The 56,667-nt window shown below is 59.1% G+C and carries 56 protein-coding genes (2 of these 56 only partly in view); 42 read left to right on the top strand and 14 right to left on the bottom strand.

Annotation, left to right across the window (positions count from 1 at the left end):
• The 4 genes from WMO20_RS02945 to WMO20_RS02930 form a co-directional block, all read left to right on the top strand.
• A protein-coding gene (locus WMO20_RS02945) for a 2-hydroxyglutaryl-CoA dehydratase (protein WP_349185783.1) crosses the window boundary here: on the top strand, positions 1-1,245 show its 3' portion. 72 nt of this gene lie to the left of the window's left edge; only the last 1,245 of its 1,317 coding nucleotides appear in the window; its start codon lies off the left edge, out of view; it ends in the stop codon at positions 1,243-1,245.
• A gap of 83 nt (positions 1,246-1,328) precedes the next feature.
• Complete coding sequence (locus tag WMO20_RS02940; protein WP_349185782.1) at positions 1,329-2,234, top strand: hypothetical protein; 906 nt, start codon at positions 1,329-1,331, stop codon at positions 2,232-2,234.
• 129 nt (positions 2,235-2,363) lie between these two features.
• Positions 2,364-4,946, top strand: a complete 2,583-nt coding sequence (locus tag WMO20_RS02935; RefSeq protein WP_349185781.1) for an NYN domain-containing protein — start codon at positions 2,364-2,366, stop codon at positions 4,944-4,946.
• A gap of 138 nt (positions 4,947-5,084) precedes the next feature.
• Complete coding sequence (locus tag WMO20_RS02930; protein ID WP_349185780.1) at positions 5,085-5,984, top strand: NAD(P)H-hydrate dehydratase; 900 nt, start codon at positions 5,085-5,087, stop codon at positions 5,982-5,984.
• Positions 5,985-6,264: 280 nt separating this feature from the next.
• On the opposite strand, the gene WMO20_RS02925 is transcribed toward WMO20_RS02930, so the two are convergent.
• The 4 genes from WMO20_RS02925 to WMO20_RS02910 all read right to left on the bottom strand — a co-directional run bounded on the left by WMO20_RS02925 (position 6,265) and on the right by WMO20_RS02910 (position 11,066).
• The gene (locus WMO20_RS02925) at positions 6,265-6,999 is read right to left on the bottom strand and encodes a nitroreductase family protein (RefSeq protein WP_113992885.1); all 735 of its coding nucleotides are present in this window, start codon (positions 6,997-6,999) and stop codon (positions 6,265-6,267) included.
• 21 nt (positions 7,000-7,020) lie between these two features.
• Complete coding sequence (gene tsaD, locus WMO20_RS02920; RefSeq protein ID WP_349185779.1) at positions 7,021-8,028, bottom strand: tRNA (adenosine(37)-N6)-threonylcarbamoyltransferase complex transferase subunit TsaD; 1,008 nt, start codon at positions 8,026-8,028, stop codon at positions 7,021-7,023.
• Position 8,029: 1 nt separating this feature from the next.
• Positions 8,030-10,603, bottom strand: coding sequence for a DNA polymerase I (polA, locus tag WMO20_RS02915; protein WP_349185778.1), 2,574 nt, complete (start codon positions 10,601-10,603; stop codon positions 8,030-8,032).
• A gap of 274 nt (positions 10,604-10,877) precedes the next feature.
• Entirely contained in the window at positions 10,878-11,066 is a 189-nt protein-coding gene (locus tag WMO20_RS02910; RefSeq protein ID WP_349185777.1) for a ferredoxin, read from the bottom strand.
• A 112-nt stretch (positions 11,067-11,178) separates the two neighbouring features.
• Here WMO20_RS02910 and WMO20_RS02905 point away from each other — a divergent pair, with 112 nt between their 5' ends.
• Complete coding sequence (locus WMO20_RS02905; RefSeq protein WP_005925148.1) at positions 11,179-11,520, top strand: arsenate reductase family protein; 342 nt, start codon at positions 11,179-11,181, stop codon at positions 11,518-11,520.
• Positions 11,521-11,622: 102 nt separating this feature from the next.
• The gene (locus WMO20_RS02900; protein ID WP_349185776.1) at positions 11,623-12,531 is read left to right on the top strand and encodes an Ice-structuring protein; all 909 of its coding nucleotides are present in this window, start codon (positions 11,623-11,625) and stop codon (positions 12,529-12,531) included.
• Positions 12,532-12,803: 272 nt separating this feature from the next.
• Here the strand turns inward: WMO20_RS02900 and WMO20_RS02895 are convergent, their stop codons facing one another.
• Together WMO20_RS02895 and WMO20_RS02890 are read right to left on the bottom strand one after the other, a co-directional pair.
• The gene (locus WMO20_RS02895) at positions 12,804-13,805 is read right to left on the bottom strand and encodes a glycosyltransferase family 2 protein (protein ID WP_349185775.1); all 1,002 of its coding nucleotides are present in this window, start codon (positions 13,803-13,805) and stop codon (positions 12,804-12,806) included.
• A gap of 102 nt (positions 13,806-13,907) precedes the next feature.
• The gene (locus WMO20_RS02890; RefSeq protein WP_308562460.1) at positions 13,908-14,840 is read right to left on the bottom strand and encodes an AraC family transcriptional regulator; all 933 of its coding nucleotides are present in this window, start codon (positions 14,838-14,840) and stop codon (positions 13,908-13,910) included.
• 269 nt (positions 14,841-15,109) lie between these two features.
• On the opposite strand from WMO20_RS02890, the gene WMO20_RS02885 reads away from it, so the two are divergent.
• From WMO20_RS02885 to WMO20_RS02820, 14 genes are all read left to right on the top strand, one after another.
• Positions 15,110-15,364 carry a hypothetical protein gene (locus tag WMO20_RS02885; protein ID WP_097782422.1) on the top strand — a complete coding sequence of 85 codons (255 nt, stop codon included), beginning with the start codon at positions 15,110-15,112 and terminating at the stop codon, positions 15,362-15,364.
• 161 nt (positions 15,365-15,525) lie between these two features.
• The gene (locus WMO20_RS02880) at positions 15,526-16,164 is read left to right on the top strand and encodes a hypothetical protein (protein ID WP_055186069.1); all 639 of its coding nucleotides are present in this window, start codon (positions 15,526-15,528) and stop codon (positions 16,162-16,164) included.
• A 414-nt stretch (positions 16,165-16,578) separates the two neighbouring features.
• Positions 16,579-16,734: a hypothetical protein gene (locus WMO20_RS02875; RefSeq protein WP_179860605.1), complete on the top strand. Its 156-nt coding sequence runs from the start codon at positions 16,579-16,581 to the stop codon at positions 16,732-16,734.
• A 109-nt stretch (positions 16,735-16,843) separates the two neighbouring features.
• Complete coding sequence (locus tag WMO20_RS02870) at positions 16,844-17,614, top strand: TraX family protein (RefSeq protein ID WP_349185774.1); 771 nt, start codon at positions 16,844-16,846, stop codon at positions 17,612-17,614.
• Between the two features lie 133 nt (positions 17,615-17,747).
• Positions 17,748-18,605, top strand: coding sequence for a YitT family protein (locus WMO20_RS02865; RefSeq protein WP_316544774.1), 858 nt, complete (start codon positions 17,748-17,750; stop codon positions 18,603-18,605).
• 95 nt (positions 18,606-18,700) lie between these two features.
• Complete coding sequence (locus WMO20_RS02860) at positions 18,701-19,480, top strand: HAD hydrolase family protein (protein ID WP_349185773.1); 780 nt, start codon at positions 18,701-18,703, stop codon at positions 19,478-19,480.
• 13 nt (positions 19,481-19,493) lie between these two features.
• Entirely contained in the window at positions 19,494-19,871 is a 378-nt protein-coding gene (locus WMO20_RS02855; RefSeq protein WP_112090215.1) for an MmcQ/YjbR family DNA-binding protein, read from the top strand.
• A 91-nt stretch (positions 19,872-19,962) separates the two neighbouring features.
• Positions 19,963-20,310 carry a DUF6054 family protein gene (locus WMO20_RS02850; protein ID WP_316540901.1) on the top strand — a complete coding sequence of 116 codons (348 nt, stop codon included), beginning with the start codon at positions 19,963-19,965 and terminating at the stop codon, positions 20,308-20,310.
• A gap of 1 nt (position 20,311) precedes the next feature.
• On the top strand, positions 20,312-20,677 hold the full coding sequence (locus WMO20_RS02845; protein WP_349185772.1) for a DUF2500 domain-containing protein: 366 nt from the start codon (positions 20,312-20,314) through the stop codon (positions 20,675-20,677).
• A 5-nt stretch (positions 20,678-20,682) separates the two neighbouring features.
• Entirely contained in the window at positions 20,683-20,973 is a 291-nt protein-coding gene (locus WMO20_RS02840) for a hypothetical protein (RefSeq protein WP_349185771.1), read from the top strand.
• A gap of 238 nt (positions 20,974-21,211) precedes the next feature.
• The gene (locus WMO20_RS02835) at positions 21,212-21,676 is read left to right on the top strand and encodes an Hsp20/alpha crystallin family protein (protein ID WP_112090219.1); all 465 of its coding nucleotides are present in this window, start codon (positions 21,212-21,214) and stop codon (positions 21,674-21,676) included.
• A 267-nt stretch (positions 21,677-21,943) separates the two neighbouring features.
• The gene (locus tag WMO20_RS02830) at positions 21,944-22,621 is read left to right on the top strand and encodes a GntR family transcriptional regulator (protein ID WP_349185770.1); all 678 of its coding nucleotides are present in this window, start codon (positions 21,944-21,946) and stop codon (positions 22,619-22,621) included.
• Positions 22,622-22,826: 205 nt separating this feature from the next.
• Positions 22,827-24,269: an APC family permease gene (locus tag WMO20_RS02825; RefSeq protein WP_349185769.1), complete on the top strand. Its 1,443-nt coding sequence runs from the start codon at positions 22,827-22,829 to the stop codon at positions 24,267-24,269.
• A 168-nt stretch (positions 24,270-24,437) separates the two neighbouring features.
• The gene (locus WMO20_RS02820; protein ID WP_316544782.1) at positions 24,438-25,754 is read left to right on the top strand and encodes a M18 family aminopeptidase; all 1,317 of its coding nucleotides are present in this window, start codon (positions 24,438-24,440) and stop codon (positions 25,752-25,754) included.
• Between the two features lie 59 nt (positions 25,755-25,813).
• On the opposite strand, the gene WMO20_RS02815 is transcribed toward WMO20_RS02820, so the two are convergent.
• From WMO20_RS02815 to yfcE, 5 genes are all read right to left on the bottom strand, one after another.
• The gene (locus WMO20_RS02815) at positions 25,814-25,942 is read right to left on the bottom strand and encodes a hypothetical protein (protein WP_015538181.1); all 129 of its coding nucleotides are present in this window, start codon (positions 25,940-25,942) and stop codon (positions 25,814-25,816) included.
• A gap of 13 nt (positions 25,943-25,955) precedes the next feature.
• Positions 25,956-27,086, bottom strand: a complete 1,131-nt coding sequence (locus WMO20_RS02810; protein ID WP_112090222.1) for a sodium ion-translocating decarboxylase subunit beta — start codon at positions 27,084-27,086, stop codon at positions 25,956-25,958.
• A gap of 578 nt (positions 27,087-27,664) precedes the next feature.
• Positions 27,665-28,597: a carbohydrate kinase family protein gene (locus WMO20_RS02805; RefSeq protein WP_349185768.1), complete on the bottom strand. Its 933-nt coding sequence runs from the start codon at positions 28,595-28,597 to the stop codon at positions 27,665-27,667.
• Positions 28,598-28,772: 175 nt separating this feature from the next.
• A complete protein-coding gene (gene pyk, locus WMO20_RS02800) occupies positions 28,773-29,726 on the bottom strand; it encodes a pyruvate kinase (protein WP_349185767.1) in 954 nt (317 codons plus the stop codon).
• A 282-nt stretch (positions 29,727-30,008) separates the two neighbouring features.
• Positions 30,009-30,554 (bottom strand): phosphodiesterase, encoded by a 546-nt coding sequence (gene yfcE / locus WMO20_RS02795; protein WP_112090225.1) that lies wholly within the window; start codon positions 30,552-30,554, stop codon positions 30,009-30,011.
• Between the two features lie 343 nt (positions 30,555-30,897).
• On the opposite strand from yfcE, the gene WMO20_RS02790 reads away from it, so the two are divergent.
• The 15 genes from WMO20_RS02790 (at position 30,898) to gpmI (ending at position 47,679) form a co-directional block, all read left to right on the top strand.
• A complete protein-coding gene (locus WMO20_RS02790; RefSeq protein WP_349185766.1) occupies positions 30,898-32,232 on the top strand; it encodes an MATE family efflux transporter in 1,335 nt (444 codons plus the stop codon).
• A 131-nt stretch (positions 32,233-32,363) separates the two neighbouring features.
• Positions 32,364-33,755, top strand: a complete 1,392-nt coding sequence (locus WMO20_RS02785) for an alanine/glycine:cation symporter family protein (RefSeq protein ID WP_349185765.1) — start codon at positions 32,364-32,366, stop codon at positions 33,753-33,755.
• Between the two features lie 91 nt (positions 33,756-33,846).
• Complete coding sequence (locus tag WMO20_RS02780) at positions 33,847-35,088, top strand: aminopeptidase (protein ID WP_112090228.1); 1,242 nt, start codon at positions 33,847-33,849, stop codon at positions 35,086-35,088.
• Between the two features lie 147 nt (positions 35,089-35,235).
• The gene (rimP, locus tag WMO20_RS02775) at positions 35,236-35,721 is read left to right on the top strand and encodes a ribosome maturation factor RimP (RefSeq protein WP_112090229.1); all 486 of its coding nucleotides are present in this window, start codon (positions 35,236-35,238) and stop codon (positions 35,719-35,721) included.
• A gap of 56 nt (positions 35,722-35,777) precedes the next feature.
• On the top strand, positions 35,778-36,884 hold the full coding sequence (gene nusA, locus WMO20_RS02770) for a transcription termination factor NusA (RefSeq protein ID WP_097779910.1): 1,107 nt from the start codon (positions 35,778-35,780) through the stop codon (positions 36,882-36,884).
• 33 nt (positions 36,885-36,917) lie between these two features.
• Positions 36,918-37,217, top strand: a complete 300-nt coding sequence (gene rnpM, locus WMO20_RS02765; protein ID WP_005922334.1) for an RNase P modulator RnpM — start codon at positions 36,918-36,920, stop codon at positions 37,215-37,217.
• Positions 37,201-37,578, top strand: coding sequence for a L7Ae/L30e/S12e/Gadd45 family ribosomal protein (locus tag WMO20_RS02760; RefSeq protein WP_005922333.1), 378 nt, complete (start codon positions 37,201-37,203; stop codon positions 37,576-37,578). The genes rnpM and WMO20_RS02760 overlap by 17 nt, the downstream gene beginning before the upstream one ends.
• Entirely contained in the window at positions 37,575-40,061 is a 2,487-nt protein-coding gene (gene infB, locus WMO20_RS02755) for a translation initiation factor IF-2 (RefSeq protein WP_349185764.1), read from the top strand. The genes WMO20_RS02760 and infB overlap by 4 nt, the downstream gene beginning before the upstream one ends.
• A 204-nt stretch (positions 40,062-40,265) precedes the next feature.
• Positions 40,266-40,658 carry a 30S ribosome-binding factor RbfA gene (rbfA, locus tag WMO20_RS02750; protein ID WP_015538188.1) on the top strand — a complete coding sequence of 131 codons (393 nt, stop codon included), beginning with the start codon at positions 40,266-40,268 and terminating at the stop codon, positions 40,656-40,658.
• 17 nt (positions 40,659-40,675) lie between these two features.
• Positions 40,676-41,665, top strand: a complete 990-nt coding sequence (locus WMO20_RS02745) for a DHH family phosphoesterase (protein WP_349185763.1) — start codon at positions 40,676-40,678, stop codon at positions 41,663-41,665.
• Complete coding sequence (truB, locus tag WMO20_RS02740) at positions 41,665-42,549, top strand: tRNA pseudouridine(55) synthase TruB (protein ID WP_349185833.1); 885 nt, start codon at positions 41,665-41,667, stop codon at positions 42,547-42,549. Before WMO20_RS02745 ends, truB begins: the two co-directional genes overlap by 1 nt.
• A 21-nt stretch (positions 42,550-42,570) precedes the next feature.
• The gene (gene ribF, locus WMO20_RS02735) at positions 42,571-43,488 is read left to right on the top strand and encodes a riboflavin biosynthesis protein RibF (protein WP_349185762.1); all 918 of its coding nucleotides are present in this window, start codon (positions 42,571-42,573) and stop codon (positions 43,486-43,488) included.
• 398 nt (positions 43,489-43,886) lie between these two features.
• Positions 43,887-45,095 (top strand): phosphoglycerate kinase, encoded by a 1,209-nt coding sequence (locus WMO20_RS02730; protein WP_055185372.1) that lies wholly within the window; start codon positions 43,887-43,889, stop codon positions 45,093-45,095.
• Positions 45,096-45,198: 103 nt separating this feature from the next.
• Positions 45,199-45,969: a triose-phosphate isomerase gene (gene tpiA, locus WMO20_RS02725; protein ID WP_349185761.1), complete on the top strand. Its 771-nt coding sequence runs from the start codon at positions 45,199-45,201 to the stop codon at positions 45,967-45,969.
• 183 nt (positions 45,970-46,152) lie between these two features.
• The gene (gene gpmI, locus WMO20_RS02720) at positions 46,153-47,679 is read left to right on the top strand and encodes a 2,3-bisphosphoglycerate-independent phosphoglycerate mutase (protein ID WP_112090236.1); all 1,527 of its coding nucleotides are present in this window, start codon (positions 46,153-46,155) and stop codon (positions 47,677-47,679) included.
• Positions 47,680-48,023: 344 nt separating this feature from the next.
• Here gpmI and WMO20_RS02715 read toward each other — a convergent pair whose 3' ends face one another.
• The 3 genes from WMO20_RS02715 to aroF form a co-directional block, all read right to left on the bottom strand.
• Positions 48,024-49,106, bottom strand: coding sequence for an FAD:protein FMN transferase (locus WMO20_RS02715; RefSeq protein WP_349185760.1), 1,083 nt, complete (start codon positions 49,104-49,106; stop codon positions 48,024-48,026).
• Positions 49,103-49,525: a DUF3783 domain-containing protein gene (locus tag WMO20_RS02710; protein WP_055185365.1), complete on the bottom strand. Its 423-nt coding sequence runs from the start codon at positions 49,523-49,525 to the stop codon at positions 49,103-49,105. Before WMO20_RS02710 ends, WMO20_RS02715 begins: the two co-directional genes overlap by 4 nt.
• A gap of 133 nt (positions 49,526-49,658) precedes the next feature.
• Positions 49,659-50,672, bottom strand: a complete 1,014-nt coding sequence (aroF, locus tag WMO20_RS02705; protein WP_005922307.1) for a 3-deoxy-7-phosphoheptulonate synthase — start codon at positions 50,670-50,672, stop codon at positions 49,659-49,661.
• A gap of 208 nt (positions 50,673-50,880) precedes the next feature.
• Between aroF and ybaK the strand changes: the two genes are divergently transcribed.
• The 7 genes from ybaK to WMO20_RS02670 all read left to right on the top strand — a co-directional run.
• Positions 50,881-51,363, top strand: coding sequence for a Cys-tRNA(Pro) deacylase (gene ybaK / locus WMO20_RS02700; protein ID WP_112090239.1), 483 nt, complete (start codon positions 50,881-50,883; stop codon positions 51,361-51,363).
• 461 nt (positions 51,364-51,824) lie between these two features.
• Positions 51,825-52,325 (top strand): 5-(carboxyamino)imidazole ribonucleotide mutase, encoded by a 501-nt coding sequence (gene purE / locus WMO20_RS02695; protein WP_005922300.1) that lies wholly within the window; start codon positions 51,825-51,827, stop codon positions 52,323-52,325.
• Positions 52,326-52,335: 10 nt separating this feature from the next.
• Positions 52,336-53,814 carry an amidophosphoribosyltransferase gene (gene purF, locus WMO20_RS02690; protein ID WP_349185759.1) on the top strand — a complete coding sequence of 493 codons (1,479 nt, stop codon included), beginning with the start codon at positions 52,336-52,338 and terminating at the stop codon, positions 53,812-53,814.
• Positions 53,815-53,818: 4 nt separating this feature from the next.
• Positions 53,819-54,865, top strand: a complete 1,047-nt coding sequence (gene purM / locus WMO20_RS02685) for a phosphoribosylformylglycinamidine cyclo-ligase (protein WP_015538200.1) — start codon at positions 53,819-53,821, stop codon at positions 54,863-54,865.
• A complete protein-coding gene (gene purN / locus WMO20_RS02680) occupies positions 54,859-55,455 on the top strand; it encodes a phosphoribosylglycinamide formyltransferase (protein WP_349185758.1) in 597 nt (198 codons plus the stop codon). Before purM ends, purN begins: the two co-directional genes overlap by 7 nt.
• 176 nt (positions 55,456-55,631) lie before the next feature.
• Entirely contained in the window at positions 55,632-56,432 is an 801-nt protein-coding gene (locus tag WMO20_RS02675; RefSeq protein WP_256266381.1) for an IMP cyclohydrolase, read from the top strand.
• Between the two features lie 33 nt (positions 56,433-56,465).
• Positions 56,466-56,667, top strand: the beginning of a protein-coding gene (locus tag WMO20_RS02670) for a phosphoribosylaminoimidazolecarboxamide formyltransferase (protein ID WP_005922295.1). It continues 980 nt past the right edge of the window; the window shows 202 of its 1,182 coding nt (coding positions 1-202); it begins with the start codon at positions 56,466-56,468; its stop codon lies off the right edge, out of view.

Raw genomic sequence — 56,667 nt, 5'->3', positions numbered from 1 at the left:
GTGACCCAGTTCCGGCTTATGGAGTACGCACTGCGCTGCGAGGGCTACAAGTGTGAACTGCTGGGCAACTGCGGCAGTGCCGTGGCACAGCTGGGGCTGAAGTATGTGCATAACGATACCTGCTACCCGGCGCTGCTGGTCATCGGCCAGTTTCTGGATGCGCTGAACAGCGGCAAGTATGATCTGGAGCACACCGCCCTGCTGATCACCCAGACCGGCGGCGGCTGCCGCGCCTCCAACTACATCCATCTGCTGCGCAAGGCGCTGGTCAAGGCCGGTTACCCGCAGATCCCGGTGGCAAGCCTGAACTTTTCCGGTCTGGAAAAGGACAGCGGCTTCCAGATGACCCTCCCGCTGGCACGCAAGTGCATCGCCTGCATCTTCTACGGCGATATGCTGTGTGCGCTGCGCAATCAGGTGGCCCCCTACGAGAACGAAAAGGGTGCCGCCGACCGCATGGTGGATCGCTGGATCGCCCGTCTTGGCCGTGCCCTGCTGGCCGGAAAAGGCTTTACTTCCCGGGAAATGAAGCACACCTTCCCGCTGATTGCAAAGGAATTTGCCACCATTCCGGTCACCCGGGTACCCAAGGTCAAGGTGGGTGTTGTGGGCGAGATCTACGTCAAATACAGCCCGCTGGGCAACAACGACCTGCAAAAGTTCTTGGAAAGTCAGGACTGCGAGGTGAACTTCCCCGGTCTGATGGGCTTTGTGCAGTACTGCGCCTTCAACATGGGCGAGGATCATGTGCTGTACGGCGGCAAGCTGGCTGTGAAGGTGGGCACGGATCAGTTCCTTAATTGGCTGGACAGCGTGGAGCGCGTCATGCTCAAGGCCGAGACGGACGCCGGGTTCTATGCGCCGGGCCCCTTCAAGGAGCTGGTGGAAAAGCCCAAGGGGGTCATCTCGCTGGGCGCAAAAATGGGCGAGGGCTGGCTGCTGACTGCCGAGATGATCGAGCTGGTGCAGGGCGGCTACGGCAACATCGTGTGTGCGCAGCCCTTTGGCTGCCTGCCCAACCACATCGTGGGCAAGGGCATGGTGAACAAGATCCGTGCGCTGTACCCCAGCGCCAACATCACCCCCATCGACTACGACCCCAGCGCCACCCGGGTCAATCAGGAAAACCGCATCAAGCTGATGCTGGCTGTGGCAAAGGAGCGGCTGAACGCCCCTGTGGAAGCTCAGCCGCTTACGGCAGAGCAGCTTGCCGGTGGTGCCCCTCAGGTCGGCGCGACCGTCTAACAAAAGCAAACACGATAAAAACAGGGGAGCCGCTGCACGGCATTTTTACGCAGCAGCTCCCTTTTTGCAGGAAAGGAACCGCCATGGAAAAGCCCGCAGCTGCCTGTTATCATCTGCCCGGCCTGTTCGAGTTTTACGAGTTGTACCGCCGTTTTTTGCCACTGTACCGGGAACACCGGGAATATTTTTACGACTGGTGCGCCATCGGCTCTATCTACGGCGCACCGGCGGGCTGCATCTGGGGCGGGGGACGCATCTCCTGCGGCGGGGCGGCTGCGCGCGAGGTGCTGGCGCTGCTGCGGGAATACGGCATCTCCGGGCGGCTGACCTTCAGTAACTCCCTGCTGCGGGCTGAGCACCTTGCCGACCCGCAGTGCAACGCCCTGTGTGAGCAGTTTGCCAAGGCGGGCAGTGTGCCAAACGGCGTGATCGTCCACTCCGACCTGCTGGCGGACTATCTGCGGCAGCGCTGGCCGGAGCTGTATCTGGTTTCCTCCACCACCAAGGTGCTCACCGATTTTGCGCAGCTGCGGCAGGAATTGGCAAAGCCGCAGTTCCGGTATGTGGTGCCGGATTTCCGGCTGAACCCGGCGCTGAAACAGCTGCGCACCCTGCCGCCGGAGCAAAAGGCCAAGGTGGAGTTTTTGTGCAATGAGTGTTGCTGGTTCGGCTGCACAGAGCGCAAGCGCTGCTACGAGACGGTCAGCCGTCAGAATCTGGGCGAGGACTGCCCGGATCACCGCTGCGCCGCCCCGGATGCTGCCGGGGGCTACCACTTTTCCAAGGCGATGCGCAGCCCCGGATTTATCGGGGTGGAGGATATCCGGCAGCGGTATCTGCCCGCAGGTTTTTCCCACTTTAAAATAGAGGGCAGGGGACTTGGCAGCGCACTGGTGCTGGAATTTCTGCTCTACTACATGACAAAGCCGGAATACCAGCTGCAGGTGCGGGAGACAATTTATCTGGACAATATGCTGGATCTTTTTTAAGAAAATCGCACCGGGCAGACCATCTTCTGCCCGGTGCTGTTTTTTGCCTGCGGGATTTGCGCCCGAAAACTTTCTTTTCCCGGCAAAGCGTGCTACAATAAATGAGAAACTTTTTTATAGGAGCAGTGCATGGAAACAACGCAAAAACAGATCGTACTGGGCATTCTGGCCCATGTGGACTCCGGCAAGACCACCCTCTCCGAGGCCATGCTCTACCGCGCCGGTGCTATCCGCAAGCTGGGGCGGGTGGATCACGGAGACGCCTTTCTGGATACCGACAGCTTGGAAAAAGCACGCGGCATCACCATATTTTCCAAGCAGGCGCTGCTTACGGCGGGCAATACCGCCATCACCCTGCTGGATACCCCCGGCCATGTGGATTTTTCCACCGAGACTGAGCGCACCTTGCAGGTGCTGGATTACGCCGTGCTGGTGGTCAGCGGAACGGACGGCGTGCAGAGCCATACCGAAACGCTGTGGCGGCTGCTGCGGCGCTACCATGTGCCCACCTTTGTATTTGTGAATAAAATGGACCTGCCCGGCATGACCCGGGAACAGCTGCTTACCCAGCTGAACCACCGCCTTGGCGAGGGCTTTGTGGATTTTGGTGCAGAGCCTGCCGCCCGCAACGAAGCACTGGCGCTGTGCGATGAGCAGCTGATGGAAAAAATGCTGGATGCAGGCACTTTGACCGATGCAGACATCATCCCCGCAGTTGCCCGGCGGCACGTTTTTCCGTGCTGGTTCGGGGCGGCACTGCGTCTGGACGGCGTGGATGCACTTCTGGATGGGCTGGACCGCTACACCCGCCCCGCCCCGGCACTGCACGCCTTTGGCGCAAGGGTGTTCAAGGTATCGCAGGACGAGCAGGGCACCCGCCTGACATGGCTGCGGGTCACCGGTGGGGAGCTGAAGGTAAAGGCTCTACTCACCGGCGAAGCGGACGGTGAGCCGTGGGCAGAAAAGGCAAACCAGCTGCGGCTGTATTCCGGTGCAAAGTATACCCTGACTGAGGTCATCGGCCCGGGACAGGTGTGCGCCGTGACCGGCCTGACCCATGCAAAGCCCGGCATCGGGCTTGGGGCAGAGCGGGACAGCGATGTGCCGGTTCTGGAGCCGGTGCTCAGCTATCAGGTGCTGCTGCCGGAGGGCGCGGATGTGCACGCCGCACTGGGCAAGCTGCACCGGCTGGAAGAGGAAGAACCCCAGCTCCATGTGGTGTGGAACGAAAGCTTGGGCGAGATCCATGTGCAGCTGATGGGCGAGGTGCAGCTGGAAGTGCTGCGCAGCCTGTTGGCGGAGCGGTTCGGGCTGGAAGTATCCTTTGGCCCGGGCGGCATTTTGTATAAGGAGACCATCACCGAGCCCATGGAGGGCGTGGGGCATTACGAGCCGCTGCGCCACTATGCCGAGGTGCATCTGCTGCTGGAACCGCTGCCCCGGGGCAGCGGGATGCAGTTTGCCGCCGACTGCCGGGAAGAGGTTCTGGACAAAAACTGGCAGCGGTTGGTATTGACCCATCTGGAAGAAAAGCAGCACCTTGGCGTTTTGATCGGTGCACCGCTGACCGATATAAAAATCACCCTGCTCACCGGCAAAGCGCACCTTAAGCACACCGAGGGCGGTGATTTCCGGCAGGCCACCTACCGCGCCGTGCGGCAGGGGCTGATGCTGGCAAAAAGCCAGCTGTTAGAGCCGTGGTACGCCTTCCGGCTGGAAGTGCCGGTGGAGAATATCGGCCGCGCTATGAGTGATATCCAGCGCATGGAGGGCAGCTTTGACCCGCCGGAAAGCGGCACCGACACGGCTACCCTGACCGGCTTTGCGCCGGTATCTACCATGCGCAGCTACCCCATGGAAGTGGTCAGCTACACCCGCGGCAGGGGACACCTGAGCCTGACGCTGGACGGCTACCGCCCCTGCCACAACGCGCAGCAGGTCATTGCAGAGAGCGGCTATCAGCCGGAGCATGATCTGGAAAACCCCGCAGATTCCGTGTTCTGCGCCCATGGTGCCGGTTTTGTGGTGCCGTGGAGCGAGGTGCGCAGCCATATGCACGTTGAAAGCGGCTGGGGCAAGGCAAAGCCCGCCCGCCCGGAGGTGCAGGCTGCGCCCCAGCGCCACGCTATGGCCTACCGCGCCACGCTGGAAGAGGATGCCGAGCTGCTCAAGATTTTTGAGCGCACCTACGGCCCCATCAAGCGGGACCCGCTGGCGGCTTTCCGTCCGGTGCAAAAGACCGAACGCCCGGATTTTGCCGCCGAACAGTGGGAAATTGCCCCGGAGTATCTGCTGGTGGACGGCTACAACATCATCTTTGCGTGGGACGAGCTGAATGCGCTGGCAAAGGAAAGCTTAGACACTGCTCGCCATCGGCTGATGGACATTCTGTGCAACTATCAGGGCTACCAGAAGTGCGTGCTCATTCTGGTGTTCGATGCCTACCGCGTGCCCGGCAGCCCCGGTGCCATCGAGCAGTACCACAACATCCATGTGGTCTATACCAAGGAAGCCGAGACCGCCGATATGTTCATCGAGCGGGTCACCCATGAGATCGGCAAAAGCCGCCGCGTCCGGGTGGCGACCTCGGACGGCATGGAGCAGGTCATTATCCTTGGTCACGGCGCGCTGCGCGTGTCCGCCCGGATGTTCCACGAGGAAGTGCAGAACGTGGAAAAACAGATCCGCGCCCTTGTGCAGGGACAGGCGTAATGCCGCCCCTGATTTTGAGAGAATGCATTTGCAGCGGCCTATTGGCCGCTGCAAATGCTAAATCTAAAATAATGATTCCGCTAGAAATGCCCAGAGCAACGCGGAGGGCATTTAAAATCGTTCTCTGGAGGTGCACCCATGGCTGTGGAAATTACCGAAGAATTTGTCTGGCAGAGCATCCCGCCCCGTGCCCGGGACAGCCATAAGGGTACCTTTGGCAGCGTGCTGGCGGTGGCGGGTAGCGCCTTTTACCGTGGCGCTGCGCTGCTGGCAGCCGAGGGTGCACTGCGCACCGGGGCGGGTATCGTTACCCTTGCCAGTGTGGAACCGGTGGTCAGTGCCGCCGTTACCCGCCTACCGGAGTGCTGTCTGTGTCCCTGTAAGGAGGGCGCACAGGGCGGCATTGCGCCGGAAAATGTGCCGCTGCTCCGGCGGCAGAAGGCTACCGTGCTGTTGCTGGGGCCCGGCCTTGGCAGCACAGCGCAAAGCGCTGCCCGGGCTACCGAGACCCGCACGCTGGTGCAGCAGCTTCTGCCCGGCTTTGCCGGGGCTGCGGTGCTGGACGCAGACGGCCTGAACGCCGCCGCCCAGCTGCTGGCCGAGGGCAAGCCCTTCCCCCACCCAGCGGGAGAACTGGTAGTCACCCCGCACCCCGGCGAGATGGCGCGGCTGACCGGGTTTTTGGCGGCAGAACTTGCCGCCGACCGGGAAGGCATTGCCCTGCGGTATGCCAAAGAATGGAACGCCGTGGTGGTGCTGAAAGGGGCACACACCGTGGTGGCAAGCCCGGACGGGCGGGTGTGCGTGAACCCCACCGGCAACCCGGGGCTTGCCCGGGGCGGCAGCGGGGATGTGCTGGCGGGGATGCTGGCGGCGCTGCTGGCCTGCGGTCTGCCCGCTTACGAAGCCGCTGCCTGTGCGGTATACCTGCACGGTGCCGCCGCCGACCGCGCCGCTGCAAAGCGCGGCGAGTACGGGATGCTGCCCCACGATATCCTGCCGGAGCTGGGCGCACTGTTTGCGGAAAACCAGAGATAAACGAGAAGCGGCAGCTGCACAAAACACCGTGCAGCTGCCGCTTTTTGGGGTGAAACGATTTGGAATGCCCTCCGCTTGCGCTCTGGGCATATTCAGCGGAATGATTATTATAATTTGTGGTTCAGAAACGTCTGCGGACGTTTCTGAACCACTTTTTCACGATAGGGGTCGTGATGGGAAACGGCAGTTACAGCGCTCGTTTCCTGCGGAAACGGTTGCGCTGTAATAGAACCATGCAGATTCAACCCGGTGAAAATGGAATGCAGAATGTCCGCCGGATTTAGCGGAACTGGCTGAGATATTCCTCCACCGAGCGGGTCATCTCCTTGGAAAAATCGGAGTTATACTTGCGGTTGCAAAAGGCGGTGCACCACTGCTCAAAGGGCGCGTTGCCGGCCTTGTAGCCAAAGGCGTCCCGCAGCTCCGCGCCGTCCATGGTGCGGTAGCCGTTTTCGTGCACGATGTGCTCCATGGCGCAGCGCTGGGGCTTTACGCGGTCTTTCTGCTGCTGGGTGGGCCAGCCGAACACCAGCATCACCGCCGGGAACACATAATCCGGCAGGTGCAGCAGGCTGCGCTGGGTTTCGCAGTTTTCCATGATATCCCCGATGTAGCACGAGCCGATGCCAAAGCTTTCGGCGGCGACTACGGCGTTCTGGGCGGCAATGGCGGCGTCCGTGACTGCCAGCATCAGATCACCCACACCCGGGGTGCGGGGCGTGCAGCCAACTTCTAAGTAGGCGTCGTACCACTTTTTGCAGTCGGCGCAGAACACCAGCACCAGCGGTGCTTTGGCAATAAAGGGCTGATGGTCGCAGCTTTCAGCCAGCGCTTCTTTCAGCGCCGGGTCGGTGATGTCTAAAATGGTGTACAGCTGCTGACAGCCTGCAGAGGGTGCCTGTGCGGCAGCTTCTAAAATGGCCTGCTTCATCTCGGCAGAAATGGGCTTTTCTTCATACACCCGCACCGACTTGCGGTCGAACAGGCTTTGCAGGATAGGGTTGCGCTCGGTCATGGGAACACCTCCGTGTTGTGTTTATTCATAGTCGATGGGCAGGGTGGGCAGGCCGTTCAGTTCCAGCCCGGCGGTGTGCCCGGCAATGTACTGGTAGTAGCCCTGTGCCGCGATCATCGCGCCGTTGTCGCCGCAGAACTTCAGTTCCGGCAGGTAGACCTTTGCACCCAGCTTCTGGGCACCGTCATTCACCAGCTGACGCAGACGGCCGTTGGCGGCTACGCCGCCGGCAAGACACACCTGCTTTGCCCCGGTATCGGCAGCGGCAAGCAGCAGTTTTTCGGCCAGAATGCCCGCAATGCGCTCCTGAAAGCTGGCAGCAAGGTCGGGTACGTTCACTTCCTCGCCCTTCATCTGCGCCTTGTTCACCTCGTTGAGTACGGCGGTCTTTAAACCGGAAAAGCTCACGTTATATTTGCCCTCCACATGGGGCACCGGCAGACGGTAGGCCTTGGTGTCGCCGGTCTTGGCGGCAGCGGCTACGCTGGGGCCGCCGGGGTAGGGCAGACCCAGCGTGCGGGCTACCTTGTCAAAGGCTTCGCCCGCAGCATCGTCTACGGTATGACCCAGAATGTGGTAGTGGGTGTAGTCCTGCACCTCCACGATGTGGCTGTGCCCGCCGGAGGCCACCAGACACAAAAAGGGCGGCTTGAGCTCCGGGTGGGTCAGGTAGAGCGCAGCGATGTGTCCCCGCAGATGGTGCACCGGCACCAGCGGCTTGCCCGCCGAGTAGGCCAGCCCTTTGGCAAAATTTACGCCCACCAGCACCGCGCCGATAAGCCCCGGCGCAAAGGTGACGGCCACGGCGTCCACATCGTCTATGGTCTTGCCGGCGTCCAGCAGGGCTTTTTTGACCGTAGCACTGATAAATTCGCAGTGGCGGCGGCTGGCGATCTCCGGCACAACACCGCCGTACAGCGCCTGCTCCTTGACGCTGGTGGAGATGACGTTGCTCAGCAGATGCCGCCCGTCCTCCACCAGTGCAGCGGCAGTTTCGTCACAGGTAGACTCAATTCCGAGAATGATCATTTTAGTGTGCCTCCAGCCAGTTTTTGCCTGCGTGCACATCGGTGCTCAGGGGCACCGCGTACTGCACGCAGCCTTCCATTTCCTCCCGCAGGATGCGGGCGGCCTGCTCGGCCTCCGCCTCCGGGGCCTCCACGATCAGTTCATCGTGGACGGTCAGGATCAGGCGGCTTGCCATCTTTTCGTCCCGCAGGCGCTTCCACACCCGCACCATGGCCAGCTTGATCACGTCCGCAGCGGTGCCCTGAATGGGGGTGTTGCGTGCCATGCGCTCGCCGCTGGCGCGCACATTGAAGTTGGTGCTGGCCAACTCCGGCAGGGTGCGGCGGCGGCCGAACAGGGTGGACACATAGCCGTTTGCCTTGGCATCCGCGATGGTCTTGTCCATATAGCCGCTCACGCTGGGGAAGGCCGCCAGATAGTTCTTGAGGAAGGCATCGGCTTCCTTCACAGTCACGCCGATATCCTTGGAAAGGCTGTACGCGCCCTTGCCGTACATGATACCGAAGTTGATGGCCTTGGCAGAGGAGCGCAGCCGGGGCGTCACCTCGCTCTGCGGGATGCCGTAGATCTTGGCGGCGGTGCTGCGGTGGATGTCCTCACCGTTCAAAAAGGCCTGCTGCATATGCGCGTCCCCGGTGATATGCGCCAGAATGCGCAGTTCGATCTGGCTGTAATCCGCGTCCACCAGCACGCAGCCCGGCTTTGCAACAAAGTAGGCGCGCAGCTGGCTGCCCAGCTCGGTGCGGATGGGGATATTCTGCAGGTTGGGGTTATCGGAGGAAAGCCGTCCGGTGCGGGCTTCGGTCTGGTTGAAGGTGGAGTGGATGCGCCCGTCCTCGCCAATGACCTTGAGCAGACCCTCCACATAGGTGGAGTTCAGCTTCTGGTAGGCGCGGTACTGCAAAACGTCCTCCACCAGCGGGTACTCGCGCAGGCTTTCCAGCGTTTCGGCGTCGGTGGACCAGCCGCGCTGGGTCTTTTTTCCGTGGGGCAGACCCATGGTGTCGAACAGCATCTCGCCCAGCTGCTTGGGGCTGTTGGGGTTGAAGGTGGCGCTGCCGGTCTCCATGTGGATGCGGTTCAGCACCTGCTCCAGCTCCTCCCGCAGCTTTACACCGAACTGCTCGATGCCGTCCTTATCCACCAGCACGCCGGTGCGGGTCATGTCGGCCAGCACCTGTGCCAGCGGGAACTCGATCTCGTTGTACAGCGCATCCTCGCCGCAGGCGGTGATCTCGGCCTTCATCCGGGCAAACAGGTCGGCCAGCCGCCCGGCGTTCGGGTAATCGGTGCAGGTAAAGGCGGCAGCAGCCTTGTAGGCGGGGATCAGCTCGCTGATCTGGTACTTGGAGGCAGACGCATCCAGCAGATAGGCGGCCAGCTTGCCGTCCCAGACGATGCTGCTGCCCCAGCCGCCGGCAGCCATGGCTTTGGCGTAGAGGGGCGCGGAGTTGAACACATCCAGCGTCACATCGGCGTTGTCCAGCAGCCGCAGCAGGTCGGCGTCCTCCAGCGGATAGACGGTGGTGTCCTGCACGGCATACCAGCTTTCCGGCTGTAATACCACGTTGCGGGTGCCCTGCTTGCCGGTAACGGCGGGGCGGGCAGCCACCAGATAATGTCCGGTGGGGGTCAGGGGCAGGGGAGCAAGTTCGGCTTCCGGCAGCTCTACGGCCTGCTCCTCGGCGGCGGCTTCCGGCGCTACGCCGTCCAGCCCGAACCGGGGGATCAGGGAGTGAATCTCCAATTCCCGCAAAAGCCGCACGGCGGCGGGTTTGTTGCCCTCGCCCACGGTGTAGGACCCCTCGGCGGTGTCGATGGGGGCGTCGGTGCGGATAGTGCCCAGTGTGTGGCTCAGCTCGGCCATGGACTTGTCCTCTAACAAGTGCTCCCGCTGCTTGGGCTTGATGCGCTTGTCGTTAATGTTCTGGTACACGCCCTCCAGCGAGCCGAAAGTCTGCACCAGCGAGAGGGCGGTCTTTTCGCCGATGCCCTTCACGCCGGGGATGTTATCCGAGGTGTCGCCCATCAGGCTCTTCACCTCAATAAGCTGTTTGGGCGCAAGGCCGTATTTTTCCTGAATGGCATCCTCGTCCATCACCACGGTCTTGCTGCGCCCCATCACGGTGGCGGCCAGCAGCACGGTGGTGCTCTCGCTCACCAGCTGCAGGCTGTCCCGGTCTCCGGTGGCAAGGAAACAGTCATCCTTCCGGGCGGCGCAGGCAGCAGCCAGTGTGCCCAGAATATCGTCCGCTTCCCAGCCCTCGGCGGTAACGGTGCGGTAGCCAAGGTCTGCCAGCAGCTGCTTGAGCACCGGCATCTGCTGCGCCAGTTCCTCGGGCATGGCGTGGCGTGTGGCCTTGTAGCCATCGTACATTTTATGCCGGAAGGTGGGAGCTTTCAGGTCAAAAGCCACGGCCACCTCGTCCGGCTGGCACTCCTTGAGCAGGGAGAGCAGAATGTTCAAAAAGCCATAGATGGCGTTGGTGTAACGTCCGTCCTTGGTGGTCAGCAGCTTGATGCCGTAAAAAGCGCGGTTGGCAATGCTGTTGCCGTCAATGACCAGTAAACGCATAATGCAGTTCCTCCGTTGCGTAATTTCACATCTTATAGTATAGCACAAAACCGTACCGCGCGGGAGCTTTTTGCGCAAAAAAGAGAAGTGGCTGCTTTTTGTGATGCCGTCTCTCGTAAAAATGCGATCGTCACGGCTTGTAAGCCGTGACGATCGTATCATTTATAATGTTCTTCCGCTGCCTATGCCCAGAGCAGCGCGGAGGGCATTTTAAATCGTCCCGCTGCAAAAAAGCTGCCGCACAAGCTGTGCAGCAGCCTTGCCGATGCCGGGTTTATTCCTCAATGCGGATGGCGCTTACCGGGCAGCTCTGGACTGCAGTGACGGCCTGCGGCACCTCCTCCGGCGGGATGGGGCCGGGCTCTGCCACAGCCAGAACTCCCTCCATGCGGAACACGGCGGGGCACAGCCCGGCACACTGGGTACAGCCGATGCACAGCTCAGGGTCTACGAATGCGTTCATGCAAACACCTCCTTTGCGGAAAGCATTGCCCGTTTTGCCGCAAATTATGCCTATGCAAGCGGTTTACGGTGTGGTACAATAAGACCGCCGGGAACCGGCAGGAGGAGATAAGATGAATATCCAGATCTTTGGCACGAGCAAGTGCTTTGATACCAAAAAGGCGCAGCGCTATTTCAAGGAGCGCGGCATCAAGTTCCAGATGATCGACCTGAAGGAAAAAGGCATGAGCCGGGGCGAGTTTGATAACGTGGCGCGCGCCTTGGGCGGCTGGGAAGCGCTGGTAAATCCGGCAGCAAAGGACAAGCAGACCCTTGCGCTGCTGGATGCGCTGGTGGACTGGCAGAAGGAGGACAAGCTGTTTGAAAACCAGCAGCTGTTCAAGACCCCCATCGTGCGCAACGGACGCAAGGCCACCGTGGGCTACCAGCCCGAGATATGGAAGGACTGGGAATAAAAAGCCTGCTTTCACAAAAAAACCACCGGTATAGGTTTTGCACTCTGCGGCCGGATGTGGTATACTGTTGGGTAGACAAAAAACTTTGGGAGACTCAGACCAATGAAAAATACGATCACCCCGGAAGAACACGCCCGGATCAAGCGCCGCCGCTGGCGGCAGACCTTGGGTCTGCTGATCACGGTGCTGGTGCTCATCGGGTTTATCACGGTGCTGCGGGCCGGTGTGGGCCTTGTGGCAAACCTCTTTGACGATACCGCACAAAAACAGGAATACGAGGACAAGCTGGAGGGTCTGGTATTGTTCGACCCCATGCCCTTTGACGGCATTGAGAACATCGACGACCTGACCCTGCGGGAAGCAGCCGTATGGGGCTGTGTGTACAGCATTCAGGAGACACAGGGCGGTTTTGACAACTATAACACCGACCCCGAGACCGAGCAGCTGCTGCTGCCTTCGGTGGAGGTGGACGCCTATCTGGCAAAGCTGCTGGGCCCCGGCTTTAAGCTGACCCACCGCAGCTTTGACATGGAGGATATGACCGTCGAATTTGACGAGACCACCCAGTGCTACAAGATCCCCATCACCGGTACGGTGGGCTACTACCGCGCCACCGTGGTCAAGCTGTTCAAGCGCAGCGGCAAGCTGCACGTCACCGTGGGCTATATCCCCACCGCCAGCGCGGACGACAGCATTATCAACCCCTCCTCGGACACCCCCACCAAGTATATGGATTACCTGTTCGAGCGCCAGAGCGGCAGCTGGTATCTGACCGGCCTGACCGAGAGCGAGACCAAGCCCGAAAGCGCCGCAAGCTCCGCTGCTGCGCAGCCGGAGCCTATGGCGGAAAGCGATGTGCAGGACGCCATTCTGGCCACTGCCGGAGATTCCGCTGCGGCAGATTCGGCTGCTGCCTCGGCTGTCCAGCCGGAAGTGCAGGCAGAAGCGGGTGCAGATAGCGCCGTGGCAGAAGCCCCCGCCGCTGAGGATGCCGCCAGCACCGCAGCGTAAAATGTAAATGGAAACACCCGACTGTAAGTTTGCTCTCACAGTCGGGTGTTTTTGGTATAATAGAAATCGTTGTAAAGAGTAACGGGCTCGCCCTCTCAGTCAAAGCCTAGCAGCTTTGACAGCTCCCCCAAAGTGGGAGCCCTTGGCAGTCCACGCAAAGTTCATCTCTTTGCCAAGGCCTCTCCCTTTGGGAGAGGTGGCACGGCGTAAGCCGTGACGGAGAGGGCGAGGTTGCTGACCGCGTATGAGAAGGTGCTTTATAGTAGTTGGTGTTACTTCAAATCAAATCTGACTACCACCAGCCGATACCACAGGTAGGGAACCATGTTCCATATCATCCACAGTTCCATCAGGATATAATTGGGCAGGTCTTTCAGGCGGAAGGGGCGCTTGCCCAGCTTGCCTGCTTTGAGCAGGGCAAAGGCCTCGTGCATTCCCTTGTCCCAAGCCTCGCCAAAGCCCTGCTTGTGGAACTTGTAGCACTTGAGCAGATAGCCCAGCGCCAGCGGGATAAAGTTGAGCACCAGCATCAGCAGCGGTTCGTTTTTGAGCGGCAGCAGAATGCTGTTGCGGCCGCTCTGCTGGCTTTTAAAGGCGTTGTATTTGACAGCGCCGGTGCTGGCGCCGCAGATATGGTAGCACTTGGCGGCGGGGCAGAGCACGTTTTTGTAGCCGGCATTGTTGGCGCGCCAGCTCAGGTCTACGTCCTCAAAATAGGCAAAAAAGTGCTCGTCAAAGCCACCGATCTCGTCCAGAATGCTTTTGCGGTACAGCGCTGCGCCGCCGCAGGCCGAGAAGATACGCTTTTGCTTGGTGTAGCGGCTGACGCGGCGGCCATCGCCGGTCTTGCAGGCAAAGCCCATCCATGTTACATAGTCCCCGGCATCATCGGCCAGTTCCCGCTCAAAGTGCCGGATCATCAGGCTTTGCACCGCAAAAATTTTGGGGTCGGCATCGGCGGTGCGCAAAAGCTCGGCCAGCCACTGCGGCTCGGCAAAGGCGTCGTTGTTGAACAACACCACATATTTGCTCTGCGCCCGGGCAATGCCCTGATTGACGGCGTAGGAAAAACCGGTGTTGCGTCCGTTTTCGATCAGGGTAAAGTTGGGACGGGTGCAGTAGCTGCGCGCCTGCGCAAGACTTTCGTCGGTAGAACCGTTGTCCACCACGATCAGGTCAAAATCCTGCTCAGTCTGGGCGTAGATGGACTCGATGGAGTCCTTCAGCCAGCCCTTGCCGTTGATATTGGGGATGACGATGGTTGCTTTGCTCATAAGTTTTTCTCCTGCGGATGTACAGATCCAAGGGGTATTATAGCATAACCCCCCGTAAAAAGAAACGGGCAAATGCTGCGCACGGGGAAGCTTGCCCTTTGCTCAGCAGAAGCGGATGCGGTACTCCCGGGGGGTGCAGTGCTTGATCTCCCGGAAGGTCTTGATAAAGTAGCTTGCGTCCGAAAAACCGCATTCCAGCCCCACCTCGCCGGTCTTGAGCCGGGTGGAGCGCAGCAGCTCGGCGGCTTTTTCCACCCGGAACTGCTTGACGTACTGGATGGGTGTGATGCCCAGAAACTGCCGGAAACTGCGCAGACAGGCACTTTCGCTCAGGGCTACGCATCCGGCCAGCTTTTCCACGGTCAGTTCCTCGGCGTAGTGCTCCTCTACATAGCGCAGCATCTGCTTCATCCGCTCCGAGGCAATCTGTTCCTGCTCCGATACCTTCACCTTGCCGCTGACGCATTGGGTAATGAGCAGCCGCAGGGCGGCGGTAAGGTGGTACCGCACCCGGTTCTCGTAGTCAAAGGGCTCGTCTGCCACGCCCTTCCACGCCTCCCGCAGGCAGAGCAGCACCTGCCGCTGCCATGGCACGGCCTCGTCCAGCAAAAAGAAGGGCGGCGTGCCCGGCTGCAAAAGCGGGCGGATGAGTTTTTGCCAGAACACGGTGTCCATGCCGCCGACAAGCCTGGGCTGAAATACACCGGAGTGCAGCAGCGCCCTGCCCTCAGCAGGCTCTACCGCGTGCAGCGCCCCGGAGTTGATAAACACGCCCTGCCCGGTCTGCAGGGTCAGCCGGGTCTTGTTCACATCCACATGAATGGGTCCCAGCGCCGCCAGAATAAACTCAAATTCCTCGTGCCAGTGCCACGCCACCGAGTAGCAGGAAAGATCTTCGGCGTAGCAGGCAATGGGGAACAGCGGGCTGCCGTGCTGGGTCTGCTCCCGCCCGGCGGCATCGGCCACCACGGCAGTAGCACTGGAAAGCCCCACCCGGCCGCTGGTATAAGAGACACAGCTTGTCTGATATGCCATATTCACCAATTCCTTTCCGCAATACTTTGAATGTTTTTTATCAATGCCGATTTTGTTGCATATACTATGCGGTTTTGTTCTATGATTCAAGATTGTTTTGTGGTATTATCCTATCAGAGCTTCCAAGCTCAGTATAGCACCAAGGCAGCGGGAACGCAAGCTGTGCAAGCATTCCCATGCCGGGCAAAACCGCTATCCTCCCGCCGTCTGACGGAGTTACAGCCGGACGGCAAGTGTAATATAAACCATTTTATCAAGGAGGTATTCCTATGCTTCGTATCGAGTATTTTGATAAGGAACGTTTCATGCGCCAGCTTTCTGCCAGCCACGGCAGCGTGCTGCTGCATCTGGACAACGGCAAGACCTGCGACCTGAAGCAGGACGCTACCGCACGCTCCATGCTGCAGATGATGGACACTGCCCCCAAAAAGGGCTTTGACCTCACCGTGACCGACCCCGCCGACGTGACCGGCTTCCTGCGCTATATGCTGGAGGCAGGCCGAACCGAGCGCGTGGCCGGCTGAGTAATGCCAATCTCTTATCCCAATAAGTGTCACAGCTAATGCAAAGCGCCCGCTCCGGTCAAAGCCGGGGCGGGCGCTTTGCCTGTTTTACCGGAAAGCTTGCGCAGGCGGGCGGTCTGTGGTAAGCTGAAAGCAGAAAAAATAAGATGGAGGGAACGACTATGAACCTGAAGGAAGCATTCCGCTACCAGAACAAGCTCCAGTCTCTGCTGGACGAGGCGCAGGGCATTCTGGATTGCGATGCCAACGTGACCAAGGTGGCCAACACCTATCTGCGCCATAAGGTGATGCCCGAGGCTGAGGACGAGACCGTTATGGACGTGGCACAGACCGAATATGCGGAGCAGATCACCGACATTGCCCGGTTCATGCTCTATCTGCTGGAGGAAAAAAGCCGCCTGTTTGCCGCAATCCGCAAGGCAAAGGATGCACTGGACATGGATATGGACAGCGAGGTCAGCCTGAATGCCGCGCGCCAGAGCATCGCCCGCACCTTCAAGCGGATGAACGACCTGCGTAGCTCCGAGCAGCTGCTCTCCGGCGGGGGCACCGGCTACCGCTTCAACGCCGAGGGCAACCAGATCTCCTACTGCTGCGATGTGAAGCGGGTGACCACCATCAACTACGACCGCAAGGTCATCCATGCCGCGCTGAGCAAGCTGAACCGGCAGGCAGACGAGACCTCCAACCGGCTGGACCTCTGCCTTGTGACCTCCAAGGTGGACTACACTGTCCCCTTTGATGTGAACGCCAGCTTTGCCGAAGCCTTTGAGACCTATCTGGAAAACGCCAAAAACTAAATGAGCACTCTACCGGCTATTTTGGGTGCGGCAAGCGCCGGGTGCACGGCTGCCGGTTCAGGTGCAGATGAACTATAAGGCTGCACATTTCCGCAAGGAAGCTTCGGTACGGCTCACCTTACGAGCCAGCATAATATGAAAAAATCTTGCGTTCGGCTTTTCCGCCACCGCCAGACGCTTTTTCGCCGAAACCGTCCCTTGCTTTTTCCCGCATTCCTGCTACCGTGCTTACGTCTCCATGGGCAGGCAGACAAGCCACCCTTCATGATTTTGCCCCCGCAGATTTTGCGGGCGCACACCTTCTGCGTGCCGGGCGGGCGCTTTGCGCCCCTGTGCACACAAAAAATGGCAGCCGTCCCTGCGCTTGCCGTATCCAAAATAGCCGGTGGAAAACCAAAACCGGAGGTATGAGCTATGAAAAGGTATAAGCTGTTTTATCTCATCGGGCTGCTGTTTTTTCTTGCTGCGGCGCTGAACTTTGTTACCGGAGGGGATCACGCTACGGCAGTGGTATGGCGCTGCCTTGGCGCTACCTTTTTGCTGCTAGGGTGTTCGCAGCAGAAAAAATAAAGCAGCAAGCCAGCCCCGGCGGAAAAAGCTGCCGGGGCTGCAATTCTTTGCGGGGCTCGTTCGTATTCCAGACAGAACGACCAAATTTCGACAAAAACGAGGTATGATCATGTCAACCAAAACGATCTATTCCACTGCCGCGACCCGCTTTGACCTGAGCGCTGCGGCACTTCATATCCTTGCCATGGCGCTGATGCTGATGGACCACCTGTGGGCGACCCTGCTGCCTGCGCAGGAATGGCTGACCTGCGCGGGGCGGGTGGCCTTTCCCATCTTTGCCTTTATGGCGGTGGAGGGCTACTTCCACACCCACGACCTGAAAAAATACACCTTGCGTCTGCTGCTGTTTGCCCTGCTTTCAGAGATCCCCTTCGACCTGATGTACGGTGGCACATGGTTCTACCCGGTGCACCAGAACGTCATCTGGACGTTGCTTTTGGGCATTCTGGGCGTCCATTTGATGGAAACCGTGCGCAAAAAGCAGAAAACATGGATGTACCTGCTGGTATCCGCCCTTGTGGTGGCGGCAGGCGCAGTGCTGGGCACGCTGGGCATGGTGGACTACTACGGTGCCGGTGTGCTGACCGTGTTCATCTTTTACTTCTTCCATGGGCGCAAGTGGTGGTGCCTGCTGGGGCAGCTGGCGGCGCTGTACTGGGTCAACGTGGAACTGCTGGGCGGGCTTATGTACCCCATCCAGCTCTTCGGCATGGACTTTGAGCTTTGCCAGCAGGGGCTGGCGCTGCTGGCACTGGTGCCTATCTGGCTGTACCGCGGGCGGCAGGGCTACCACAGCAAGCCGTTCCAGTATGCCTGCTACGCCTTTTACCCTGTGCATATGCTGCTGTTGGTTCTGGTGCTGAACTTCGTGAACCGATAAGATATTAGGAAACGGGTCAGAAACACCCACAGGTGTTTCTGACCCGTTTTTTAGTCTTTTGCCGGGGGTGCTTTCCTATAAACGCAAAGCATGGTATACTGAAGGCGGAAAACAAAAGCTTGGAGGAGCAACAATGACAAACAAGAAGCTGAACTACCCCGCAATTGCCAAGGAGACGGCCATCCTGACCGGAGCTATCGCTATCATTGCGGCGGCGGTCTATTTTTTTCTGGCGCCCAGCCATACATCTGTCAGCAGTATTTCCGGCCTTGGCATCGTACTTTCTAATTTTGTGCCGCTGCCGCTTTCGGCCATTACCATGGTGCTGAATACCGTGCTGCTCATCATCGGCTTTTTCACCTGCGGCAGGGAGTTTGGCGCAAAAACCGTGTATACCAGCGTGATGCTGCCGGTATTTCTGGGGCTTTTTGAGCGGCTGTTCCCGGATTTTGGCTCCATGACAGGCAGTCAGGAACTGGATGTGCTGTGTTATATTCTGGTGGTCAGCGTGGGTCTGAGCATCCTGTTCAACCGCAACGCATCCTCAGGCGGGCTGGATATCGTGGCAAAGATCATGAATAAGTATCTGCACATGGAACTGGGCAAGGCCATGTCCCTTTCGGGAATGTGCGTGGCGCTTTCTGCCGCCCTTGTCTACGATAAAAAGACCGTTGTGCTGAGCATTCTTGGTACTTACTTCAACGGCATCGTGCTGGATCATTTCATCTTCGACAACAGCATCAAGCGCCGGGTGTGCATCATTACCGAGAAGGAAGAGGCGCTGCGGCAGTTCATCATCAACGACCTGCACAGCGGTGCCACCATGTACGAGGCTATCGGTGCATACAACTTTGAAAAGCACAACGAGATCATTACCATCGTGGACAAAAACGAGTATCAGAAGCTGATGAACTTCATCAACCGCGAGGACCCCAAGGCCTTTGTCACGATTTACAATGTATCCAGTATGCACTATCAGCCCAAGCGCTGAGCGGCACAGGGAAAGGATGCAAAAGCCGCGACCGGGGCTTTTCCGCAGCGGAAAACCGTGGTAAAATAAGAAAAAACGGAAAGGGAACGACAGCCATGGACATCAGACTGGTTTGCAGCGACATTGACGGTACGCTGCTGCAATACGGTAAAAAGGAACTGGAGGGCGAGATATTCGACCAGATCCGGGCGCTGCATCAGCGGGGGATATGGTTCTGCCCGGCCTCCGGGCGGCAGTATACCAGCCTGCGCAAGCTCTTTGCACCGGTGGCGGACTGCTGCGTGTTTATCTGTGAAAACGGCGGCACTATTTTTCAGGAAGAACAGTGCATCGCTAAAAACCCTATGCCCCGGGCGCTGGCAGAGGAAATTGCCAACGATATGTGGACGCGCAGCGAGGGGCGGGGCGAGGTGATGCTCTCCGGCCAGAACACTGCCTACCTGATGGAGCGCGGCCTTGGGATGCTGCAGCGGGTGCAGTTTGTGGGCAACCACTACCAGATCATCCACAGCCCCGCCGAGGTGCCGGAGGACATCACCAAGGTGTCGGTGTACCTGCATGAGGGCGTGGAGAACTATGTGGAGCGCTTTGTGCCCCGCTGGAAACAGGCTAACTGCGCCGTGGCGGGCCCGTATTGGATCGATACCACCTTTGCCAACAAGGGCATTGGGGTGCAGTGCGTGTGCCGCACCCTTGGCATCGACCCTGCACAGGTGATGGCCTTTGGCGATAACTACAACGACGAGACTATGCTGGACGTGGTGGGCGTGCCTTACATCATGGACAACGCCGCCGCCCCGCTGCGGGCAAAATACAAAAACCACACCCCCCGCCCGGAGGATGTGCTGGCGCAGCTGCTGGCACAGCAGCCGTAAAGGGGGAGAACCCATGGACCGCAAAGGCTTGGAACAGCTCATTTTTGATACTTACAGCGTTGAGCCAGACTATCCGTGGATGGACACCCCGGAGTCGGCGGTGTTCCGTCATGCGGCAAACCGTAAGTGGTTTGCGCTGGTCACCACCGTGCCCAGAAGCAAACTGGGTCTGCCCGGACAGCAGCCGGTGGATATCGTGAACCTAAAGTGTGACCCCATCCTCATCGGTTCTCTGCGGGCAGAGCCGGGCTTTTACCCTGCCTACCACATGAACAAGGAAAACTGGATCACCGCCGCGCTGGACGGCAGCGCCCCGGAGGATAAGCTCCGTCTGGTGTTGGACATGAGCTACAACGCCACCGCACCCAAGCTGCGAAAAAAGAAAGCTTGACCGCAGCAAAATAAGGGCGGGCGCTGCAATTGCTGCCCGCTCTCATTCGTATTCAGAGTAAAGGGACTGCATTTTGCAAAAGGAGGAAGCTATGGCTATTTTTGAAAAGACCATCCGCAACCAGAACTTCGATACCCTGCTCCGCAAGCTGGAACACGCCATCCCGGACAGCAGCTGGTCGGCAGAGCTGGAAGCCGGCAGCGATTTCAAGGAGGGCAGCGCCCGGTGCAGCGTGCGGGTGTTTGAGCGGTACAGCATGGTGGGCGGCAACCGCCTTAGCCTGACGCTGACCCTGTTCCAGAACGGGGACGAGCCCATCCGGCTGTCGGCCATTGCGGCGGGCGGCAGTCAGGCGGTGTTCTTTAAGGTGAACACCCTCGGCGAAGATGCCTTTCTGGAGGACGTAAAGCAGCTGCTGGAAGAAATTTTGGAGGGGTAAAATGTTTTATAGTGGGTTTGACGCGCTTTTCAGCATCCTGTTCCCGCTGGTGTTTCTGGTGGTGCTGGGCATGATCCTGTTTACCGTGGTGAGCAATCTGCGCACATGGAGCAAAAATAATGCGTCCCCGCGCCTTACCGTTCCGGCTACTGTGGTGGCCAAGCGGATGAACGTTTCCCGCCATCATACGGACAATACGATGGCGCATACGTTCACGACCTATTATGTGACCTTTCAGGTGGAAAGCGGTGACCGCATGGAACTTGAAGTAGATGGTTCGGACTACGGAATGCTTGTAGAAGGCGACACCGGAAAGCTGAGCTTTCAGGGCACGCGGTATCTGGGGTTTGAACGGAAAGACGGGTGACCGATATGCAGCAAAAGCATTCAAGTGTGCCGGAAATCGTGGGCAGAAGCCTGTTTTATACGTTGACGAACTATCTGCTTATCAGCATGGAGCTGTCCTTCCGTGCGCAGTGGCTCTCGGTCTTGTTCTCGGCGGCGCTTGTATGGTGCAACATGGAGTATTGGAACGCCGTTTACAGGCTGACCGGCAAAAAGCTTGCCGCATGGGTCTTGTGGGGCGTCTGCATTGCTGCAAGCACAGGTGTTGCGTGTTTTGCGGGGTATATCCAAGGAACGCTTGTTCTACTTGCGGTATGATAAACGCGCTGCTGCGCAGTATTTTTGATAAAATCGCAGAAGCTGTGACAAAAGTATTATTCTTTTATGAATTTTAGCACTCTACACTTGACAGTGCTAAAAAATCGTGTTATAACAGTGGCGTGCTCAGGAGGAAGGGCAAAAGGAGAGCCGCAAGGCTCCCCGGAAAGCCCTTTGCAAAGAGCTTCAAAATGTAATTTTATACCCGACCCGAACGCCGGGATTGGAGGTATGTTTTATGTTTATGCCGACTGTTTTTCATGAGAACCTGTTCGATGATCTCTTTGATCCGTTCTGGAACGAGGGTGCACTGGAGCGTGTGATGAACCGCGAAGCCCGCGACACCTTTGGTAAGCGCGGCGCAAACATGATGAAGACCGATGTCAAGCAGACGGACAACGGCTACGAAGTAGACGTCGACCTGCCGGGCTGCAAGAAGGAGGACGTTCAGATGGATCTGAACGACGGCTACCTGACCATTCAGGCAGTGCGCAGCCACTCTAACGATGAAAAGGACAACAAGGGCCGTTATGTGCGGCGCGAGACCTTCTCCGGCAGCTGCGCCCGCAGCTTCTATGTGGGCGAAGTGAAGAAGGAGGATATCCACGCAAAGTTCGAGGATGGTGTCCTGCACATCCAGCTGCCCGCTCCTCAGCAGACGAAGGCTCTGCCTGAGAACCCGAACCTGATCGAGATCGAGTAAATGCCGGCCGTGTGCGCCAAGGCATAACGTACATAGGATGCCCCCGGAGAGCAGCAACAAGCCCTCCGGGGGCATTTTTTGTGTACAGGCTTTCGATGACGGAGAGGGGAGAAAGTACCTGTTTTTGCCAGAAAACTTTATTTTTCCACCGTTTCGTGGTATCCTTATAAGGCGCACGCAATACAGGCCTGCGGCTGCACTGGCAGCGGCTGCGGACTGCGTGCGGCAAAAAAGAACGTATAAAAGTAAAAAAGGGGGATAAAAGTCATGGGCGAATTTGCCTTTCAGACTTTACGGGAAAGTATCACCTCTGCCATCAGGAGCAAGATCCTTACCGGGGAGCTGCAGCCGGGCACAAAGCTGGCTGAGCAGCGGCTTGCCGAGGAGTTCGGCTCCAGCCGGGCACCCATCCGGGAAGCGCTGCGGCAGTTGGAACAGGAGGGCATGGTCGAGTATTCGCGCAATGTGGGGTGCTCTGTGCGCCGGGTGAAACCGGAGGACGCCTACGAGATCTATCTGCTGCGGGCAAATCTGGAAATGACGGCGCTGCGCTATTTTGACTGCAAATTCCAGGAGGAGGATCTGCGCACCCTGCGCGGGATACTGGAGGAGATGCGCAATGTCCGACCGGGGGATCTTTCGCAGATCGTGGAGAATGACAACCGCTTCCATGCGGTCATCGTGCAGCGGGCAGGGCTGCCCAGACTGCTGAAATTCTGGGACGACCTGAACTACGGCAACCTGCTCGTTGGGGCGAGCAGCGGCTCTAACCACGAGACGCTGGCGCAGCGGCAGAACGGCATCCACACCAAGCTGTACGAGGCGCTGGCAAGTGGCGACACCGAGGCTGCCTGCCGCGCCGTCTACGCCCACTACATGGAGCCTATGGAGCGGATGCGCAGCGCGAACAGCGCTGGACAGGCAGCAGACGGCACGGCAAAATAAGGGGAATTTGGCTGAACGTCTAAATTTTGACCAATCATTTTATGGAAATTGCAGATTGTCTACAATCTGCAATTATGCTATACTGTCAAAGTGACTGGTCGAGAGTTGCTGTATTTTTGGTAAAAATTGCAAAATGTATGCGGAACCTCGGCCTTCTTACAGGAACTTCCGCCCTGTGTGGAGAAGAAAGAGAGGAATTATCCGTATGTCTAACAAAGAAAAAGCCACAAAGATCTCGTGGCTTACCCTTGCCTTCATGGCCTTTTCTACGGTCTGGGGCTTCGGCAACATTACCAACGGCTTTGTGTACTTTAACGGTCCGCAGGTCATCTTCAGCTGGATCTTCATGTTTGCCCTTTACTTTATCCCCTATGCGCTGATGGTGGGCGAGCTGGGCTCAGCTTTTAAAAACGAGGGCGGCGGTGTCAGTTCATGGCTGCACCAGACCACCAACGCCAAGCTGGCTTACTACGCCGGCTGGACCTACTGGGCGTGCCACATCACCTACATCGCCAGCAAGGGCAGCGGCTTTTTGAAGGCGCTGAGCTGGGCGGTTTTCCGCAACGCGGAGACCTACGATTCCTTCCCCACCCGCTACATCCAGCTGGCTACCTTCTGCATCCTGCTGCTGGGCTGCTACATTGCAAGTCTGGGTCTGAACCCCCTGAAAAAGTTGCTGACTGCCGCAGGCACCTGCACCTTCGTCATGTCCCTGCTGTACATCGTGATGATGTTCGCTGCCCCGGCCATCAACCCCACGGCAGAGTACGTCCACGCCAACCTGAGCTTCAGCAGCCTGATCCCCAACTTTAACGTCACCTACTTCACGTCCCTGTCCATTCTGGTGTTCGCCGTGGGCGGCTGCGAAAAGATCTCTCCCTACGTCAATAAGGTCGAAAACCCCAGCAAGGGCTTCCCCCGCGGCATGATCACGCTGGCCGTCATGGTGGTCGCCTGCGCCATTCTGGGCACGCTGGCCATGAGCCGTATGTTCGACCCCGCCATCATCAACGCCAGCGCCGAAAGCTTCAACGCCTATGTCGCCAACAGTTCCTACTGGGCTTTCCAGAAGCTGGGTCAGTACTACCATGTGGGCGATCTGTTCATGATCATCTACGCGCTGTGCAACGTCATCAGCCAACTCGCCGTGCTGATCTTGAGCATCGACGCACCGCTGCGTATGCTGCTGGATAACGAGCACACCAAGCAGTTCATCCCGCAGGCTCTGCACAAGGTCAACGCCCACGGCGTGCACAGCAACGGCATCAAGATGGTGGCTGTGCTGTCCGGCTCCATCATTCTGGCACAGTCCTTCGTGCCCGGTGCTGCCGCCGTTCTGCGCCAGCTGACCAAGCTGAACTCTGTGTGTATGCCCATGCGCTACCTGTGGGTGTTTGCCGCCTACATCGCCCTGCGCAACGCCTACGATACCATCCCTGCCGAGTACCGCTTTGTCAAAAATCAGGCCGTGGCCAAGTTCTTCGGCGGCTGGTGCTTTGCCGTTACCGCCGTGTGTTGCGTGCTGGGTATGTATGATAAGGACCCCTTCACCTTTGCACTGAACGTCATCACCCCCGTGGTGCTGACCGTGCTGGGATTCATTCTGCCCGCCCTTGCAAAGCGCGAGCAGACCGCTGCCAAAACGTAACCTGAATATGCTTATAGCAATTCAACTTTTTAATGCAACGGCAACAGCGTTGAATTGCATATCGCAAATATGCTGTTTGAATGTTGCACTAATTTCTTGACTTGCGATAAAAAGGGCCGGTCAGCACTGACCGGCTCTTTTCAGATACACCCAAGGAGGTTTATTTTTATGATCGCATCCGAAGTCCGTGAAATGCTGTCCTTCATCGACGGCAACCCCACCGCATACCACACCACCGCCGCTGTGCGGGATATCCTGCTGAAGGCAGGCTTTGCCGAGCTGCTGGAAAGCCGCAAGTGGGCGCTGGAACCCGGCAAGGACTATTTTGTCTGCCGCAACGGTTCCAGCATCATCGCTTTCCGCATGGGCGACCAGCTGGAAAATTACAGCTTCAACGTTGCCGCCGCCCATACGGATTCTCCCTGCTTCCGCATCAAGGAGAACGCCGAGATCCACATGGGGCAGAACTACACCAAGCTGAACACCGAGGGCTACGGCGGCATGATCTGCGCCACATGGATGGATCGTCCGCTGTCTGTGGCGGGCCGTGTATTGGTGCAGGAGAACGGCGCTATCGTATCCCGTCTGGTGGCGCTGGACCGCGACCTGCTGATGATCCCCAGCGTGGCCATCCACATGAACCGCGAGGTCAACGATAAGGCTTCCTTCAACAAGCAGGTGGATATGCTGCCCGTGCTGGGCGGTGCCTGCGAGGAGGGCGCGCTGAAAAAGCTGATCGCAGAGGAGCTGAAGGTGTCCGAGGAGCAGATCCTTGGCAGCGACCTGTTCCTCTATGTGCGGGAAAAGGCCACCGTCTGGGGCTGCAACGAGGAGTTCATCTCCTGCGGCCGTCTGGACGACCAGCAGTGTGTCTACGGCATCCTGAAAGGTCTGCTGACTGCCAAGAACGCCCGCTCCATCGGTGTGGCAGCCTTCTTTGATAACGAGGAAGTCGGCTCCGGCACCAAGCAGGGCGCAGCTTCCACCTTCCTGTACGATGTGCTGCACCGCATTGCCCAGAGCCTTGGCGGCAGCGACGAGGACTTCCACCGTGCGGTGGCTTCCAGCTTTATGGTCAGCGCCGACAACGCCCACGCCGTGCACCCCAACCACCCGGAGCACACCGATGTGAACAACTGCACCTACATGAACAAGGGTGTGGTCATCAAGACCCACGCCGGCCAGAAGTACACCAGCGACGGCATGAGCGTTGCAGCCGCCCGGGAGCTGGCTGCCCGCGCCGGTGTGCCGCTGCAATACTTTGCAAACCGTTCCGATAAGGTAGGCGGCAGCACGCTGGGCAATCTGGCCATGGCACAGGTGTCCATGAATTGTGTGGACATCGGCCTGCCCCAGCTGGCGATGCACTCCTGCTACGAGACCGCCGGTGCAGAGGACACCCTCTCGCTCATCAAGCTGATGCAGGAGCTGTACGGCAGTCACTTTGAAGAGACTGCTTTCGGCACTCTTTCCATCAGCAAGTAAATTGATATAAAAAGGACTGCCGTGCAGCGCACGGCAGTCCTTTTTGCATTTATGACCCTTTATTTGCGGCGGGTGAGACAGTTCAGCGCCATCACGACCAGCACAAGAAAACCGATGACCAGCAGGATACCGGTCATGCCGATGAGCATCATGGGCAGGGTGGTCATCCAGGAAGAAAGATGAAGCATAAAGGCACCTCCGTTAAGCCATCAGGGAAAGGATCAGTCCGCCGGCAAGGACGGATGCAATCTGTCCGGAAACGTTGACGCTGATGGAGTACATCAGCAGGAAATTCTGGCTGTCCTCGGCCAGACCCATCTTGTTGACCACACGCCCGCTCATGGGGAAGGCCGAGATGCCTGCTGCGCCGATCATGGGGTTCAGCTTTTTGCCCTCGGGCAGGAACAGGTTCAGCAGCTTGGCGAACAGCACGCCGCCAGCGGTATCAAAGATAAAGGCCACAAGACCCAGCGCCATGATGAGCAAAGTGTCCGGCCGGACGAACTTGTCGGCGGTCATCTGCCCGGCAACGGTCAGACCCAGCAGCAAGGTGATGAGGTTTGCCAGTACGTTCTGGGCGGTCTCGCTCAGGGAGTTCAGCACTCCGCATTCCCGCAGCAGGTTGCCAAACATCAAAAAGCCCACCAGCGCCACGCTGGCCGGGGCTACCAGACCGGCGACCACCGTGACCACAACAGGGAACAGGATCTTGGTCAGCTGGGTGACGTTGCCTTTTTCGTAGGGCATACGGATGCGGCGCTCCTTCTGGGTGGTCAGCAGACGGATGACCGGCGGCTGCACGATGGGCACCAGTGCCATGTAGCTGTAAGCTGCCACCATGATAGCGCCCAGATACTGGGATTTCAGGGTGTTTGCCACAAAAATGGCGGTGGGGCCGTCCGCTGCGCCGATGACCGCAATGGATGCGGCATCCTTCATATCAAAGAAGAACCCGGCCAGAAACAGGGTGAAAAAGATGCCAAACTGTGCCGCTGCGCCAAACAGCATGAGCCACGGCTTTTCCAGCAGCGGGCCAAAATCGATCATGGCACCGATGCCGATGAACAGCAGCAGCGGGAACAGCTCGTTGGACATCCCTGCTTCAAACAGGGCAGAGATAGGGCCAACGGTGTCTCCCTGCGTGATGGCACCGGATGCGGGAAGGTTGACCAGAATGGCGCCGAACCCCATGGGCAGCAGCAGACTGGGCTCCATCTTTTTGACGATGGCAAGGTAGATGAGCAGGGCGCCGATGCCCCACATGACCACCATCTGCCATGTCAGCGCCCCGAAGTTTGAAAAGAGCGCGGCGAATGTGTTCCAGAAATTCATATTGTTTTTCTGCCTCCTTTTGTTCTGATGCTGCGGCAAGAAAAAAGAGACCCTTGCCACAGCGTAAGATCTGTGACAAAAGTCTCAAGCGAACACATGACATCGGGCATTGCTGCCGTGATGACGCTGCCATGCAGCGGCCTGCCGAAAAAAAGCCTTGACCGGCGGGCTGCCCTTTACTCCCCTTTATCATTTTTATTGATACCAGAAACTGCCGCTTCTGTCAAGGGGGAAAATGCGGTTTTGCGCAAAAATCCAATAGACGGATGCCGTTTCCCTCTACGCCCATCCCGTGAAAAGGCGAGCCGAAAAATCCGCAATTTTAGTTATAGATGCAGCTTTCCTTTGCGGCTCCTCTTGTGAAAAGGCCAACCGGGAAAATCCGCAGATTTTCCCGGTTGGCAAAATATAAATAATTTCTCCGCTGAAAATGGCCAAAGTGCAACGACGACGACCGCCGCCAGTGGCGGAAACAGGGAGGAGTTGTTGGGGCAGCGGCCAGCAAGACGCAAGCGCCGCCCAAGGCACGATGCGGATGCTGGGTGCCGCAACCCGATAGCGGAGACCATTCCAAACCGTTAATCCACCACCGGTACATCCAGCCCGAACTCCTGCGGGCGGAAGCGGGGACAGACGTTCTCGGTGATGCAGATGACCGAGGCGGCCAGACGGCTGCCGATCTCGCAGGACTCTGCCAGCGTTTTGCCGTAGGTCAGGCCGATGACCGTGCCGGCAAAGAAGGCGTCCCCCGCGCCGGTGGTGTCCATAACGTCCACCTTTTTGGCAGGCACGATGCCGCAGCTGCCGTCCGCACAGGCGTATACCGCGCCCTGTCCGCCCATGGTCACCACCATGCTGGGAATGTTGGCGCTGCGCACGTTGCCCGTGAGCACCCGGCACATCTCGTCCGGGGAGAGGTGGTCGTAATCATCCGAGAACAGCAGCCCGGCCTCCTGCTGGTTGCATACAAAACAATCGATCTGCTGCAAAAAATCCCGCCGCTCCATGGCGATGCTCATGTTGGAGACCACGGCAAACACCTTTTTGCCGTACTTTTTGGCGTAGCGCAGGGTCTGCTTCACCGTTTCTTTTTCGAGGTCTAGTTCCAGTGCAATGGAATCGCAGCCTGCAAAAATGGCATCGCCCTGCTCCTGCAGCAGACCGGTCAGCGGGGTGGTATCCGGCCGCTTGGAGATGGCAGCGTGCACATCGCCGTCGTTGTCAAAGATGGCCAGCCATGTGCCCATGCCGTCCGGCTTTTTCTGGATAAAGCGGGTGTTGACCTTGTGCCTTGCCAGCTTGTCGATGACGTCCTGTCCCATGCCGGTGTCGTCCACCAGACCCACAAAGGTGGGGCGCAGCTCCACGTTGGCAATATCCTCCACCACGTTGCGGCTCACACCGCCGTGTACCTGCTCGATGCGTCCGGCGTTGCGCCCGCCGGGGATATAGGTGGAAAGGGGATAGCCCTTGATATCCACAAAAACAGCTCCGATGACTACGATACCCATAAACGATAAACCTTTCTGACTTCAGTTGATTTTACCTGTATTATACAGGAAGCAGAAAAAAGATGCTATCCTTTTGCGGAAAAATATCTCTCGGTCACGACCTCTTTCCGTGAAAAAGGGCTTCCGAAAAGTCCGCAGACTTTTCGGAAGCCCAAATAAAAAATAATTTTTCCTCTTACATCGCCGTGCGGGCGGTGCGCACCAGATACTCCATGGCCTGCACCGGGTACTGCCCGGCGGCGGTCTCGCCGGTGAGCATCAGGCTGGATGCGCCGTCCAGTACGGCGTTGTAGATGTCGTTCACCTCGGCGCGGGTGGGCACAGCCCGGGTGTGCATACTGTCCAGCATCTGGGTCACCACCATAAAGGGTACTCCGGCTGCCCGGCAGGCGGCAGAAAGCTGCTTCTGGCAGCGGGGCAGCTCCCACAGGGGCATCGCGTTGCCAAGGTCGCCCCGGGCAATGACTACCTCGTCCACCAGCGGCAAAAACTCCGGCAGCGCCTGCACGCCCGCAAGGTTTTCAATTTTGGCAAGAATTTTCAGCTGCGGCGCACCGGCTTCTGCCAGCGCCTGCCGCAGATTGCAAATATCCGCCGCGCCGCGCACAAAGGGCAGCATGACCCCGGTAACGCCGCAACCGGCGGCGATGGCAAGGTTCTCCTTGTCCTCGGTGGTCAGGGTGGGCATCTGGATGTCTGCCCCCGGTGCGGCCAGACTTTTGCGGCTTTGCAGCACGCCGCCCCGCACTACGGTGCACACGAGCGCTTCCGGCTCTGCGGTGTCCACCCGTGCCAGCAGCTTGCCGTCATCCAGCAGCAGCTCCTGCCCGGGCTGCACGCTGTGCACCAGCGCGGCAGGGCAGGGGATGCCCTGTGCGCCCAGACGCACGGTCTGCCCGGCGGTCAGGGATAGCGGCTGCGGCAGACGTCCAATGCGCAGTTCTGGCCCCTGCAGGTCGATGAGAAGCTTTTTGACCCCGGCCTTGCGCAGCAGCGCCAGCCAGTCCGCGTGCGCTGCCAGCGGCCCGTGAGAAAGATTCATGCGGATGCCGGTCATACCGGCTTCCACCATCTGCTGCAAAAGCTTTACATCGGCACAGGCAGGGCCGATGGTTCCGTAAAAATCCATAATTCCTCCTGCAATTCGTGTTTTCTTTCTATTGTAGCATGACCGCGCAGCAAAAGATAGCCCGGCGGCGCATAAAAAACACCGGAAGCCGATGCAAAGCCTCCGGTGTCTTTTTATGATGCCTTATGGGGTTTACTGCTACACTTTGCACCGCCTGCGTTCAGTACAAAGCTTACAGCTCCCTCTATTTTTAAAGGTTGTACTTAGTTTACAGCATTTCGGGCAGTTCGTCAAGGGCTTTTTCCAGCTTTTGCCGGGAAAAACTGGAATATCACAACATTATCACAACTGCAGCTGGTGGTAGCACGCGCCCTCCATGGTCTTCCAACAGGCGGTGCTTCCCTCCAAGGTCATGTAGCTGTGGGCGGTGTTTTCCTTGGGAATGCTCACGGAGCCGGGGTTTAAGTAAAGGTTCCCCTGCCCGAAGTTTGTCCATGCGGGCACATGGGTGTGACCGTGGAGCAAAATATCCCCCGGGGCAAGGGGCGGCAGATGGTTCAGGTTGAACACATGGCCGTGGGTGACGTAGACCAGCCGCTGCCCCACCGGCAGCACGGCGTAATCCGCCAGCACCGGGAAATTGAGCACCATCTGGTCTACATCGGCGTCGCAGTTGCCGCGCACACACAGCAGCTTGGGCGCAAGGCTGTTCAGCAGCGGAATCACCTTTTTGGGGGCGTAATCCCGGGGCAGGTCGTTGCGGGGGCCGTGGTAGAGCAGGTCTCCCAGAAACAGCAGGCGGTCGGCCTGCTCCCGTTCAAAGGCCTGCTGCAGCTGCTGCGCATAATAATAGGAGCCGTGCAGGTCTGATGCGATCATCCATTTCATATACAATGCCCTCCCTCAGAGCCGGTTTGCCTTATTGTAGCGCCTGATGTAAAAATGGTCAAGCGATTGCAAAAGTCATACTTTTACGCCGAAACCCCTTGACATACCGCCGGGGATGTGGTATTCTGCTAAAGTTGCAGCCCGCAAATGCGCGGGGGCATATCGCGGACAGCTGCCGCGATCATAAAAACCGTGTGGATTTTTACAGCAACATTGCTACTTTTCGCCACACAATGACCTTTAAAGGGTCATTGTGTGGCTTTTTTTGCGCCGGAAACCGGCTGCAAGCCGATGCTGTGCCCGCCACATTTTTGCTTTTTACAGATAGCAGGTGAATTTTTTTATGAACGAAACTTTTATGAAGGAGAAGCCGGTGCTGCCGCTGCTGCTCTCGATGGCGCTGCCCAATGTGCTCTCCATGCTGGTAAACAGCCTGTACAACATTGTGGACAGCCTGTTTGTGGCGCGCATCAGCGAGGACGCCATGACCGCGTTAAGTCTGGTGTTCCCCATCCAGAACTTTTCCAACGCCATTGCCATCGGCTTTGGCATCGGCATCAACGCCATGATCGCGCTGTATCTGGGCGCGGGCGACAGCGAAAAGGCCGAGACGGCCGCCACCCACGGCTTTGTGCTCAGCCTTGTGCACGGCGTGGTGATGATGGTGGTCGGCATCGCCATCATGCCCGGCTTTCTGCGCCGCTTTACGCAGGACGAGGCGCTGATCGCCGCCGGTATCACCTACTCCACCATCGTGTTCCTGTTTTTGGTCGTGAACATGGTCTCGCTGGCCTTTGAAAAAATCTTTCAGGCAGTGGGTCGCATGAAGGTGTCCATGGTTGCCTTGATCACCGGCTGCGTGTGCAATATTTTACTGGACCCTGTGCTCATTTTCGGCCTTGGGCCGGTGCCGGCTATGGGCATTGCGGGCGCGGCACTGGCCACCGGCATCGGTCAGGCGCTCAGCGTGGCGGTCTACCTTGTGGTCTATCTGCGCACCGAGCTGCCGGTGCGGCTGCGCCGCCGCTGCCTGCGCCCGGACGCAGCGCTGGACGGCAGACTGTACGCCATCGGCATTCCGGCCATCCTCAATCTGGCGCTGCCCTCGCTGCTGGTCACCTTCCTCAACGGGCTGCTGGCAGCTTTCTCTCAGAGTTATGTGGTGGTGCTGGGCATCTATTATAAATTGCAGACCTTTTTGTACCTGCCCGCCAACGGCTTCGTGCAGGGAATGCGCCCCCTCATCGGCTACAATTACGGTGCGCGGGAGCACGCCCGGGTGAAAAAACTGTTCCAGCTGACCCTGCTCATGAGCGCAGCCATCATGGCGGCGGGCACGGTGATCTGTCAATTTGCCTCCGGGCAGCTGATGGGGCTGTTCACCCAGAACCCCGAAACCATCGCCGCCGGGCAGACTGCCTTGCGCATCATCAGTATCGGCTTTGTCATCTCGGCAGTCTCCACCACCGCTTCCGGTGCACTGGAGGGACTGGGCAAGGGCGCAGAATCGCTGGTCATCGCGCTGTGCCGGTATGTTATTTTCATCATGCCGCTGGCTGCACTGCTGTGTAACTGGCTGGGCGCAGACGGCGTATGGCACGCCTTCTGGCTTACCGAGGTGCTGGCAGCGGCGGTCTCCGGCATCGTCTACCGCCGGGCGGTCACACATAAAAAATAAGAATTTCTGATAGGGGCGTTTCATAACGTCCCTATTTTTCATTGACACTACGGAAAAAGTACGGTAAAATAATTTTCGTGTTTTGACAAAAACTGTCAGTGCGCAAGATATTACAGAGGATGTGGAAGTATATGATCGAGACCATTGCCGCCGTCAATCAGGCGGTGAACAGCTTTATCTGGGGCATCCCCGCCATGGTGTGCATCATTGGCGTGGGGCTGCTGCTCAGTGTCCGCACGGGCTTTTTGCAGATCCGCAAATTCCCCTACGCCATCCGCACCACCGTGGGCCGGATGTTCCGCAAGCGGGATGCTTCGGATGGTGCCATGACCCCTTTTCAGGCGGTGTGCACCGCGCTGGCGGGCACAGTGGGCACCGGCAACATTGCCGGTGTGGCGGGCGCTATCGCCATCGGCGGCCCGGGTGCCGTGTTCTGGATGTGGTGCTCTGCGCTGCTGGGGATGTGCACCAAGTTTGCCGAGGTGACGCTGGCTGTGCATTTCCGGGAGCGCAGCGATACCGGCGAGTGGGTGGGCGGCCCGATGTACTATATTAAAAACGGCCTTGGCCGTCGCTGGCAGTTCCTGGCCGTGCTGTACGCACTGTTCGGCGTGCTGACCGTGTTCGGCACCGGCAACGCAACGCAGGTGAATACCATCGTGGCGGCAGTGGATACCGCCCTGCTGGAATACGGGCTTGTGGGTAATGGCTTTCTGCCCACCCTCAACCTTATCGTGGGCATCCTTGTGGCTGTTCTGGTGGCGCTGGTGCTGCTGGGCGGCATCAAGCGTATTGGCAGCGTAAGCGAGAAGCTGGTGCCCTTTATGGCACTGTTTTACATTGTGCTGTCGGTGGGCGTGGTGGTGCTCAACTTTTCCCGTCTGCCCTATGTGCTGGAATCCATCGTGGCGGGCGCGTTCAACCCCGCTGCCTTTACCGGCGGCACTATTGGCAGCCTGTTCGTCAGTATGCAAAAGGGCGTTTCCCGCGGCATCTTTTCCAACGAGGCCGGTCTTGGCACCGGCTCCATCGCCCATGCCTGCGCCGACACCAAAAAGCCGGTCAAGCAGGGTATGTTCGGCATTTTTGAGGTGTTTGCCGATACCATCGTCATCTGCACCCTGACCGCGCTGGTCATCCTGTGCAGCGGCACCTCGGTCAGCTACGGCGCAGCGGCCGGTGCAGAGCTGACCATCTCCGGCTTTACCACCACCTACGGCGGCTGGGCTTCCATTTTTACCGCTGTGGCGCTGTGCTGCTTTGCCTTTTCCACCATCATCGGCTGGGGTCTGTACGGCTCCCGCTTTCTGGTGTTCCTGTGCAAGAGCAACAAGGTGGCGCGCCCCTTCTTTGTGGTGTATGCTCTGGTAGCCATTCTGGGCGCTACCATGGACCTTGGTCTGCTGTGGAGCATCGCCGACACCTTCAACGGCCTGATGAGCATCCCGAACCTCATCGCGCTGCTGCTGCTTTCCGGCACGGTGGTACAGATGACCCGCGCCTTTTTTGAATCGGAAGGGTGAGCGGTATTCCCGCCCATAGTGGACAGAAACGCCGGAACGCGGTATACTGAGAGAAAAACAACGGTGGCTATACACCACAGGAGGTTCTGACGTGGAAAACTTTAACGAATTACTGCAAAAGTATGCGGATTTTATCGTCCGGGTGGGTGTGAACCCGCAGCCGGGGCAGACTTTGATCATCAACTGCCCGCTGGAGGGTGCTCCGCTGGCACGGCTGTGCGTGCGCAGCGCCTACGAAGCCGGTGCGCGGGACGTGCAGGTGAACTGGCAGGATGACGCCGTTACCCGCATCCGCATGGAGCTGGGCAGCGAGGACGCACTGACCGACCACAAGGGCTGGCAGCTGCGCCGCTATCTGGACTACGCCGAGAGCGAGGGCGGCGTGTGCGTGCTGCATCTTATTGCGGACGACCCGGAACTGTTTGCCGGGCTGGACGGCGCTAAGATCAGCCGTGTGAACAGCGCGAACCGCAGCTTTATGCAGCCGTGGCGGGAGTACACCATGAACGACCGGGTGCAGTGGTCCATCGCTGCTCTGCCCGCAGAGCCGTGGGCAAAGAAGATGTTCCCGGAGCTGGACACTGCCGCCGCCATTGAAGCACAGTGGAAGCTCATTTTTGACACCTGCCGTGTGACCGGCGGCGACCCGGTAGGGGAGTGGCAGAAGCATCTGGACCGCCTGAACGAGCTGGGCGCAAAGATGAACGCCCTGGATCTGGAAAGCGTGCATTTTGAAAGCGCCAACGGCACCGACCTGACCGTGGGTCTGGCGGAGCAGGCTGTGTGGGAGAGCGCCGGCAGCAAAAACGAGAAGGGTGTGCCCTTCCTGCCCAACATCCCCACCGAGGAGGTGTTCACCGCACCCCATAAGGATAAGGTGGACGGCATCGTTTACGGCACAAAGCCCTACGTCTTTAACGGACAGCTGATCAAAAACTTCCATGTCACCTTCAAGGACGGCAAGGTAGTGGAGCACGGCGCGGACGAGGGCGCAGATCTGCTGGGTCAGCTGCTGGACACCGACGAGGGCGCACGCCACATTGGCGAGGTGGCACTGGTGCCTGCCTCCAGCCCCATCAACCGCAGCGGCAAGCTGTTCTACAACACCCTGTTTGACGAGAACGCCGCCTGTCACATCGCCTTTGGCGACAGCTACCCCGGCACCACCGTGGGCGGCACCGGCCTTTCCAAGGAAGAGCTGGCAGCCCGCGGCATGAACCACTCCTCTCTGCACGAGGATGTGATGGTGGGTGCAGAGGACAGCCGCATCACCGGCAAATGCCGCGATGGCCGCACTGTACAGCTGTTTGAAAACGGCGTCTGGGTGCTGTAAAAAGCCCCAAAGGGCGCGCAACTGCAAAAAAATTGCGAAAATGCTTGCATAAATCGCAAGAGTATGCTATATTCTAGTAGTACGATATAGTTTAACCTGAAACGTGGGCCGCAAGGTCCGCGTTTCTTGTTTGTTTGGAGGTTTTTTATGGCGAAGCAGTCTGGCGGCAACACCGCGCAGAGAGTGGAAGCGCTTGTCCGTCCCACGGTGGAAGGCATGGGTCTGCGCCTGTGGGATGTGGTTTTTGAGAAGGAAGGGCCGGACTGGTATCTTCGCATCCTCATCGACCGGGACGGCACCATGGATACCGACACCTGTGCTGAGGTGTCCCACGCACTGGACCCCATTCTGGACGAAGCGGACCCCATCGACCAGAGCTATTATCTGGAAGTGGGCAGCCCCGGCCTTGGCCGCAAGCTGACCCGCCCGGAGCACTACGAGGTGCTGAAGGGCCAGAAGGTGCGGGCAAAGCTCATCCGCCCCAACGCCGACGGCGTGCGGGAACTGTCCGGCATCCTGACCGGCCGCGAGGGCAGCACCGTGACGCTGGAGACCGAAAACGGCCCTGTGACCTTTGAGGTGAATGCAGTCTCCGGCGTGCAGCTGTGCGACGACGAGGATCTGTTCAACTGAAAATAACCGTCTCTGAGAGAGAAAAGAGAACAAAATATATAGGAGGAACCCGAAAAATGACAGCAGAGAATAAGGACTTTTTTGAAGCGCTCTCCATGCTGGAGCATGAGCGCGGCATCACCGCAGAGTACCTGATCGAAAAGATCAAGGCGGCTATCATCATTGCCGTCAAGAAGAACTATGAGGTCGAGGAGGATCACATCCGGGTGGACATCGACCCCGACACCGGCCGCTTTGACGTGGCACTGATCCAGGACATCGTGGCAGACGAGGACTGGTACGACGAGCACGCCGAGATCGGTGTGACCGAAGCACGCAAGATCCGCAGCAGCTACGAGGTGGGCGACCGCATCATCACCCCGCTCAAGACCCGCGATTTTGGCCGCATTGCCGCCCAGACCGCAAAGCACGTCATCCGTCAGGGCATCCGCGAAGCCGAGCGCAACCAGCAGCTCAGCGAGATCCAGTCCCGCGCACATGACATCGTGCAGGCCACCGTTACCCGCGTGGATACCGAGAAGGGCATCGTAGCGCTGGATCTGGGCAAGGGCGGCGAGGCTGTTCTGCCCCGCAACGAGCAGGTGCCCGGCGAGGTGTACACCGAGGGCGAGACCCTGCAGGTCTACATCGTGGATGTGGTCAGCACCGAGCGCGGTCCCCGCGTGATGATCAGCCGCACCCATCCCGGCCTTGTCAAGCGCCTGTTTGAGCTGGAAGTGCCCGAGATCTTTGACGGCACTGTGGAGGTAAAGGCCATCAGCCGCGAAGCCGGTGCCCGCACCAAGATGGCTGTCTGGTCCAAGGACCCCAACGTCAACCCTGTTTCTGCCTGCATCGGCGAGCACGGTGCCCGTGTGGCTGCTGTTGTGGAAAAGCTGGGCGGTGAGAAGATCGATATCGTCAAGTGGAGCGAGGATATCTCTGAGTTCATCTCCGCAGCCCTGAGCCCCGCCAAGGTGGTCAAGGTGGAGCTGCTGCCCGGCGAGACCCGCTCCTGCCGTGTCACCGTGCCCGACCAGCAGCTGAGTCTGGCCATCGGCAACAAGGGTCAGAACGCCCGCCTGTGCGCCCGCCTGACCGGCTACAACATTGATATCCGTCCCGAGAGCGGCTACTACGGCGAGGACGAAGAGCCCAAGAAGGACGCAGCAGACGCTGAATAAGCCCGGCACCATCTGCCGAAGGAGGGAAACCGGATGGCACAAAAAAAGATCCCTGCCCGCCAGTGTATCGGCTGCATGACCAGCCGCCCCAAAAAGGAGCTGGTGCGCGTGGTGCGCGCACCCAGCGGGGAGATCAGCATTGATCTGGTAGGCAAAAAGCCGGGGCGCGGCGCATATCTCTGCCCTGACCCGGACTGCCTGACCAAGGCAAAGAAGAAAAAGGCGCTGGAGCGCTGCTTTGAGCAGCCGGTTCCCGCCGAGGTATACGATGCGCTGGCTGTACAGCTGGCCGCAGCCGCAAAGGAGGCAGCAGCCGATGGCAAAAAAGAATAACGCCCCCGCAAAACCCAAGCTGCCCCCGGAGGAGGCGCTGTATCAGGCCGTGAGCCTGTGCCGCAAGGCCGGTGCGCTGACCATGGGCTTTGACGCCGTGGAGGAGGCCTGCGTAAAAAGCAAGGCATGGCTGGTGATGACCGCATCGGACATCAGCCCCAAGACCCTGCAGCGTTTGAACTACGCCGTGGGCGACTTGGTGGACGTGTTCACCATGCCGCTGACGCAGGATAAGCTTGCCGATATCAGCCACAAGCCCGTGGCTGTTTACGCGGTGACCGACCGCAACCTCGCAAAGCTCTGCTTCGACCGCCTGTCGGACTGCGGAGCAATCAAAAATGAGGAGGATATGAGCGAATGATCGTAAAATATAAAGTGAGTGACTTTGCAAAGGATCTGAACCTTTCTGCAAAGAAGGTGCTGGACGAGCTGGCTGCTATGGGCAGCACCGGCAAGAAGAACAGCTCCAATCTGGAGGAAAACGAGCTGAACTACCTGCTGGAGAAGTTCAGCAAGGACAACAGCGTGGCGAATCTGGACGAGTTTCTGAACAGCGCCAAGGCTCCCAAGGAGGAGCCCAAGGCTGAGAAGAAGGCTGAGCAGAAGGCCGAAAAGAAGGCTGAGAAGAAGCCCGAGGCTCCCAAGGCTGACAAAAAGCCCCAGCAGCCCACCGCAAAGGCCGAGCAGCCCAAGGCAAACAACAATAATAATAACAATAACGGCAAGCACGGCGACAAGAAGCCCGAGCAGCACAAGAAGCGCGAGGAAAAGACCGTTTCCTTCAGCGAGCTGGCACGCGAGACCGGCGCAAAGGCCACCGCTGCCCCCGCACAGGCAGTCTCTGTCCGCCGCGAGGACAATCAGGTCACTGTGGATACCCGCACTGTGGATATGAACGTGGATCGCTTCGATGCCCGTTACGATGATCTGGCCTCTACCAAGAACACCGAGAACCGCCGCAAGCCCACCCCGCAGGGCAACAAGCAGAAGTTCACCCAGCGCGGTCAGCGCCAGCGCCAGCAGTTCCAGAAGGGCAAGCGCGAGACCGAGTTCGAGCGTCTGCAGCGCATCCAGCTGGAAAAGGCACGCAATGCCCAGCTGAAGGTGCTGATCCCCGACGAGATCACTGTGGGCGAGCTGGCTGCCCGCCTGAAGCAGCAGGCCGGTAAGGTCATTGCCAAGTTCATGCAGATGGGTGAGATGCACGCCATCAACGATGTGATCGATTTCGACACCGCAGCTCTGCTGGCTGAGGAGTTCCACGCAAAGGTCGAGCACGAGGTGCATGTCACCATCGAGGAGCGTCTGTTCACGCAGGAGGAGGACGCACAGGAGGATCTGGTGGAGCGTCCCCCGGTGGTCTGTGTCATGGGTCACGTTGACCACGGCAAGACCAGTATTCTGGATGCCATCCGTAAGACCAACGTCACCGCAGGCGAGGCCGGCGGTATTACGCAGGCCATCGGTGCATATCAGGTCAAGGTCAACGACAGCCTCATCACCTTCCTGGATACCCCGGGCCACGAGGCGTTCACCTCCATGCGTGCCCGCGGTGCCAACATGACCGATATTGCAGTTCTGGTGGTTGCTGCCGACGACGGCATCATGCCCCAGACCATCGAGTCCATCAACCACGCCAAGGCTGCAAATGTCAAGCTCATCGTGGCAATGAACAAGATGGATAAGCCCACCGCAAACCCCGAGCGCGTGATGGAAGGCCTGACCAAGTACGGCATCATCACCGAGGACTGGGGCGGCGATGTAGCCTGCATCCCGGTGTCTGCCCTGACCGGCATGGGCATCAACGACCTGCTGGAGCGCATTGCTCTGGAAGCTGAGGTCATGGAGCTGAAGGCAAACCCCAACCGCCGCGCCAAGGGTGCGGTCGTCGAGGCCCGTCTGGACAAGGGCCAGGGCCCCATTGCCACCATTCTGGTGCAGAACGGCACTCTGCACGCCGGCGACGTCATCATTGCCGGTACCGCTGTGGGCCGCGTGCGCACCATGCGCAGCGACAAGGGTCAACTGCTCACCGATGCCGGCCCCTCTACCCCTGTGGAGATCACCGGCTTGACCGCAGTACCGGAAGCAGGCGACCTGTTCGAGGCTGTTGAGGACGAGCGTCTGGCCCGTGAGCTGGCCGAACAGCGCGTTGCTGCCGCCAAGGAAAAGCAGTTCTCCTCCTTCCAGAAGGTCACGCTGGATAACCTGTTCAGCCAGATGGCACAGAACGACATGAAGGAGCTGGCCATCGTGGTCAAGGCCGATGTGCAGGGCTCTGCCGAGGCTGTGAAGCAGAGTTTGGAGAAGATTTCCAACGATGAGGTGCGCGTGCGCGTTATCCACGCCGGTGTCGGCGCCATCAGCAAGTCTGACGTGGATCTGGCCGATGCCTCCAACGCCATCATCATCGGCTTCAACGTCCGCCCGGACAATGTGGCCAAGGAAGAAGCCGCTGCCACCAAGGTGGAAATGCGTATGTACCGCGTCATCTACGACGCCATCAACGATGTCACCGACGCTATGAAGGGTATGCTGGCACCCAAGTTCCGCGAGGTCTCTCTGGGCGAGCTGCAGGTGCGTCAGGTGTACAAGATCTCCAACGTGGGCACCGTTGCAGGCTGCCGCGTGACCAGCGGCAAGATCACCCGCGACAGCAAGGTGCGCGTGGTGCGTGACGGTATCGTCATTGCCGAGGACGAGATCGCATCCCTGAAGCGCTTCAAGGATGACGCCAAGGAAGTGGCCGAGGGCTACGAGTGCGGCGTGACGCTGGAGAAGTTTGCGGACGTCAAGGAAGGCGACGTGTACGAAGCCTTCAAGATGGAAGAGTACCGCGACTAAGCAAAAACCGAATATATAACAGCTTCCCGGCAGAAAAGGCTTCCCCCGTCCGGGGGAAGCTGTCGAACGAAGTGAGACTGATGAGGGCGTATCTTTCGCAGGTGTGGAGCGTGCGCCCTCATCCGTCGTTCTGGCAGACAGATGCCGCCTTTCCCCGGGCGGGGAAGGGCTTTGGGAAGCTGCCGACAGAATTTGGAGAAAACTATGTCTCAGAAAAATATGGGCCGTCTTGCGCAGGATATGAAGCGCGAGGTCATTGCCATCATCGGCCGGCTGAAGGACCCGCGGCTGGAGGGCGGTCTGCTGACCGTCACCCGTTTGGACGTGACGCCGGATCTGGATGTGGCAAAGGTGTATGTAAGCGTGATGGGCCGTGCGGACGGCCCCAAGCCCGCAATCGAAGCGCTGAACCGTGCCGCAGGCCATGTGCGCACCGAGGTCAGCAAAAAAATGCACATCCGCAAGGCACCCCGCTTCATCTTTGTGGAGGATGACGGTGCCGCCTACGCCGCCCACATCAACGAGCTGCTGCGCAGCCTGAACGTGAACGGCGAGGAGGAAGCACAGCCTGCCGATACCGAACAGACCGAGGACTGACTGCCTTTGCGGAAAGGATGGATCATTGGATGACAGAACAACTGAATGTGCAGCAGATGGCGCAGCGCCTGCTGGCTGCGGACAACATTTTGATTCTGTGCCACAAAAACCCGGACGGTGACACCATCGGCTGCGGCAGCGCCCTGTACTACGCGCTCAAAGCGTTGGAAAAAACAACGGCGGTGCTCTGCTCCGATACCGTGCCGTCCCGCTACGCCTTTACGAACCCACGGCTGTTCAAGGGTGAGTTCGAGCCCCGCACCGTGATCGCGGTGGACGTGGCAGGCTTGCAGCTGTTTGGCGAAAATAACGGTGTGCCGCAGTTTGCACGCCATGTGGACCTGTGCATCGACCACCATGCAGGCAACAACGGCTATGCCGATTTCACCCTTCTGGATGCCGGTGCCGCTGCGGCAGCAGAGCTGCTGTATCAGGTCATCGTGGAGATGGGCGTGCCCATCTCCACCCACATTGCGGACTGTCTGTACACCGGCATTGCCACCGATACCGGCTGCTTCAAGTTCTCCTCCACCACAGCCAACACCCACACGGTGGCGGCAAAGCTTATTGAAGCCGGCTGTCATGTGGAGGAACTGAACACCCTGCTCTTCGACACCAAGCCCCGTGCCCGCATGGAGGCCGAGCGCATCGCCCGCAACCATCTGGAGTACTATCTGGACGGCCGATGTGCCCTGATCTACCTGACACGGGACGAGATCCGGCAGAGCGGGGTAGACCCCGCAGATCTGGAAGAGCTGACCAGCCTGCCCATCAGCATCGAGGGAGTCAAGGTCGGTCTGACCCTGCGCCAGCAGCCCGGCGGCAGCTACCGCATCAGCGTGCGCACCGCAAAGGGCGTGGACGCCTGTGCCATCGCCCGGCGGCTGGGCGGCGGCGGCCACACCCGCGCAGCGGGCTGTGAGCTGCTGGGCGACCTTGAAAACGCCAAGAATGCGATCCTTGCAGAGGTGGAAGCCGAGCTGGACGCACCGCAGGAGGAAGCATGATGCAGGGCATCCTGATCGTAGACAAGCCCATGGACTGGACCAGCTTTGACGTGGTGGCAAAGCTGCGCGGCGTGCTGGGCACCCGCAAGCTGGGGCACAGCGGTACGCTGGACCCCATGGCCACCGGCGTTCTGCCGGTGTTCTGCGGCGGTGCCAGCAAGGCGGTGGACCTGCAGCTGAACCACGACAAGACTTACCGCGCCACCCTGCGCCTGGGTGCACGCACCGATACCGGCGACAGCACCGGCACGGTGCTGGAGACTGCACCCGTCACCGCCGGAGAGAAGGAACTGCTGGCTGTGCTGCCGCAGTTTATCGGCCCGCAGATGCAAGTGCCGCCTATGTACTCGGCGGTCAAGATCAACGGACAGCCGCTGTATAAGCTGGCGCGCGAGGGCGTGACCGTGGAGCGCAAGGCGCGCCCCATTGAGATCTACGGCATCGAGTACGGCGGCAGTCCGGCAGAAAACGAGTATGTACTGACGGTGCGCTGCTCCAAGGGCACCTACATCCGCACACTGCTGGAGGATATCGCCGCCGCCATGGGGCAGAAGGGCACCATGAGCGCTCTGCGCCGCACCGCTGCCGGTCTGTACACCGAAGCAGACGCCCATACGCTGGAAGAAATTCTTGCCGCAAAGGAGCAGGGGAGCGCTGCGCTGGAAGCACTGATGCTGCCGGTGGAAAGCGTGTTCACCCCGTTGCCGCTGCTGGTGGTGGAGCCATGGGTGGAGCAGCATCTGTACAACGGCTGCCCCACCAGCCGCTACCCCGCAGCAGACGGACGCTACCGGGTGCGCAATGCCGCTGGGCAGTTCCTTGGCCTTGCCAATATTACCGGCGGGGTGCTCCGGGTGGAAAAACTGTTCGTGGAACGTAATTGAGCAATAAAGGAAACAAGACCCATGCAGATCATTTCTCAGTTTGCCCCGCTGCCGCTGGCGCAGCCCGAAAAAGGCACCGCCGTGGCCATGGGCTACTTTGACGGCATCCATATCGGCCACCGGGCGGTGATCGAAGGGGCTGTGCAGTGGGCAAAGACCCATGACGCAGCCCCGGCGGTGTTCACCTTCCGCCTGCCGGTGGAAAATAAAATGAAGGGCAAGCGCCTGCTTTCTACCGAGGATAAGCACGCCTTGATCCACAGCCTTGGGGTGGAGTATTACCTCACCCCGGACTTTGAAGCGATCAAAGCGCTGAGCCCGGAGGAGTTCGTGCGCGGCATTGTGGAAAACTGCCACGCCCGGGCGCTGTTCTGCGGCGAAAACTTCACCTTTGGCGCAAAAGCTGCCGGTACGCCGGAGCTGCTGCGCACCCTCTGTGCCCCCCTTGGGGTAGAGGTGGTGGTGGTGCCCATGGCGCAGTTTGAGGAAAAGCCGGTGTCCTCCACCCGCATCCGCACCGCACTGGAGGGCGGGGATATCCCCGCTGCCAACGCCATGCTGGGGATGCCCTATGCCATCCGCTTTGCGGTGCAGCACGGGGCAGGGCTGGGACACACCCTTGGGGTGCCCACCATCAACCAGCTGTACCCGCAGGGCTTCCAGATGCCCCGCAGCGGCATTTATATCACCCGCACCTGCATCAACGGGGTGTGGTATCCCTCGGCCACCGGTCTGGGCAGCCGCCCTACCGTGAACGATGACGCCACCAAGGTGACCTGCGAGACCTTTATCCCGGGCTTTTCCGGCGACTTGTACGGCACCGACCCGGTGGTGGAGTTCCACGCCTACCTGAGCCCCAGCAAAAAGTTTGATACGCTGGACCAGCTGCGGGACTGCATCAACAATGCCGCCCGCCGCGCACAGGAATATTTTGCATAACGCATAAGCAGACAGGCCGTTGCACAGTATTTTGTGCGGCGGCCTTGTTTGATGCGGGACGATTTGAAATGCCCTCCGCTTGCGCTCTGGGCATAATTCAAGGAATTTTGTTTTTTTATTTGAGCTTCCGAAAAGTCTGCGGACTTTTCGGAAGCTTTTTTCACGGAAGAGAACGGAACGGAAAACGGCATTTCCGGCGTCTGCGGGCAGAAAAAACCGCACTTCGGGCAAAATAGACACATTTCCGTGCAACAACGGTAAATGTTTGTTAAACAATTATCTATCTCTTATCCTTGCAATACACGCAGTTTTTGTTTATAATAGTAGCTGTACGGGGCAACGCCCCGATTGTGAGCGAGACTCTGGTTCAGAATTATAACTTGAGAGGAGTTTTTACCATGGGTTTAGGTAAGAAGACGATCGACGATCAGAACTACTGCGGCAAGAAGGTGCTTGTCCGCTGCGATTTCAACGTCCCGATGAAGGACGGTGTCATCACCAACGAGAACCGCATCAATGCAGCACTGCCCACCATCCAGAAGCTGGTCAACGATGGCGCTAAGGTCATCCTGTGCAGCCATCTGGGCAAGCCCAAGAACGGCCCTGAGGCTAAGTTCAGCCTGGCTCCCGTTGCTGTGGCTCTGAGCGCAAAGCTGGGCAAGACCGTTGTGTTTGCCGACGACGACAACGTTGTGGGCGAGAACGCAAAGGCTGCTGTGGCTGCTATGAACAACGGCGATGTCGTTCTGCTGCAGAACACCCGTTTCCGCAAGGAAGAGACCAAGAATATGCCTGAGTTCAGCGAGGAGCTGGCTTCTCTGGCTGACGCTTATGTGGACGATGCCTTCGGCAGCTGCCACCGTGCACACTGCTCCACTGCAGGTGTCACCGACTACATCAAGGATACCGCTGTCGGTTACCTGATGGAGAAGGAGATCAAGTATCTGGGCAACGCCGTCAACGACCCCGTCCGTCCCTTCACCGCTATTCTGGGCGGTGCCAAGGTCGCTGATAAGCTGAACGTCATCTCCAACCTGCTGGAGAAGGTCGATACCCTGATCATCGGCGGCGGCATGGCTTACACCTTCGTCAAGGCTCAGGGCTACGAAGTCGGCAAGAGCCTGTGCGACGACACCAAGCTGGACTACTGCAAGGAAATGATGGCTAAGGCCAAGGAGAAGGGCGTCAAGCTGCTGCTGCCCGTGGATGCTGTCTGCATCAAGGACTTCCCCGATCCCATCGACGCTCCTGTGGACGTCACCGTGGTGCCTGTCACTGCGATCCCCGCTGACATGGAGGGCTGCGACATCGGCCCCGAGACCATGAAGCTGTTTGCTGACGCTGTCAAGGCTTCCAAGACTGTTGTCTGGAACGGCCCCATGGGCGTGTTCGAGAACCCCACTCTGGCAGCCGGTACTCTGGCTGTTGCCAAGGCTATGGCTGAGAGCGATGCTACCACCGTTATCGGCGGCGGCGACAGCGCAGCAGCTGTGCAGCAGATGGGTCTGGGCGACAAGATGACCCACATCTCCACCGGCGGCGGCGCTTCTCTGGAGTATCTGGAGGGCAAGGAGCTGCCCGGCATCGCAGTCATCCAGAACGCATAATTTTTCCGGCATCACAATGGGTGCGGCGGCATTTACGCCGCCGCATCTTTTCTTTTTGTGCAGGTAATTTGTAAATATTTACGAAGGTAAGGAGAAAATAACAATGGATAAGGCAAAGCGCAAGGCTATTATCGCTGGCAACTGGAAGATGAACAAGACCGCCTCCGAGGCTGCTGTTCTGGTGGACGAGCTGATCCCCGCCGTGAAGGACGCCGCCTGCGAGGTGGTCATCTGCACCCCGTTTACCGATCTGGTCACCGCTGTGGCTAAGACCAAGGGCACCAACATCCATGTCGGTGCCGAGAACGTCCACTTTGAGAAGTCCGGTGCTTTCACCGGCGAGATCAGCGCCGATATGCTGGTGGATCTGGGCGTGGAGTACGTCATCGTCGGCCACTCTGAGCGCCGCCAGTACTTTGCAGAGACCGACCAGACCGTCAACAAGCGCACTCTGGCTGCGCTGAATGCCGGCCTGAAGGTCATCATCTGCGTGGGCGAGAGCCTGCAGCAGCGCGAGGAGGGCGTTACCGAGGAGCTGGTCCGTATGCAGACCAAGATCGCCCTGCGTGACGTGACCGCCGAGCAGATGGCAAACGTTGTCATCGCCTACGAGCCTGTCTGGGCCATCGGCACCGGCAAGACCGCTACCGCTGATCAGGCAGAGGAAGTCTGCGCTCAGATCCGCAAGGTGGTAGGTGAGCTGTACGGCGAGACCGTAGCCGAAGCTACCACCGTGCAGTACGGCGGCAGCATGAATGCCAAGAACTGCGAGGAGCTGCTGAGCAAGAAGGACGTGGACGGCGGCCTGATCGGCGGCGCATCCCTGAAGGCTGCCGACTTTGCAGTCATCGTCAATGCAGCCACCAAGGGCTGAGCAACTGCCTTTTCTTAAATGAGCTGTTTCAGCGCCCGGCTGCGCCGTTTTTTCAGCGCTGAGCCGGGCGCTGATCTGTTTTACAGCAGCTGCTCGGGTGTTATGCACCCGCAGGCTGTACCTGCAGGCAGGGCGCTTAGCCTTGCCCGCAACGCGTGATAAATTCAAAGGAGATTCAATTTTATGGCAAAGAAACCTGTTCTTCTGTGCATCATGGATGGCTTCGGCTGGGTGCCGAACGAGACCTTCGGCAACGCTGTTGTGGCTGCCAAGACCCCCCATCTGGATGCTCTGATGGAAAAGTACCCCATGACCACCATTGATGCTTCCGGCATGGCTGTCGGTCTGCCCGACGGCCAGATGGGCAACTCCGAGGTCGGCCACACCAACATGGGCGCAGGCCGCATCGTGTACCAGCAGCTGACCCTCATCACCAAGTCCATCCGCGACGGCGAGATGCTCAAGAACCCTGTGCTGGTCAAGAACATGAAGGCCGCCATCGAGGCCGGCAAGGCCATCCATCTGATGGGTCTGGTGGGCACCGGCGGCGTGCACAGCCATGCCGACCACTGGTTTGGTGTGCTGGAAATGGCAAAGCATCTGGGTGCAAAGGAAATTTACCTGCACTGCATCACCGACGGCCGCGACACCGACCCCCACTCCGGCAAGGGCTTCCTGGCTGACCTGCAGGCTAAGCTGGACGAGCTGGGCGTGGGCAAGATCGCCAGCGTTTCCGGCCGTTACTACGCCATGGACCGCGATAACAACTGGGATCGCGAGGAGAAGGCCTATGCTGCCTTCGTCTACGGCGAGGGTGAGCACGCTGCCAACGCTGCCGAGGCCATCGAAGCTTCCTATGCCGCAGACAAGACCGATGAGTTCGTGCTGCCCTGCGTCACCTGCGAGGGTGGCCGCGTGCAGGATGGCGACACCGTCATCTTCATGAACTTCCGCCCCGACCGTGCCCGCCAGATGACCCGCATCTTCTGTGACGATGCTTTTACCGGCTTCGAGCGCCGCGGCGGCCGCAAGCAGGTGAACTACGTCTGCATGGCCGAGTACGATGCCACCATGCCCAACTGCGAGGTTGCTTATCCCCCGGTGGAGCTGAAGAACGTTCTGGGCGAGTATCTGTCTGCCCACGGCAAGACCCAGCTGCGCATTGCCGAGACTGAGAAGTACGCCCACGTTACCTTCTTCTTTAACGGCGGCGTGGAAGCTCCCTACGAGGGCGAGGACCGCTGCGTCATCCCCAGCCCCAAGGTTGCTACCTACGACCTGAAGCCCGAGATGAGCGCCCCCGAAGTCGCTGCCGAGTGCGTCAAGCGCATCGAGAGCGGCAAGTACGATGTGGTCATCCTGAACTTCGCAAACTGCGATATGGTCGGCCACACCGGCGTGTTCGATGCTGCTGTCAAGGCCGTTGAGGCTGTGGATACCTGCGTGGATCAGGTGGTCACCGCTGTGCTGAACGCCGGCGGCTGCGCCTTCATCACCGCCGACCACGGCAACGCTGAAAAGATGATGAACCCGGACGGCACCCCCTTCACCGCCCACACTACCAACGTTGTGCCCTTTGTGGCAGTTGGCTGCGGTGACGTGAAGCTGCGCGAGGGCGGCTGTCTGGCCGATATCGCACCCACCATGCTGCCCTATATCGGCCTGCCCGTTCCCGCCGAGATGACCGGCAAGAGCATCATCGTGGAGTGATGCCAGACGGGATAACCGGATAAACAAACAAAAGGCTGCTGCACATTGCGTGCGGCAGCCTTTTTGCGTAAAGAGACGATTTTGAATGCCCTCCGCTTTGCTCTGGGCATAAATAGCGGAAAGAAAATTTTTTGTTTGTTTTTCCGAAAAGTCTGCGGACTTTTCGGAAAAACTTTTTCACGGGAGGGGGTGCAATGCCGTTGTCCTTTACGACCCCTTCTGTGAAAAGGGAATAGCGGAGCGTCCGCAGACGCTCCGCTATTCCGAAATAAAAAATAATTTTTCCGCTGAAGATGGCCAGAGCGCACGCGGAGGCCATTTTGATCGTCCCACCTGCAAAAAACTTACTTTTTCAGGTGGCTGTCCCAGCCGCTGGAGGTGGTGGCCTGCTTATCGGGCGTGCACCACATGGCTTCTACGCCGTCCAGCGACTCCACCAGCTTCTGCCCCTCTTCCAGCGGCATACAGAACAGGGCGGTGGTCAGGCAGTCTGCCATGCCGGAGTCCGGGCACAGCACGGTGACGCCGTTGTAGTAGGCAGCGGGCCAAAGGGTGTCCGGGTCGATGATGTGGTGGTAGCGCTTGCCGTCCACCACAAAGTAGCGCTGGTAGTCGCCGCTGGTCACCAGCGCAAGGTCGCTCATGTTGATGGGCGAGCCGAAGATGGAATTGGTGTTGGTATACACCTCAGAAGCGTTCCACGGGTTCTCCACGCCGCCCGTCCACTGGCTGCCGTCCGGCTTTGTGCCGATGGCGCGCAGGTTGCCGCCCACGCTCACCAGTGCGCTGGTCAGGCCCCGGGCTTCGGCGGCGCGGCAGACCATCTCCACGGCGTACCCTTTGCCCACACTGCCCACGTCCAGCGACATCTCCGGGTCGGACAGATAGACCGTTTTGGCGTCCTCGTCGATGACAAGATCGTTGATATCGCAGTGCTGGGCAGCGGCTTCCAACTCCTCCTGCGTGGGCAGGGTGTTGTCGGCATCGGAAGCGTCCTTTTCAGCGGCTTCGCGGTGGTCGTGCCAGATGCCCAGCACACTGCCCATGGCAATGTTGATCTTGCCGCCGGTCAGGTCGTACATCTGCCGCGCCAGCTCCAGCATGGAGAGGATGCGGTCATCCACCTGTACCGGGGCTTTGCCGGCGTTTTCGTTGATGGTCTTAACGTTCACAACGCCGTCGTAGTCGTTGTAGATATCGTAGAGCTGGTTGTAGGCGATCAGATCCTGATGCAGCGCCTGCATCTGGGTGTTGAACGCTTCCTCGCTCTCGCAGTAGGCGATGACCTGCGTCACCGTGTCGAATACGTCATAAAAGATGGTGGTGTACCGGATCAGCTCCTTTTTGGGCTTGCAGCCGGCCAGAAGGCTAAGGCTCAGCACCGCCGCCAGCAGTGCAGCGGTTATGCGGGTGATGCGGCTCTTCATACGGTCTGGCTCTCCTTTGCAGCGCTAAAGGCGGTGTGCTCCTCCTGCAGGTGCGCCAGCAGGTCTGCAAACATCCAGTTGCGGTTTGCGGGGGTGACCACCGCCTTGAGCGGGATGGTCACCTGTGCCTGCCGCATCAGGTCCAGCAGGGTGTCCACGTCCTTATCGCGGAAGTTTGCCAGCACCAGCGCCGGGGGATAGGCACCGGGCTCCAGCACCAGCGTTCTGGGGGCTTTTACCTCCACCTCGCCCAGCAGCTGGGCAACGGTCTTGCCGGCATCGGCGGGGGCAACGGGCAGCAGCTTCATGCCAAAGGCGGGTGCCATGCCCTCCAGCTTGCCCCGGTCGGCGGGGGAAAGGTTCCAGCCCAGCGCCAGCGGCACCCCGGCGTTCTGGTTGCGTGCAATGTGTGCTTTCATCTTTAAAACCTCTTTCGGCAGTGTTTTTTCAAAATACACTATAGTATACCATAAAACCCGTGAAAAGAAAATGAAAACCCGCCGGTGCATACAAAAAAAGCTCCCCCTTGCGGGGGAGCGGACGGAGCAGGGTTCAGTTCATTTTTTTGCCGAAGAACTCCACCTCTTTGCCGATGAACTGCATCAGCTCATCGAACTGGTCGGGGGTCAGGCTCTGAGCGCCGTCGCACTTGGCCTTGGCGGGGTTGTTGTGCACCTCGATCATCAGGCCGTCGGCACCGGCAGCGACCGCGGCTTTCGCCAGCTCCGGCACCATCCATGCGTGGCCGCAGGCGTGGCTGGGGTCTACCACCACCGGCAGATGGGTCATCTTGTGCAGCATGACCACACCGGCAAGGTCCAGCGTGTTGCGCATACTGGTCTCGAAGGTACGGATGCCGCGCTCGCACAGGATGACGTTCTCGTTACCCTCGGCCATAATGTACTCGGCGCTCATCACGAACTCTTCCAGCGTGTTGGCAAGGCCGCGCTTGAGCAGCACCGGCTTTTTCTGGCGTCCAACGGCTTTGAGCAGCTCAAAATTCTGCATATTGCGGGCACCCACCTGAATGAGGTCCACATTTTCAAACAGGGGCAGGTGCTCGGTGTTCATGATCTCGGTCACGATGGGCGAACCGGTGGCGCGGCGTGCCAGCTTGAGCAGATCCAGACCCTCACTGCGCATACCCTGAAAAGAGTAGGGGGAGGTGCGGGGCTTGAACGCACCGCCGCGCAGCAGGGAAGCGCCTGCCGCCTTTACCCGCTGGGCGCAGTAGGTGATCTGCTCCTCGCTTTCAATGCTGCACGGCCCGGCGATGACTGCAAAGTTGCCGCCGCCGATCTTGACGCCTTCTACGTCGATAACGCTGTCGTCCGGGTGGAACTTGCGGTTGGCCTTTTTGTAGGGCTCGGACACGCGGCGGCAGGTCTCCACCACCGGGTTCGCCAGCACCCAGCTTTCCGCAATGGCCTTGGTATCGCCGATCAGACCCAGAATATGGGTGTCGCTGCCCTTGGAATCGTTGATCTGCAGCCCCATATCCTCCAGCTCGTGGCAGAACTCGCGCACCTGTACGTCGGGGGCATCCTGTTTGAGTACGATGATCATAGTGTTTTGTCTCCTTTGCCTTTTTCTATCCTGTAAAACGGCGAGGGAGACCGGCTCCTTTGCCGCAGCTTGCAGTGTCAAACTTCAGTGCTCTGAAGTGCGTGACGCTATGATATCACTTCATGAAACTGAAGTCAAGAGAAATTTTGAATTTTTTCGGAAAAAGTGGTAAAATAGAAACAAAGCAAATGTAAAAGAGGAAATAACAATGGGAAAAGAAGCTAAAACCAACGCAATGCGCATTCTGGAACGGGAAAAGGTGGCCTACACCGCCCACGAGTACCCCCACGAGGAGGGGGTGGCGGTGGACGGTGTGACCGTAGCCGCCAGCATGGGCGAGGACCCTGCCTGCGTATACAAGACGCTGGTAACGCAGGGCAGCAGCAAAAACTATTTTGTGTTCGTCATTCCGGTGGCGGCAGAGCTGGATTTAAAGGCCGCTGCCCGCAGCGTGGGCGAAAAGAGCGTGGCAATGATCCATGTGGCAGATATCAACAAGGTCACCGGTTATGTGCGGGGCGGCTGCAGCCCGGTGGGCATGAAAAAGCAGTACCGCACCGTCTTTGACGAAAGCGTGCTGACCCAGCAGAAGGTCTATGTTTCCGGCGGGCGCATCGGTACGCAGGTGTGCTGTGCCCCGGCAGATCTGATCCGCGCTGCACGCGCCGACACCGCAAAGATCATTTTTTAAAAATGCTGCTCCGTATCTGGGATACATCAACACAGCCTTTACATAAAATATACCCGCTGCATAAGTCATACTTAAAAAGAAAAAGGATGGCGAAACTGCACAAAACTTTCGAAAGTTTTTTGACGGCATGGGAACACAAGGGAGAATTTGCCCAAACGCTCTTTGCAAAGCGGTTTTTTTGCCGTAAACTGTATCTAGCACAGGGACGATGCCCCAAAAAACGGGCTTGCATCGCCGCCTGAAAAAACGCTTGCACAGGAAACTGCGGAGGGAAACTTCAATGATGCTGCTGGTGCCGGGTCGCATGGAATGGGGTCACATTCACTGCAATCAGGGGCATGGTGCAACCTTGTGCAAAATGCGCGGACAGAAAAACTGGAAATAAAGGCCGTGGTACAGGTGTACCGCAGCCTTTTTTGTTTGTCGGTCTTGTTGGACATGAGAAAGAGAGGCTTTGGAAAATGGTTCGTAAAGTGGCAGTGATCATGGGTTCGGACAGCGATTGGCCGGTAGTCAAGGGTGCCTGCGCCCAGCTGAAGGCACTGGACATCCCCTTTGAGGCGCACATCCTTTCGGCACACCGCACCCCCGCCGAGGCAGCAGCCTTTGCAAAAAGCGCAAAGGCCAACGGCTTTGGAGTCATCCTGTGCGCGGCAGGCATGGCAGCACATCTGGCAGGTGCTTTTGCCGCCAACACCACCCTGCCGGTCATCGGCATCCCCATGAAGGGCGGCGCGATGGATGGCTTGGACGCTCTGCTGGCTACCGTGCAGATGCCCAGCGGCATCCCGGTGGCGACCGTGGCGCTGAACGGTGCCAAGAACGCCGCATGGCTGGCTGCTGAAATTCTGGCACTGAACGATGATGCACTGGCTGAAAAGCTGGAAGCCGAGCGCGTAGCCATGGCACAGCAGATCGCAGCCAAGGAAGAAAAGCTGCAGAACGAACTGAACGAGCTGTAAAGGAGAACCAATGTCTGATTTTGCATATCCGCTGCATGAGGAGTGCGGCGTTTTCGGCATCTACGACCGTGCCGGTACCGAGGATGTGGCCGCAGCGGCTTATTCGGCCCTGTATGCGCTGCAGCACCGCGGGCAGGAGAGCTGCGGCATCGCCGTCAACGATGACGGCGTGATCACCGGCCACCGGGATCTGGGCCTTGTAAACGAGGTATTCACCCCGGAGGTGCTGGCAAGCCTGTCCACTACCAAGGCACACATGGCTACCGGCCATGTGCGCTACGCCACCGCCGGTACCCGCGTCCGCGCCAACGCCCAGCCCATGATCGTCCGTCATGGCCGCGGCACCATGGCGCTGTGCCACAACGGCAACCTGACCAACGCCGTGGAGCTGCGCCGCCAGCTGGAAAACGAGGGCGCGATCTTCCACGGCTCCTCGGACACTGAGGTCATCTGCTACCTCATCACTCGCAACCGTCTGCGCATGGGCAGCATCGAGACTGCCATCAGCAAGACCATGGACGTGCTGGAAGGCGCATACAGCCTTGTGATCATGTCTGCCACCAAGCTTATCGCGGTGCGCGACCCCCGGGGCTACCGTCCCCTGTGCATCGGCACCCTGCCCGGCGGCGGCTACGTCTTTGCCAGCGAGAGCTGCGCACTGGATGCCACCGGTGCTTCTCTGCTGCGGGATGTGGAACCCGGCGAGATCGTGGTGGTGGACACCAAGACCGGCGAGCTGCGCAGCATCAAGGATCACTGCGGCCGCCCGGACACCCAGATGTGCGTGTTCGAGTTCATCTACTTCGCCCGCCCGGACAGCGTCATCGAGGGCAGCTCGGTGCACGAGGCCCGCAAGCAGGCAGGCCGCTTCCTTGCACAGGAGCACCCCGTGGAGGCCGATGTGGTCATCGGCGTGCCGGATTCCGGTCTGGATGCAGCACTGGGCTACTCGCAGGAGAGCGGCATCCCCTACGGCATCGGCTTTATCAAGAATAAATACATCGGCCGCACCTTCATTCAGGGCAGCCAGAAGCAGCGCGAGAACAGCGTGCGCATCAAGCTGAACGTGGTGTCCAGCACCGTCAAGGGCAAGCGCGTGGTGCTGGTGGATGACTCCATCGTGCGCGGCACCACATCTGCCCGCATCATCAAGCTGCTGCGGGATGCCGGTGCTGCCGAGGTGCACTTTATGGTCTCTGCACCTCCCTTCAAGTATCCGTGCTACTTCGGCACCGATATCCCGGACCAGAAGCTGCTGGTGGCCACCGGCCGCACGCTGGAGCAGATCAACGAGGTCATCGGCGCCGATACGCTGGGCTACCTTTCCAACGAGCACGTTGTCCAGCTTGCCAAAAACGCAAAATGCGGGTTCTGCACCGCCTGCTTTACCGGCGAGTATGCCGTAGAGCCGGAAAGTGTGCTTTCTACCGATATTCACGACCGTCACCTGAACGACCGTCCCAAGGACGCCAAAAAGTTAGGAGAGTAAGAACATGGAAAAGAGCTATTCTGAAAGCTACGCCGCAGCAGGCGTGGACATTACCGCCGGTTACCGCTCTGTGGAGCTGATGAAGCAGTATGTCGCCCGTACCATGAACGAGCACTGCATCGGCGGTTTGGGCGGCTTTGGCGGCCTGTTTGAGCTGGACTGCACCGGTTACAAGCACCCGGTGCTGATCTCCGGCACCGACGGTGTGGGCACCAAGCTGAAGGTTGCCATGATCATGGATAAGCACGATACCATTGGCATCGACTGCGTGGCCATGTGCGTCAACGATGTCATCTGCGCCGGTGCAAAGCCGCTGGTGTTCCTGGATTACATCGCCTGCGGCCGCAACGTGCCGGAAAAGATCGCCAACATCGTCAAGGGCGTGGCCGAGGGCTGCGTGCAGGCCGATTGCGCTCTGGTGGGCGGCGAAACTGCTGAGCACCCGGGCATGATGCCAGAGGACGAGTACGATCTGGCCGGCTTCACCGTAGGCGTTGTGGACAAGGAGAAGATCCTGAACAACGAGACCATGGCAGCCGGTGACGTGATCCTCGCCCTGCCCTCCACCGGTGTGCACTCCAACGGCTTCTCGCTGGTGCGCAAGGTGTTTAACATCGACGCCGACCCCGATGTGCTGTTCTCCACCCCCGCCGAGCTGGGCGGCAAGACCCTTGGCGAGGCGCTGCTGGCTCCCACCAAGATCTACGTCAAGCCCGTGCTGAAGGTGCTGGAGGAGGTGCAGGTCAAGGGCATCTCCCACATCACCGGCGGCGGCTTCTACGAGAATATCCCCCGCAGCCTGAAGAAGGGCTGCTGCGCCCGCATCAACAAGGCAGATGTGCGCACCCCGGCTCTGTTCCACCTGATGCAGAAGGTGGGCGGCATCTCCGAGCACGATATGTTCAATACCTTCAACATGGGCGTGGGTATGGTGCTCACTGTGCCCGCCGAGCAGGCCGATAAGGCACTGGAGATCCTGCACGCCAACGGCGAGCCGGAAGCCTACCGTCTGGGCGTCATCGCAGAAGGTGAGGGCGTGGAACTGTGCTGAACATTGCCGTGTTAGTGTCCGGCGGCGGCACCAATCTGCAGGCGCTGCTGGACAGCGAGGCCCGGGGCGAGAACCCCAATGGTAAAATTACGCTGGTAGTGGCTTCCAAGCCCGGCGTCTTTGCGCTGGAACGCGCCGCAAAGGCGGGCGTAGAGGGCTGCGTGGTGCGCCGCAAGGATTACGCTGCCAGCGAGGAATTTGACGCTGCGCTGCTGGAAACGCTGCGGGCGCACAACATTGATCTGGTGGTGCTGGCGGGCTTTCTGTCCGTGCTGGGCCCCAGCGTCATTGCGGCCTATCCGCGCCGCATCCTGAACGTGCACCCTGCGCTGATCCCTTCTTTCTGCGGGCCGGGAATGTACGGTCTGCGCCCCCACGAAGCCGCACTGGCTCGTGGCTGCAAGGTGACCGGCGCTACCGTCCACTTTGTCAACGAGGAGTGCGACGGCGGACCCATCCTGCTGCAGAAGGCCGTGGATATCCTGCCCGGCGACACCCCCGAGGTGCTGCAGAAGCGGGTGATGGAACAGGCTGAATGGAAGCTGCTGCCCAAGGCGGTGGCTATGATCTGTAGCGGAGAGATCGAGTGAAAAAATAAACTGGCTCGCCCTCTCAGGCCGCTTCGCGTCCAGCTCTCCCAAAGGGAGAGCCCTTGGCAAAACCATGAACTTTGTGTGGACTGCCAAAGCCTCCCACTTTGGGGGAGGTGGCAGCGCGTCAGCGCTGACGGAGAGGGCGAGGTCGTTATCCGTAAAGGAGAACAACAATGGAAAAGATCAACCTGAACGAGTATCTGGCCGCCAACGAGTACCCCGGCCGCGGCATTGCGGTGGCAATGGCACCAGACGGACGGCAGATGTTTATCGGCTACTTTATCATGGGACGCAGCGAGAACAGCCGCAACCGCGTGTTTGACCCCGTGCCCGAGCGCGGCGGCATCTGCACCATGGCAGCCGACCCCGCAAAACTGGAAGATCCCAGCCTGATCATTTATAACCCGGTGCTGACCCTTGGCAAGACCCATATCGTGACCAACGGTGACCAGACCGATACCATCTACGACCTGATGAGCCAGGGCAAGAGCTTTGCCGATGCCCTGCGCACCCGCACCTTTGAGCCGGACTGCCCCAACTACACCCCCCGCATCTCCGCTGTGGTGTACGCTGACGGCAGCTACCAGATGAGCATCCTCAAGTCTGCCGACGGCAACGGCGACAGCGTGCAGCGCTATTTCTTTGATTACCCCCAGCCCGTTGCAGGCGAGGGTCACTTCATCAGCACCTACAAGCACAACGGCAACCCCATCCCCAGCTTTGAGGGCGAGCCCCTGCGCTTTGCCTGCCCCCGCACCATCGGTGATTTTGCCGCCGGTCTGTGGAGCAGCCTGAACGTGGACAACAAGGTGAGCCTGTTTGCCCGGGTCATCGATCTGGACACCGGCGAGAGCGGCGATATGATCTACAACAAGTACGACTCCGTTTGCAGCGATCTTGACGACCCTGAGGAGCCGGAGCTGCTGCCCGAGGAGCTGGAACTGCTCAAAAAGCTTGACGCCGAGGAAAAATAAGAGTAAACCTTAGGATATAAGGAGGATGCACCAATGAATGAACTCGCACTGAAGTACGGCTGCAACCCCAACCAGAAGCCCAGCCGCATTTATATGGAAGATGGCTCCGACCTGCCCGTTACCGTGCTGAACGGCAAGCCCGGCTACATCAACTTTCTGGATGCCCTCAACTCCATCCAGCTGGTCAAGGAGTTAAAGACTGCCTGCGGTCTGCCCGCAGCGGCTTCCTTCAAGC

Origin of the sequence: Faecalibacterium intestinale (assembly GCF_040096575.1) — a bacterium.
In the GTDB taxonomy this organism is placed as follows: Bacteria; Bacillota; Clostridia; order Oscillospirales; family Ruminococcaceae; genus Faecalibacterium; species Faecalibacterium intestinale.
Note: the sequence above shows the minus strand (reverse complement) of the source record. Positions and strands in the feature narration are given on the sequence as shown.

Coding starts and splice junctions, on each gene's coding strand:
- rbfA (WP_015538188.1), top strand. CDS start 40,266: ATGTCTCAGAAAAATATGGGCCGTCTTGCGCAGGATATGAAGCGCGAG.
- WMO20_RS02785 (WP_349185765.1), top strand. CDS start 32,364: ATGATCGAGACCATTGCCGCCGTCAATCAGGCGGTGAACAGCTTTATC.
- WMO20_RS02855 (WP_112090215.1), top strand. CDS start 19,494: ATGGACCGCAAAGGCTTGGAACAGCTCATTTTTGATACTTACAGCGTT.
- WMO20_RS02845 (WP_349185772.1), top strand. CDS start 20,312: ATGTTTTATAGTGGGTTTGACGCGCTTTTCAGCATCCTGTTCCCGCTG.
- ribF (WP_349185762.1), top strand. CDS start 42,571: ATGCAGATCATTTCTCAGTTTGCCCCGCTGCCGCTGGCGCAGCCCGAA.
- WMO20_RS02810 (WP_112090222.1), bottom strand. CDS start 27,086: ATGAATTTCTGGAACACATTCGCCGCGCTCTTTTCAAACTTCGGGGCG.
- pyk (WP_349185767.1), bottom strand. CDS start 29,726: ATGGATTTTTACGGAACCATCGGCCCTGCCTGTGCCGATGTAAAGCTT.
- WMO20_RS02910 (WP_349185777.1), bottom strand. CDS start 11,066: ATGAACGCATTCGTAGACCCTGAGCTGTGCATCGGCTGTACCCAGTGT.
- WMO20_RS02825 (WP_349185769.1), top strand. CDS start 22,827: ATGTCTAACAAAGAAAAAGCCACAAAGATCTCGTGGCTTACCCTTGCC.
- nusA (WP_097779910.1), top strand. CDS start 35,778: ATGACAGCAGAGAATAAGGACTTTTTTGAAGCGCTCTCCATGCTGGAG.
- WMO20_RS02875 (WP_179860605.1), top strand. CDS start 16,579: ATGAAAAGGTATAAGCTGTTTTATCTCATCGGGCTGCTGTTTTTTCTT.
- yfcE (WP_112090225.1), bottom strand. CDS start 30,554: ATGAAATGGATGATCGCATCAGACCTGCACGGCTCCTATTATTATGCG.
- purE (WP_005922300.1), top strand. CDS start 51,825: ATGGTTCGTAAAGTGGCAGTGATCATGGGTTCGGACAGCGATTGGCCG.
- WMO20_RS02905 (WP_005925148.1), top strand. CDS start 11,179: ATGAATATCCAGATCTTTGGCACGAGCAAGTGCTTTGATACCAAAAAG.
- tpiA (WP_349185761.1), top strand. CDS start 45,199: ATGGATAAGGCAAAGCGCAAGGCTATTATCGCTGGCAACTGGAAGATG.
- WMO20_RS02860 (WP_349185773.1), top strand. CDS start 18,701: ATGGACATCAGACTGGTTTGCAGCGACATTGACGGTACGCTGCTGCAA.
- purM (WP_015538200.1), top strand. CDS start 53,819: ATGGAAAAGAGCTATTCTGAAAGCTACGCCGCAGCAGGCGTGGACATT.
- tsaD (WP_349185779.1), bottom strand. CDS start 8,028: ATGATCATTCTCGGAATTGAGTCTACCTGTGACGAAACTGCCGCTGCA.
- WMO20_RS02940 (WP_349185782.1), top strand. CDS start 1,329: ATGGAAAAGCCCGCAGCTGCCTGTTATCATCTGCCCGGCCTGTTCGAG.
- rnpM (WP_005922334.1), top strand. CDS start 36,918: ATGGCACAAAAAAAGATCCCTGCCCGCCAGTGTATCGGCTGCATGACC.
- rimP (WP_112090229.1), top strand. CDS start 35,236: ATGGCGAAGCAGTCTGGCGGCAACACCGCGCAGAGAGTGGAAGCGCTT.
- WMO20_RS02870 (WP_349185774.1), top strand. CDS start 16,844: ATGTCAACCAAAACGATCTATTCCACTGCCGCGACCCGCTTTGACCTG.
- WMO20_RS02930 (WP_349185780.1), top strand. CDS start 5,085: ATGGCTGTGGAAATTACCGAAGAATTTGTCTGGCAGAGCATCCCGCCC.
- WMO20_RS02935 (WP_349185781.1), top strand. CDS start 2,364: ATGGAAACAACGCAAAAACAGATCGTACTGGGCATTCTGGCCCATGTG.
- WMO20_RS02815 (WP_015538181.1), bottom strand. CDS start 25,942: ATGCTTCATCTTTCTTCCTGGATGACCACCCTGCCCATGATGCTCATC.
- WMO20_RS02790 (WP_349185766.1), top strand. CDS start 30,898: ATGAACGAAACTTTTATGAAGGAGAAGCCGGTGCTGCCGCTGCTGCTC.
- infB (WP_349185764.1), top strand. CDS start 37,575: ATGATCGTAAAATATAAAGTGAGTGACTTTGCAAAGGATCTGAACCTT.
- WMO20_RS02900 (WP_349185776.1), top strand. CDS start 11,623: ATGAAAAATACGATCACCCCGGAAGAACACGCCCGGATCAAGCGCCGC.
- WMO20_RS02715 (WP_349185760.1), bottom strand. CDS start 49,106: ATGAAGAGCCGCATCACCCGCATAACCGCTGCACTGCTGGCGGCGGTG.
- gpmI (WP_112090236.1), top strand. CDS start 46,153: ATGGCAAAGAAACCTGTTCTTCTGTGCATCATGGATGGCTTCGGCTGG.
- truB (WP_349185833.1), top strand. CDS start 41,665: ATGCAGGGCATCCTGATCGTAGACAAGCCCATGGACTGGACCAGCTTT.
- WMO20_RS02675 (WP_256266381.1), top strand. CDS start 55,632: ATGGAAAAGATCAACCTGAACGAGTATCTGGCCGCCAACGAGTACCCC.
- WMO20_RS02730 (WP_055185372.1), top strand. CDS start 43,887: ATGGGTTTAGGTAAGAAGACGATCGACGATCAGAACTACTGCGGCAAG.
- purF (WP_349185759.1), top strand. CDS start 52,336: ATGTCTGATTTTGCATATCCGCTGCATGAGGAGTGCGGCGTTTTCGGC.
- ybaK (WP_112090239.1), top strand. CDS start 50,881: ATGGGAAAAGAAGCTAAAACCAACGCAATGCGCATTCTGGAACGGGAA.
- WMO20_RS02805 (WP_349185768.1), bottom strand. CDS start 28,597: ATGGGTATCGTAGTCATCGGAGCTGTTTTTGTGGATATCAAGGGCTAT.
- WMO20_RS02840 (WP_349185771.1), top strand. CDS start 20,683: ATGCAGCAAAAGCATTCAAGTGTGCCGGAAATCGTGGGCAGAAGCCTG.
- WMO20_RS02890 (WP_308562460.1), bottom strand. CDS start 14,840: ATGGCATATCAGACAAGCTGTGTCTCTTATACCAGCGGCCGGGTGGGG.
- polA (WP_349185778.1), bottom strand. CDS start 10,603: ATGCGTTTACTGGTCATTGACGGCAACAGCATTGCCAACCGCGCTTTT.
- WMO20_RS02760 (WP_005922333.1), top strand. CDS start 37,201: ATGGCAAAAAAGAATAACGCCCCCGCAAAACCCAAGCTGCCCCCGGAG.
- WMO20_RS02835 (WP_112090219.1), top strand. CDS start 21,212: ATGTTTATGCCGACTGTTTTTCATGAGAACCTGTTCGATGATCTCTTT.
- aroF (WP_005922307.1), bottom strand. CDS start 50,672: ATGATCATCGTACTCAAACAGGATGCCCCCGACGTACAGGTGCGCGAG.
- WMO20_RS02880 (WP_055186069.1), top strand. CDS start 15,526: ATGAACCTGAAGGAAGCATTCCGCTACCAGAACAAGCTCCAGTCTCTG.
- WMO20_RS02820 (WP_316544782.1), top strand. CDS start 24,438: ATGATCGCATCCGAAGTCCGTGAAATGCTGTCCTTCATCGACGGCAAC.
- WMO20_RS02710 (WP_055185365.1), bottom strand. CDS start 49,525: ATGAAAGCACACATTGCACGCAACCAGAACGCCGGGGTGCCGCTGGCG.
- WMO20_RS02745 (WP_349185763.1), top strand. CDS start 40,676: ATGGATCATTGGATGACAGAACAACTGAATGTGCAGCAGATGGCGCAG.
- WMO20_RS02885 (WP_097782422.1), top strand. CDS start 15,110: ATGCTTCGTATCGAGTATTTTGATAAGGAACGTTTCATGCGCCAGCTT.
- WMO20_RS02865 (WP_316544774.1), top strand. CDS start 17,748: ATGACAAACAAGAAGCTGAACTACCCCGCAATTGCCAAGGAGACGGCC.
- WMO20_RS02895 (WP_349185775.1), bottom strand. CDS start 13,805: ATGAGCAAAGCAACCATCGTCATCCCCAATATCAACGGCAAGGGCTGG.
- WMO20_RS02925 (WP_113992885.1), bottom strand. CDS start 6,999: ATGACCGAGCGCAACCCTATCCTGCAAAGCCTGTTCGACCGCAAGTCG.
- WMO20_RS02830 (WP_349185770.1), top strand. CDS start 21,944: ATGGGCGAATTTGCCTTTCAGACTTTACGGGAAAGTATCACCTCTGCC.
- WMO20_RS02850 (WP_316540901.1), top strand. CDS start 19,963: ATGGCTATTTTTGAAAAGACCATCCGCAACCAGAACTTCGATACCCTG.